The sequence below is a fragment of the Undibacterium parvum genome, from assembly GCF_003955735.1.
In the GTDB taxonomy this organism is placed as follows: domain Bacteria; phylum Pseudomonadota; class Gammaproteobacteria; order Burkholderiales; family Burkholderiaceae_D; genus Undibacterium; species Undibacterium parvum.
Genome location: NZ_CP034464.1, coordinates 2,821,273 through 2,878,943, shown reverse-complemented (window position 1 = coordinate 2,878,943; position 57,671 = coordinate 2,821,273). Strand labels below are relative to the sequence as shown.

Genomic DNA, 57,671 nt, shown 5'->3' with positions numbered 1-57,671 from the left:
GATAGGCTTAGCATCGCAGGCCAACACTTCGGCCCCCACAGACGGCCCACCTGTCTCGGCAGCATACACATACAGAGCATCGCCGCGCCACACGGTAATAAAGCCAGGCCAGCGCTCTGCAGGCAACTGTTGGGCATCCAGGTTATGCGACATACCGGCATGCCCATCGTGTATCCGCACATTAAAAGCCTGAGTCGCGGCCACATACCCAGCCGCATCCTCCACCCTCACCGCCAAAGCCAAGCCAGCCGCTTTAGCCGCCTGCAAATTCTTTAAGAAATCAGGATTAGCCGTATCGTAAACGCCGGGATGGTTTTCCAAACTCAATTGATACGCTTCATCGATATCAATAATCGCCGCATGCCGCCAATCGGCAGCGCTCTTTGGCAGGACAGGGCTCTGAGGATTGTCAGCAGGCTGAGCACTAAACGCAAGCGGCGCTACAGCACTGAGCAAAGCAAAAACCAGCATCGCAGCCGAGCTGTAACGAGAAGCGAAGGAAGTCGAAAATGGCATCATGGTTTTCTTTCGTAAAGAGCTATTGCGAACCAAGAATGGCAGGCGCAGCGGAATTCGCAAGGCAAGCTAACAGCGACTAATAGCGCAGAATTGTAAGGGCTTTTGTGAATAAACTGCCAAAAATTCAACTACTCCATAAAAAACAACTGAAGATATGCGGCAGATTGCACTCAACAGTGAATTTTAAAAATGCTACACGCATATTCCATGCGCCTTCCAGACCAATATCGCGCCAGCAGCCGCATGGAATATGCGCAGTGGCTTGCTGGTGTTTTTGGTTTTCTGGTGTTTTTGGTTTTCTGGTGCTTTTGGTTTGCTGTGACCAGGTCGTGTTTTTACTTCTTTCGTTGTTGGGCGATTGCTGGCCGGTGGTAGACCGGCGGCTACTCCCTTTTCTTGCTTCGCCAAGAAACGGAAGCAAAAGAAGGCGACGCAAAGTCGCTGCCCTGCGGGTACCCGCCTGTGCAGGTCAAAAAATGGGAAACGAAGCAAACTCGCTACGCTCAGACAGCTTCATTTCTAATCCATTTTCTGCCCAGCACAAGCGGCAGCGCCACATGCGGAAGGCGAAGGTCAACACATCCGTAGTGCGACTTGCGCGTCTCCGTCAGCCCACGTAGGTACGATTAGCGCAGCGTAATCGTACGCATGCTGGCTAAATGGAATTCTATTTGCCGCCACCCCGCCCAGCCACGGCGCATACTCCATGCGCTTCTTCAAGCATGCCGGGCTGTGAGCCGCATGGGATATGCGTGATGGCCGGGTCGGCTTTAAAAATCAATACGGTATAGCGAGGTGCGTGCGATTACGCCTTGCTAATCGCACCTACCGAGCTAACGTAGGGTGCGCCGTGCGCACCAATGGATAGACAGATACCACAAATATTTGTAAGACGAGACATAAGCGGTGCGCATGGCGCACCCTACGTTTGCTCCGAGTTACGGCAATCCGATGTTGTTTTTGAATTGGCTTTTGAATTGGTTTTTGAATTGGCTTTTGACGTGGCTTTTGACTTTGCTTTTGAATCGAATTCGCATGTGGCGCTGCCAATTGTGCGGGGCGGAAAATGGATCAGAAGTGAAGCTGTCTGAGCGTAGCGAGTTTGCTTCATTTCCCATTTTACGACCTGCATAATTGGGCACCCGAAGGGCAGTGACTTTGCGTCGCCTTCTTTTGCTTCCATTTCTTGGCGAAGCAAGAAAAGGAAGTAGCTGCCGGTCTACCACCGGCCGGCAATCGCACAACAACGACACAAGTAAAACAGCCACCGTGCCAGCGCGCATATTGCATGCGGCTCGCAGGCCAGCATGCTCGAAGAAGCGCATGGGATATGCGTGATGGCAGGGGCTGTTTGAAAATCGAATACAGAGCAATCGATAAAACCTTATGCAATTTATCGAATTACGTAAAAAATACGTTTTATTGTATGACAATTTTCATTTCAATTTAATATCGGTACGAAGTAAAATGAAGTCTATCCACTCACTCAAGCAATATAAATTTAAAAAGACTCTCTGTGGCAATTCCTGACTACCAAACACTAATGCTCCCATTGCTGCGCCTGGCGGGAGATGAAAAAGAGCATCGCTTCCGCGAGGCAGTCGATCAACTATCCACAGAATTTAACATTTCTGACGAAGAGCGAAGCACGATGCTTCCAAGTGGGACCGCACCTTTGTTTGACAACCGAGTCGGATGGGCCAGAACTTATCTAAAGCAAGCCTCTCTCATTGAGTCTCGAAAACGCGGTTTTTTTCACATTACTCAACGCGGCAAGACTCTTTTAGCGACAAATCCTATGCGCGTAGATAATTCCACTTTAGAACAATACCCAGAATATCTGGCTTTCAAACTTCGACGAGGTGAAGAAAAAGCAATTACTCTTTCTCCGACTCAAAATCTACCCACAACTCAAAAATCAGTCTTTGAGTCATCGGACTCTACGCCGGAGGAATTGTTCTCTCAGGCTTACCTGCGACTACGTAACAATCTCGAATCTGAGCTACTTGAGCAAGTTAAGGCTTCGTCTCCTGCCTTTTTTGAGAGACTGGTTATCGACCTTTTAGTTGGCATGGGCTATGGGGGTTCCCGTCAAGATGCAGGAAGAGCCATCGGTAAAAGCGGTGACGGCGGAATTGACGGGATTATTAAAGAAGACAAGCTGGGGCTTGACGCAATCTATATTCAGGCAAAACGTTGGGAAGGAACTGTTGGCAGGCCTGAAATACAAAAATTTGCGGGAGCACTGCAAGGCCAGCGTGCCAACAAAGGCGTATTCATCACCACATCGACATTCTCAAGAGAGGCCGAAGAATACGTTGGCCTTATTTCCTCAAAAATTATTCTTATTACAGGTGAGCAGTTGACCTCGCTTATGGTTGAACACAATGTAGGAGTATCACCAATCAGTAAGTTTGAACTTAAACGAATCGACTCAGATTACTTCGAAGGTGAAAATATTTGATTTACGTTTTTATGGCATTGAAAAGCTAGTTAGAGTACCAAGCAATTCAAAACCCCACCCGCATATCCCATGCGCCTCCCAGCCCAATATCGTGCCAGCAGCCGCATCTGGATTGCGCCTACGAAATTGGCTCAAGCAGCTGCGCCGAATAAATCTAAAACCTATCCAGACTGCGTAGCCACTTGACGAAGGGCATGGGGTCTTGGTCTTCTTTTAGGTAGAACACCTTGCGGGCGAAATCCCAATTCGCGCCTAGCGATTTTGCCAGCGCCCAATCATCGCCATTGGCTTTAAATTCTATGCGGGTATTGTTGTTCGGGCCGCTTAGTTGCTCGCCGTTTTTGTCGACTGCGGCATCAGCGCGGGCTTTACTGCCGCTGATTTTCATGCGCGCGATGTAGGGGCTGCGTTGCGCTTCTTCTTTCGGGCTGATTAGCGTCAGGCACAATTTGGCGCGGGTGGCGGCGACATAAAACAGATTCTCTTCTTCGGTAGAAGTCTGTCCGGCGAAAGGGAATTCGCTCTTCTCAAGATAAGGCAAGATCACGTGATCGAACTCTTTGCCCTTGGCGTTGGCAGCGCATTCTAGCAACACAGATTGCTTGGTTTTACGGGCCGAAATAAACTCGTCGGCGGCGCCTATCCAGACTGAAAAATCGCGCAGATTCATTTTGGTTTGCGCCGCTGCCGCGATAAAACCTTGCACCGATTTGCTCACCACCATGGCGTCGTAAGCGTGCACATACAGGCGCTTGGCCAGCGCTTGTATATCGATCAGCCGGCAGATCTCGCGCAACACCGCATCGGCTGGCGTATCGGCATCCAGGCTGGCGACATACGCCACCACCGCCACCATACGATTCTTGACGCCCTGCTCTACGCTGCGATCCAGGCTGTTTTGCAGACTGAGCAGACTATTGCGTAATTCGCGCAATAGCAACGCCGCTTCTGAGGCCAAAATACTGCGCTGCAGGTAGGCAGTAATTTCTTGCAGCCTGTCTTCGACTTCGCCAAACACCTGCGACTCTAGGCCATGCACTACGGCCGCACGCACATAGTCGAGTAAGCCCGCCAGCGCGCTATTGAGTTCACCCAAAACCAGCTCGGCGCTCTGCGTTTTTGCGCTAGCTTGCAACTGCTCCAGCAGGGTGTGCAGACGTTGCCTGAGCTCCTTACTGCCATCCTGACTCAGACGGCCAGCGAAGAACCAGCTGAGCGCTTCTGGCGTATGTTCGGTGTCGATCGCGCTGGCGCGGAAGTCTTCAATATTCTCGCCCGGTGCCAGACTGATTTCGGCAAAAATCAAGAGCGCATCAAAGATCTCGCCACGGATTTTTTTCGATTTAACGCTGCCGAAATTTTTCAAAGCGATTGCAATCACTCCGCGCAAAAACAAAATCTCTTCGCGTTGCAAATAGCTCTTCATCTCCAACGTGTGATAGGCAATATCGGCTTGCATCAGGGCGTTTTCTATGGCGATAGACTGATGCCTTTCGCGTACCAGAATCGCGCAAGCACTAATAGCATGTTTGGCCTTATGCCAGCGCTGTATGGCGCTTATCACCTGTGCCGCACAGGCACTGTTATCGCCATTTTCTTGCATATCGTAAGTGAGCTGACTGATCTCGGTGCGCAGCGCCAGCGGTGATTCTATAGGCTTATTTTTAAACGCCTCCATGGCGTAGGCCAGATGCGGGCCATGCCGGTAGCAGTTGGTAAGCGGGTAGCTGACCATGGCCGGAAAGCTCATTTTGAAGCGGCTATTGATGTATTCGTCACTGGCGCCGAGCTTGGAATGGATGACTTGATCCTTATCACCGGCACCGACAAAATAGGTATAACTAGGATCGATCAAATGCAGCAAGATGCGGAACGATGCCTCATTGAGATCGTGCAACTCATCGCATAAAATCAGGCGATAGCGCGGTAGCAGATTTTTGGTGTACGGCTCGGCATCAAGTATCCTTGCCAGATCGTAACTGGCATCAAACGGGCCGCGAAACAGCACCCGGTCATCATTCCCAAGGCGGATTAGCTCATACTCGATGGCTGTCAGATATTCGGCCAGTTGTACCCCGAGCAGGGTGCTGACTTCTTCCAGCTCCATCGATTCAAAATCGCCTAGCAGCGACATCTTAGCCTTCATCGCCAATTGCGCGTTGATGAATTGGCTGATCGCCAGACTATGCGTGCTGATCTCTAAAAATTCGACCTGGTCGCCGTATTGATCACTGCGTTGTTCACTGCACTTATCGCTGAGATTTTCCATCGCCGCGATCACATAGTCTTTCAGATCTTTACTGTGCGGCAGGTACGGTACTTTGCGCAGCTCTATTTTCTCTAACACCTCACTGGCAAAATCATTAAAGCTGGCGACGTGCAGGCGGGCGGCGGTGGTGGCCGGTATGCCGATTTCCAGCAGGCGTTTTTTTAAGACCTCTTTAGCTTCTGGCGTAAACACCAGCGCCAGAATATTTTCGGGTTCTAGCTTGCGCGCGATCGCCTCACCTATGCGTAGCGCCAGTGTGGTGGTTTTAGCGGCACCGGCATTGGCCTTGATGATGACCGTCTTATTTTTGGCCAGCTGGATCGCCACTTGTTCGGTGGTAGGGATTAAGCCCTTGGGGACGAAGCGCGGGGCATCGGTTTTTATCATGGCAGCCTCATTATTGTCGCGGCGCTGATCTGGCTAACAGTTTTAAAAGCTGCCTGGCCCAGCGCGCATATTCCATGCGGGTTTCCAGCCTGCCTGTCCGCAAACCCGCATGGGATATGCGCTGTGGCGGCATGCATTTTTAAATTTAGAAATCTAATAAGTTAATCACTGCGGCGTCGCCATACTTGCCAGCTTTCTTTGCCGACAAACACGGGGATAGAATCGCTAACGGCACGCTGTTCTTGCAATTCAAAATACGGCGATAACAGCGCCTGCAAATCGGCGCTAGTGATGCTAAACGGTGGACCTTTTAAACTACGTTCGGCGCTATCATCGAGAAAGAAAAAACCAGCAAGGATGCCACCGGCCGGTAATAATGCAGCCCAGCGGCTGGCGATTGCTGGCCGCATCGCTTGCGGCAGGGCGCACAGGAAAGCGCGCTCGTAGATCAAGTCTAGGCTCTGCGCTGGCTGGTATTGAAAAAAATCGGCCTCGATCACGTGCTTAGCCCAAGCGCCGATCGCGGCCTTGGCACTGGCTACAGCGGCCGGTGAGAAATCGATGGCCGTCACATCCCAGCCAGCTTGCGCCAGAAAAGCCGCTTCGTAGCCGATACCGCAACCGGGTATCAGGCTCACCATGGGCTGCTTTGCCAGGCGCACAAATTCTTGCAAATCCTGCGGCACGCCACCCTTATCCCAGGGCATGAACTGCGCCTCAAAGCGCTGGTCCCAAAAGGCGGGTTGCATAGGATCTTTGCCTGAAAATGTCTGCATAGACTGTGCCTTAATACTCGACGAAGCGAAAGAAAAATTGCGCCAGTACTAGCCCGGCTAGCAGGCCTGCACCGAAGTAAATTATGGTGCGCAACAAGCGATTGGTGGCACGCTGTTCAAGCAACAAGGCCGCCAACATCGCATTATTTTGTGGTGGCTCAGCAGCACGCGTCAGCGCTTGATGCGCTAGCCGCGGCAATTGCGGGAAGATATGGCTGTAGCGCGGTGCCTCGGCCTTGAGTTTTTCAAACAAGCCGCGCCAGCCGATTTGCTCGCTCATCCAGCGCTCCAGATACGGTTTGGCGGTTTTCCAGAGATCGAGTTCGGGGTCAAGTTGCCGCCCCAGGCCCTCAATATTCAACAAAGTTTTTTGCAGCAAGACCAATTGCGGCTGCACTTCTACATTGAAGCGGCGCGAGGTCTGAAACAGTCTGAGCAAGATCTGACCGAAAGAAATATCTTTCAGCGGTCTATCGAAAATAGGTTCGCAGCAGGCGCGCACGGCCGCTTCTAATTCATCGACGCGGGTCTCTTTCGGAGCCCAGCCTGATTCTATGTGCGCCTCGGCCACGCGCTTGTAATCGCGCTGAAAAAAGGCCAAAAAGTTTTGTGATAGATAGTCTTTATCGAAGTCATTGAGGGTGCCGACGATACCGAAATCGAGTGCGATATAGCGCCCAAAAGTGGCAGGTTCGGTAGAAACCAGGATGTTACCCGGATGCATATCGGCATGGAAAAAACCGTCGCGGAAGATCTGCGTAAAAAAGATGGTGACACCATCGCGTGAGAGTTTTTGCAGATCGACACCGGCTTCACGTAATCTATCCAGCTGCGAAATCGGGATGCCGTGCATGCGCTGCATCACGATCACCGAGGGCGAGCAATAATCCCAGTACATCTCTGGCACCAGCAGCAAATCAGAATCGGCAAAATTGCGACGCAACTGGCTACCATTGGCGGCCTCACGCATCAGATCTAACTCATCGTGCAGATATTTATCGAACTCGGCCACCACTTCTTTGGGTTTCAGGCGTTTACCGTCGGCCCATAAAAACTCCAGCCAGCCAGCCGCGATCTGCATCAGGGCGACGTCGTTATCGATCGCGCCCTTCATGCCCGGACGCAGCACCTTAACCGCAGCTTCGCGCCCGTCTTTGAGGGTGGCAAAATGGACTTGCGCGATTGAAGCCGAGGCCACCGGTACGCGATCAAAACTAGCAAACAATTGATCGGGATGCGCGCCTAAGGATTTGACGATCTGGGCGATCGCCAGATCGGTATCGAAAGCCGGCACGCGGTCTTGCAAGCGGGCTAGCTCATCGGCGATATCGGGTGGCATCAGATCACGGCGGGTCGACAAGACCTGACCGAACTTAACGAAGATAGGACCGAGATCTTCTAAAGCCTTACGCAGGCGCTCGCCACGCGGCGCCGACAGGTCGCGCCAAAACAGCAAAGCTTCGATGAAGCGGGCGGTACGCGGCACAGGCAAACCAGACATGGCGATTTCATCAATACCATAGCGTACCGCGACTCTAACGATCTTTAGCAGCCTTAAAAATTTCAACACCATTTACAACGACCTTTCTAATTTGGCGATACGCTTCATGAGGCGCTCAGTATCATCGCGTATTTTATTTACTTCTGCGCCAAATGCCTGCACCGCCACCGGGCGCACCAGCATGGGCTGCTCTTCCAGAAAATATTCTGCCAGATTCTCTTGCAGGTTTTGATGGGCTTGCTTGACCGTCTCGAACAGAGATTTTGCGGTGTTCACCATGCGTAGCGCTGCCACATCACCGAATAATTTACTCAGATCTTCTTCTGCTTCCCAGCGCAGGTTTTGGCTCAGATGCGAGATGCTGTTGGCAAAATCGGCATCGCCTTCGATTTTCACGTAAGAAAAAGCGTGCTCACGGTTTTGCGCAATCAAGGGCAGATCGGCCGCTTGCAGGCGTATCGTGACATCCGCAAGCGCCTCGCTAGCAGCCGCTTGCAGCAGACCATCGCCACTAATTTGTAGGCTAAGGGAAAACAGTTGCAGATCGATGCAGGCGACCTTGCCTGCGTGTTTTTGCAATTTACTTCTGGCCCAGGATTCTTGCGCCAGCAAGTGATTCACGAAGAGAGCGAAGGGTGGAGAGAGAGGAATCATAATGGAATAAAAAAACCGCCCATGAAAATCATGAGCGGTTTCAAGTTTAACAGTTTATCCCGCCCAGCGAGCCTGAGTTTAATTAAACTTGGGCTTAACGCGCTGCTTAGGCAAACTAAGCGGGTAAAAATTACAGTTGTTGTATGCCTGCCAAAGTCCAACCGCCTTGACCATTCAAAGGCTTAGTCAGATTCCAGACTTCTTTAAAGGCTTCTGCTGGGGCATTGGCGTCTTCTTTGATCATGCCGCTAAACTTAACGCTGGCCAGATACTCATTGCCTACGGTCTCAAGACCGAGCAACTCCGCATCGACCGTGACCACGTCAGTCACATTGGCAGTAGCGCCGCGCTCTTGAATTTGCAATTTAATTTCAGCAAACATCTCGGCGGTCGTGAACTCACGAATATCGTTGATGTCGGCCTTATCCCATGCTGCTTGCAAGCGAATAAAATAGGTCTTGGCATTGCGTAAGAAGCCTGGCACATCGAAATCAGCAGGAATACTCCAGGTGCCCTGATCTGCAGCACTGCCGGCAGCGGCAGAACCGAAGCTCGATGAGTTCGATTGGAAAGACTGTGGCTCTATACGCGAACCGATCTCAGGCAAGGCCGTCGATGAGGCGCCAGCGTAGGACGGCTGAGAAAAAGCCGAAGGCGCAGCGCCGCCGCCTTTACGATTTTGGTACATGCGATACAGGAAGAAGGCAGCGCCAGCCAACAGCAACATCGGCAAGATAGAGCCCAAAGCACTCGCCAAGCCAGCACCCAAACCTAAATGCGAGAACATCGCGCCCAATAAGGCACCGCCGATCAAACCGCCGACGATACCCTTCCAAGGACTAGCCGGTTTCGGTGGAGTCGCACCTGGTGCCGCATTGGGAGCCGCAGCAGGTTTAGCCTGACTAGGTGCAGCAGGAGCCGCCTGACGTGAGACATTGCTTGATTGGCGTCCAGCCGAGCCGCCACCACCCATGCGCTTGGCTTCGGCATCAGCGATCGTCATGCTCAAGGCACCCGCCATCAACATCATTGCGAATAGAAATTTCTTCATTTGTTACTCCTAAAAATTTGCTTAAAACTTAACGCCTACATGCAGCGCAGCGACACCTGCGGTCAAATTAAAATATTCAACTCTTTCCAAGCCTGCCTCTTGCATCATGCCCTTCAAAGTTTCCTGATCTGGATGCATGCGTATCGATTCTGCCAGATAACGGTAACTTTCCGAGTCATTGGCGATTTTTTGTCCCAGCCAAGGCAAGACCTTGAATGAGTAAAGATCATAAGGTTTTTGCATAATCTCCGGCACCTTGGAAAATTCCAGTACCAGTAATTTTCCGCCTGGTTTCAAGACCCGGCGCATTTCTGCCAAAGCCTGATCCTTGTGCGTCATATTGCGCAAACCAAAAGCCACGCTAACACGGTCAAAGTAATTATCCGGGAACGGTAATTTTTCTGCGTCACATAATAAAGTGGGGGTGATCAGACCTTTATTCAAGAGCCTGTCGCGCCCGACTCTTAACATGGACTCATTGATATCGGTATGCCAGACTTCACCACTCTTGCCGGCTTGCTTGACAAATTCTTTGGCCAGATCGCCGGTACCGCCAGCAATATCGAGCACTTTAAAGCCCGGACGCACGCCCGCCTGCGCGATCGTGAAAATTTTCCAGACGCGATGCAAACCAGCCGACATCAAGTCGTTCATGACATCGTATTTAGCCGCGACCGAATGGAAGACCTTTGCCACTTCGTGGACTTTTTGATCTTCTTCTACGGTAGCGTAACCGAAATGGGTGGTATTGCTCATGTTTTAGCCCTTATGTGGTGCGCAGCAAGTAGCATCTGCGGGGTCGAATTGCCAGCATTATAGGCTAAGCCTGATGCCCGACCAAGCGCCTTAGCGGTAACAGCGGACTACTTAATGCTTGCTTCCGCAAGAGCCGCCAGACTTGATCTGTGCCGTAAAATCACGGCCACTATCTTCAGGATGTCCGGCTGCATGCAGTCTTTCCATGTAATCTAGCCACAGACTGCCTTGGTTATCACCTAACCAATACAAGTAATCCCAGGAGAAAATTCCAGACTCATGGCCGTCTGAGAACAGGGGTTTGACCGCGTAATTACCAACTGGTTCCAAACCTGTCATAGCTATTTCGCGCTTACCGGTTTGTAGCGTTTCCTGGCCTATGCCATGCCCGCGCACTTCAGCCGAAGGCGAATACACGCGCAATAATTCGAACGGCAGGGAAAACTCTTTACCATCGTCAAAATTTATTTCCAGTACGCGCGACTGGGTACGGACGTTGAGCGCGGTAGGCGCTGGGGTGGGGATCAATTTTTTTGGCGCGTTCATGGCTATCCTGTTAATTCTGTTGGCCGCGCTGTCCAATGATAGTCATTGGCCACGGTGGCAATCGATGTCGCTTATTTTAGGCGCTTTAACAATTCTTCGCGCAGCATAGGCAATAAGGCCAATCTAGCACTAACATCAGGCAAGACGGGCTTGGCGACGGCCCATACCGGATGAGGGAAATGCGCATCCTCTGCATAGCGAGGGATGATATGCCAATGCATATGCGGCACCATATTGCCAAAACTGGCCAGATTAATCTTATGCGGCAGCATGACGTCACGCACCGCTTGCTCGACGATCCAGACCGCTGCCATCAGCTCGTTACGCTCAGGCTCGGATAAATCAGTCATTTCCTTGACATGCGCGTTCCAGATGACCCGGCAAAATCCCGGGTAATTGGCATCATCCACCAGCACGACCCGCCACTTTTCAGTGGCGTGCAGCAGTTCGCCGCCAGCGGCCGCGCATAATTCACAGGCTAGCGTCACACCAATACCCTTTCGATACCGCCGTTATTTGCCTTGGCGACGTATTCCGGCATCCAGTTTGGCCCCAGTATATGTTTCGCCATCTCCACCACGATATAGTCGGCTGTGGTGTCGGAATCGTCGTTGTAACGGCTCAGCCCTTGCAGGCAGGACGGGCAAGACGTGAGGATCTTCACATCGCCCTTGAAGCCATCGTCGCGCAATTTATCCGCGCCTTTTTGCATCTCTTCTTCCTTGCGGAAACGCACTTGGGTAGAGATATCAGGACGGCTGACTGCCAGCGTGCCGGACTCACCGCAGCAACGTTCATTTTTTTCGATCTTGACGTTATCTACCGTGCTAATCAGGGCATTGATGGTCTTACCCGACTCTTGCAACTTCATAGGGTTATGGCAAGGCTCATGGTACATATAACGCGTACCTTCTACCCCGGCCAGCTTGACGTTCTTTTCCATCAGGTATTCATGGATGTCGATGATGCGGCAGCCAGGGAAAATCTTATCGAACTCATAGGTCGCCAACTGATCGTAGCAAGTGCCGCAAGAGACGATCACGGTCTTGATGTCGAGATAGTTGAGCGTATTGGCCATGCGATGGAATAACACGCGGTTATCCGTCATCATTTTCTCAGCTTTGTCGAACTGGCCATTACCGCGTTGCGGGTAACCGCAACACAAATAACCCGGCGGCAACACCGTTTGCACGCCGACATTCCACAGCATCGCTTGCGTTGCCAAACCAACTTGCGAGAACAAGCGCTCGGAGCCGCAGCCGGGGAAGTAAAACACCGCTTCGGTATCGGCCGTCGTGGTTTGCGGATCGCGGATAATCGGGACGATCTTGTCATCCTCAATATCGAGTAAGGCACGCGCGGTTTTCTTCGGCAGATTACCCGGCATTTTCTTATTGATGAAATGGATCACCTGTTCTTTGATCGGCGCCCTGCCTACCGTTGCCGGTGGCGTCTTGGTCTGCTTTTTGACAAACTTTTTCAGCAGATCATGACCGAAACGCTGCGCCTGATAACCCCAGCCTATCATGACGGTACGCGTGGCATTGATGGTCGCTGGATCGGTGGCGTTCAAGAAGAACATGGAAGCGGCAGTGCCAGGATTAAATTTCTTTTGTCCCATCTTGCGCAAGAGATTGCGCATATTCATGGAGACATCGCCGAAATCAATATCGACCGGGCAGGGATTAGCGCACTTATGGCAGACCGTGCAGTGATCCGCCACATCCGAGAATTCATCCCAATGCTTAATCGAAATGCCGCGCCGGGTTTGCTCTTCATACAGGAAGGCCTCTACCAACAAGGAAGTGGCGAGAATCTTATTGCGTGGTGAATACAGCAAATTGGCGCGCGGCACGTGAGTGGCGCACACTGGTTTGCATTTACCGCAACGCAGACAATCCTTGACGCTATTGGCGATCGCGCCGATATCGCTTTGTTGCATGATCAGCGACTCGTGCCCCATCAAGCCAAACGACGGCGTGTAGGCATTACGTAGATCGGCGGCAAACTCCGGCAGATTAAGCAGCTTACCTTTATTAAAACGGCCTTCAGGATCGATACGCAATTTATACGCACGGAAATCCTTGATCTCGTCTTCAGTCAGATATTCAAGCTTGGTGATACCGATACCGTGTTCGCCAGAAATTACACCATCGAGTGAGCGCGCCAGCACCATGATGCGCGCCACCGCGTGATGCGCCACTTGCAACATCGCATAGTTATCCGAATTGACTGGGATATTCGTATGCACGTTACCGTCACCGGCATGCATGTGCAGGGCGACGAACACGCGGCTACGTAATACCGCCTTGTGCATGGCCGTGCACTCGTCAAGAATGAGCTTGAACGCTGCACCATTGAAAATCTGACGCAAGACAGCGCGAATTTCGGCCTTCCAGGAGATGCGCACGGTGCGATCCTGAACGATAGAAAACACGGTGGCGTCTGGTTGACTTAAGAGTCGCTGATCGAAAACAAATTCCAACTTATCCAGGCCCAGCGCCAGCATTTCGCTCTTGGCATCGCTCAGTGGCTTATCCAGATTATTCAGCAAATAAGTCCAGCGCGCCTCGGCCGCTTGCAGCAGGCTATCGGCTTGATTGACGCGATCCTCCAGCAGTTCGGCTGCCGGAATATCATCACCGTCAACATCTTCGCTCTTGCCTAGTGGTAGATGATCTTTGGCGAAGAAGGATTTCAGCTCGGCCACCAGCGCCAGCTTGTTTTGTATCGAGAGTTCAATATTGATGCGTTCTATGCCATCGGTGTATTCGCCCATGCGATTGAGCGGGATCACCACGTCTTCATTGATTTTGAAGGCATTGGTATGCTTGGAGATCGCCGCGGTTTTGGCGCGATCGAGCCAGAATTTTTTGCGCGCTTCCGGACTGACGGCCACAAAGCCTTCACCGACGCGGGTGTTGGCGATGCGTATCACTTCTGATGCGGCTTGCGCTACCGCGTTTTCATCATCACCGACGATGTCACCGAACAAAGCCATCTTGGGCAAGACGCCACGCTTGGATTTAGTGGTGTAACCGACCGCACGCAGATAACGCTCGTCCAGATGCTCGAGGCCAGCCAAAATCGCACCGCCTTTTTTGGTTTCTGCATCGAGGTAATCTTTGATCTCGACAATACTAGGAATCGCATCACGTGCCTGGCCGAAAAATTCCAGACAAACAGTGCGCGTGAACTTCGGCATCTTATGCAAGATCCAGCGCGCCGAGGTGATCAGGCCATCGCAACCTTCTTTTTGCACGCCCGGCAAACCGGACAAAAATTTATCGGTAACGTCTTTGCCCAAGCCTTCTTTGCGGAAGCTGCGGCCAGGGATATCGAGCTGCTCAGTTTTGAAAACTTTGCTCTCGCCAGGATGGCGCCACTCAAGCTTGAACTTGGCCATAGGCGCATCATGGATCTTGCCTAAATTGTGCTCGAGACGCGTCACTTCCAGCCAGTCGCCATTCGGGTCGACCATTTTCCAGGACGCCAGGTTATCGAGCGCAGTGCCCCACAACACGGCCTTTTTACCGCCAGCATTCATGGCGACGTTACCGCCTACGCAAGAAGCTTCAGCCGAGGTCGGATCAACCGCAAACACAAAACCGGCTTTATCAGCGGCATCAGAGACGCGCTTGGTGACGACCCCGGCACCGGAGTAAATCGTCGCATATTCGCGGTCTACGCCAGGCAGCATGGTCATCTCGACCGCGCCGAGCTGTTCCAGCTTTTCGGTATTGATGACGGCCGAAAACGGCGTCAAAGGAATGGCGCCACCGGTGTAACCGGTTCCGCCGCCGCGCGGGATTATCGTCAAACCTAAGGTGATACAACTCTTGACCAGGCCAGCCATTTCATCTTCGGTGTCCGGTGTCAAGACCACGAAAGGATATTCGACACGCCAATCGGTGGCGTCGGTCACGTGAGAAACGCGGCTTAAGCCATCAAACTTGATATTGTCTTTAGCGGTGTATTTGGCCAATAATTTACTGGCTTTTTTGCGCAAATCATAAGTATCGCGAAACTCTTGCGAGAAAGCTGCCACCGCTTTGCGCGCCGCCAGCACCAGGATCTCTACGCTATTGCTGCGCTCGGCATCGGCATCGCTCGCCGTGCTGAGGCGGCGCTTCTCGACTTCCGCCAGCCGGTGATTGAGGGCATCGATCAGCTCTTGCCTACGCTTGGGATTGTCCAGCATATCGTCTTGCAGATAGGGATTGCGCCGCACCACCCAGATATCACCCAAGACTTCGTACAACATGCGCGCCGAACGCCCGGTCTGGCGTTTGCCGCGTAACTGATCGAGTAATTGCCAGGCATCGTCACCGAGCAAGCGGATCACGATCTCACGGTCGGAGAATGAGGTGTAGTTATACGGAATTTCGCGCACGCGGCTGCTGCTAGCCGTGTTGGCGGAGTTAGGCGCATCAGAGAGTAAGGCCTGGATTTGTGCTGGAGCATTCATCAGTGGGATCTTTTAGACTGAAGGCTGAGGATGGCGAACCGTAACTCGACCGACGATATGAGTAAGAAAATTTAAAAAAACAATTTAAAAAGCGTAAAGACAGAATTCAGCCATTCTAGCGTATTGCGATGCACCATGAGCGAACAGCCCTACAGTCGCTACGCCTTAACAAAGTATTTAATGGGGGGAAATTAGATTTTCACCTAAGAATATTTGGCAAGTGGTCAGGCTGCTGTTTTTCACTACTATGGGGGTATATGTAAAAACAATGCCAATTGCGCATACGCAGCAAGGGCTAAAAAATATACCCTCCCCTAGTATATGTTTAGGTGAGAAATTTCACTGGAAACTGGTATTAAAATTGGTATTAGAGCGGTTTTTCAAAAAAACCACTCTCCCAAGGCCGTCCAAAAGCCTGTAGGCAGACTAAGCAAGAACCAGGTCATGCTGATGTAGCGCAAAAATTTCCCTATTGTCATGTACATCACGCTGGGCCAAAACGGCAATTTAAGCCAACCGGCCAGCGTGCACATGGGGTCGCCAATCACCGGCAGCCACGCCAGCAACATGGTTTTGGCACCAAATCGGCTCAGGTAAGCAAACCACCGGCTGGTGCGCTCGGCGGCAAAAGTCTGCTTGGCATAATAGCCCATCCAATAGTCAACCACGCCACCGAGTGAGTTCCCCAAAGTGGCCACCGCGATCACCGACCAATACAAAGAGGGATTGGCGCTGATGACCGCAAACACGGTAGGTTCTGAACCCAAAGGCAATAAAGTGGCGGAAATAAAACTGATCAGAAAGACCGCGCTCAAGCCAACTTGCGGTAGCGCCAGCACGCCCAATAACCAGTAAACCGCAGCAACGACCATCGTGATCCTCAGGCTTTATAAAACCATACATTATAATGAGACAAATTTAATCGCTTCGAACTTTCAACATGTGGCCTATTCATGACAACTGATTACCTGAAAAAAATCCTTACGGCGCGCGTCTACGACGTTGCCATAGAGACTCCGCTGGAGTTTGCTCCTAGCCTATCAGCACGCATGGAAAACAGGATTCACTTCAAACGCGAAGACATGCAAAGCGTGTTTAGCTTCAAGCTACGCGGTGCCTACAATAAGATTGCCCACCTGAACGCGGCACAGCTCAAGCGTGGTGTGATTTGCGCCTCGGCCGGCAATCATGCGCAAGGCGTGGCACTGAGCGCAGCGCGCGTCAAATGCAAAGCCGTGATTGTGATGCCAACCACTACACCGGCGGTAAAAATTGATGCGGTACGCACGCATGGTGGCGAGTTTGTTGAGATCGTGCTGCACGGTGATTCGTATAGCGATTCGTATGAACATGCTTTAACTCTTGAGAAAAAGCACAAGCTGACCTTCGTCCATCCTTTTGACGATCCGGATGTGATCGCCGGTCAAGGCACGGTAGGCATGGAAATTTTGCGTCAACACGCAGCGCCAATACACGCGATCTTTGTCGCTATCGGCGGTGGCGGCCTGATCGCAGGCGTCTCCGCCTATGTAAAGGCAGTACGACCGGACATCAAAATTATCGGAGTACAAAGTGTCGATTCCGACGCCATGGCGCGCAGCTTAGCCGCCGGAAAACGCGTCGCTCTGACCGATGTGGGCTTGTTCTCGGATGGCACGGCAGTTAAATTGGTAGGCGAGGAGACTTTCCGTCTCGCGCAACTCTATGTCGATGAAGTGATACTGGTCGATACCGATGCCGTATGCGCTGCGATCAAAGATGTGTTTCAAGATACCCGCAGTATTTTAGAACCAGCCGGCGCGCTGGCGATTGCCGGCTGCAAGGCCTACATAGAACGCGCTAAAGCAAATAAAAAACCGTTGAAAAACGAGAACATGGTGACCATCGCCTGCGGTGCTAACATGAACTTTGACCGCTTGCGTTTCGTTGCCGAGCGTGCAGAAATTGGTGAGGCCAGAGAAGCGGTATTTGCCGTCACGATACCGGAAGCGCGCGGCAGCTTTAGACGCTTCTGCGAAACCATAGGTGAGCGCAACATCACCGAATTTAACTACCGCATCAGCGATCAAAAAGCGGCGCACATCTTTGTAGGTATCCAGGTAACAAATCGTGGTGAATCTGAAAAAATCGCGAAAAATTTCGTCAAAAATGGTTTTCCAACTTTGGATTTAACTGACGATGAATTGGCCAAACTACACATACGCCATTTAGTTGGCGGCAAGAGTGCTTTGGCGGAAAATGAGTTGCTATATCGCTTTGAGTTCCCGGAACGCCCGGGAGCCTTGATGCGTTTCTTAAACAGCATGGCACCGAATTGGAATATCAGCCTATTCCACTACCGCAACCACGGCGCCGATTACGGCAGAACTTTGGTCGGCTTGCAGGTTCCGAAAAAAGAAATGAAAGCCTTCAAAGAATTTTTGAACACGCTAGGCTATCGCTACTGGGACGAAAGCAATAATCCAGTCTACCAACTCTTTTTAGGTTAAGCCCCTTAGTAATGCCCTATGAACACGAATAACCACAACCAGCCGGAACAATCCACGCTAGGGAAAACTGCCAGCTACACCACGCAGTATGATGCCTCGCTACTATTCCCTATCCCTAGGGCGGACAAGCGTCAGGAAATTGGCATCAGCAACAACTTGCCCTTTTTCGGCATGGATATTTGGAATGCCTATGAAGTCTCCTGGCTAAATCTGCGCGGCAAGCCGCAAGTGGCGATCGCCACGATTATGGCGCCAGCCGATTCTGCCAACATCATAGAATCCAAGTCTTTTAAGCTGTATTTGAATTCCTTTAACCAGACCAAGTTAGCGGACACGGACGCACTATTGAACTTACTGCGTACCGATTTATCGGCCGGCTTCGGGGCTGGGGTGCAAGTAAGCCTGCTGATGCAAGAAGACTTTTCCAAACTGTCTATGCAAGAGTTAGACGGTATTTTAATCGACCGACTCGATATAGAAGTCGATAGCTATGCCCCCAATCCATCTTTACTCAAGTGCGATAATCTGGTCGCACCGGTAGAGGAAACCCTAGTCTCGCATCTGCTAAAATCAAACTGCCTGGTAACCGGGCAACCGGATTGGGGCAGCGTGCAGATACGCTATGTCGGTGCGCCTATCGATCAGGAAGGTCTACTCAAATACCTGATAGGATTTCGCGAACACAATGAATTTCATGAGCAATGTGTAGAGCGTATTTTTACCGACATTATGCAGCAATGCGCACCACAAAAACTCTCGGTGTACGCCCGTTATACCAGACGTGGTGGGCTCGATATCAATCCATGGCGCAGTAATTTCAGTAGCGCACAGAAACCCTCAAACGCCCGCAATGCGCGCCAATAAACGGCGTCCATCTCGAAATTTTCTTTCATCAATTTAGCCCTCACTTATGTCATTATTTAATTTGAAAAAATTCGTCTCTTACCTGGCCGTCACCGCCCTACTCGCAGGTCTAAGCATAAACAGCTTTGCACAGGAAGCATCCAACAGCAGCCAGCCAGCCGTCACCAGCGTAGCGACAACCAGTCCCGAACCGGGTTGGTGGGAGCAGGCCAAGGCAGGCACCACGAACATTCTTGAAAACGGCGAACTCTCCATCATGCTCTCTGGTTACGCCAGACATGGTCGCAATACCTACACCGCTGAACGCATCGCAGAACTCAATGAAAACGCCTGGGGCCTGGGTTTTAGTAAGGCAGTCAGAAATAAAAAAGATAATGAAGACTCGCTATTTGGCCTGGCCATTTCAGATTCTCATTTCAAGCCACAATTTATGGCCGGCTATGCACATCAATGGATGCAACCGATAGGGGGTAATTTTGAAGCAGGTATAGGTTACACCGCGCTGTTAATTAGCCGTACTGATTATTTCTCCGGCATTCCTTTTCCTGGTGTATTGCCGGTCGCCTCTATCGGTACTCGCCGGAGTAAATTAATGGCATCGTATATACCGCGCCTGTCTCAGAACAAGGGCAACGGCGATGTGCTGCTGTTATTTTTGCGCCTGGACCTGAATTAATCGCGATTTGGCCGAGTGTCATCAATTGTAATTGTAGTTGTGAGCGCGCTGCGCTTACGCTACAGTAGACGCCAACTTTATTTTAAGTAAGAGCAGACTGTGCTGTGAGTCAATTAGCCCCAATATCCACCCGAGCGAAACACATCGATGCCGATGATTTTTGGCAAAGCCTGCGCCTTAAGCACGAACAAGATGCCAGTTTTTTCTTACTCGATGGTCTGATCGTTCACAGCAATCTAGCAGCCTTGCGCTTACTCAAGGCCGAGGATAGTAAGCAAGTTCTAGGCATGATGCCTGTGGCATTTTTGTTTGATCCTGCCTTAGCCGATCAAGAAATTTTTCAAAAAAGATTAGTCAAAAATCAGTCTGGCAGTAGTCCGCTACACTGTCTATGCCGAACGCTGGATCAACAAGTGATAGAGGTGGAAGTACGCTGCCTGGGTTTTATTGACGATGCCCACAACCTGATTCAACTGACCGTGCGCGACCTAAGCGCGCATCCGTTTTCAGCAACTCCCAAACTCAAACCAGAAGCGAAAATCATTACTCCGCAAGTGTTTGCGCGGGCCAATGAGGCCCTGCATCATGAACGAGAAATTCTTGAGATGATTGCTCAGGACAAGCCGCTGGCGCATATCCTTGAAGACGTATGCGATCGCATGGAGCGCCTGCTCGACAATGGCAGTCGCTGCGCCATCCTCTTATTTGATGCGGATACACAAAGCTTAAATTTGGGTGCTGCGCCCTCACTACCCGAAGAATATTTCCATGCATTAAAGCAGCACAACAAAGGACTAAACTCAGGCTCCTGCGGCGCGGCAATTGCCAGCACGCTGCTGTGTATCGTCGATGACATTGCCAGTAGCCCGCTATGGAAAGATGACGCTGAGCTAGCCTTAGGGTATGGACTGCGCTCCTGCTGGTCGCTGCCGATTAAGACTGCTTTTAACGTCATCCTCGGCAGCATCGATGTCTATCATGATGATCGGCACGCTCCGAGCAAGGACGAGCAAGCCTTAATGATCGATGTCAGTGCCCTAGTCGCTTTGGCGATAGACAAAAAAAATATGGAGCGCAGCCTGGAAGAGAGTGAAGAACGCTATCGAGCGGTCGTCACCAACTTAACCGAAGGCATTATGGTGCTGGCTTCAAAGGGGCAAATTCTGACCTGCAACCCTAGCGCGCAACGCATATTGAAAATCAAGGATTGCAACGCTGTAGGACGTAGGCATCGTTACTTTAAACGTATTATCAGCGAAGATGGCGCCACAATTGAGATGCGTAATGACCCCGCCTCGGTGGTCTTTCGCACTGGCCACCCTATCTTTAATTTATCGATAGGGCTGGAATTAGAAGACCATACCGTGGTGTGGTTGTTGGTCAATGTACTACCTATCAACGAGCCCAATAGCAAACTCACCAGCGCAGTATTAATTTCATTTACCGACACCACCGAAGTCAGAGAAACTCAGCGACAGTTGCAATACATCGCGGCGCATGACGCATTGACTGGACTCCCCAACCGCCATCAACTAAGCCAAAGATTGGCACAGGCACTGGCCAATGCGCAGCATCAACAAAAAAAAATCGCCCTGCTTTTTTTAGATCTGGATCGGTTTAAAAACGTTAACGATACCGCCGGACATGCCGCTGGTGACACCTTGTTGTGTGATGTTTCGACCCGGCTCAGTTCCTGCATCCGTAGCTCAGACATGTTGGCGCGTTTAGGCGGCGATGAGTTTGTCATCGTGGCAGAAGAGTTCGATAGTGCACTGCACTTAAAAGATCTGGCGGAGCGCGTTTTGGCACGTATGCGCGAACCCTTCTTGATCGATGGCAATGAATACCATCTCGGCACCTCAATCGGCATCAGCGTCTATCCGCATGATGCTGCAGATGCCTCAACCTTGTTACGTTGCGCCGATTCGGCCATGTATCTGGCCAAAGAATCAGGCCGGAATAACTATCAGTTTTTCACTACGGAACTGAATGTAAGAGCTCAGCATCGTTACGCATTGGAAAAAAACCTGCGTCGCGCCCTGACTGAGCAAGAATTTCTGGTTTTCTATCAGCCCAAGGTTTGCCTGAAAACCTCGGCCATCGTCGGTGCCGAGGCCTTAATTCGCTGGCAGATGCCGGATGTTGGCATTATTCCTCCTGATGAATTTATTCCTATTTCTGAAGAGATAGGCTTGATACTGCCGATAGGTCGCTGGGTTTTGGAACAAGCCTGTTTGCGGGCGAAATATTGGAGAGATGAATTTTTTCCGGATTTCGTGATTAGCGTGAATATCTCTCCTAAGCAATTTCAAGATCCAGGTTTATTTAACTTCATTCAACAAGTATTAAATGAGACTAAGTTGCCAGGGCAAGGATTACAGTTAGAAATTACTGAGGGCCTACTGATGGGCGAGTTAGACCTGCTGCTACCGGTGTTTACCTCCATCAAAAAATTAGGTGTCAGTATTTCTCTGGATGATTTTGGTACGGGCTTTTCTTCTCTGTCGTATCTGCAACGCTTCCCTATCGACAACTTGAAGATAGACCGATCCTTCATTCGTGATATTCCAGAAAAGCAAGACTCAGTAGTATTGACCCGCGCGATTATCGCGATGGCGAGCGCGCTAGGCTTAAGCGTCACCGCCGAAGGCGTAGAGAAAACCGAACAGTTAGACTTTTTGACCGACTCTGGCTGCCAAGAAATGCAAGGATTTCTTTTCAGCAAGCCGTTATCCGCTAGCGACTTTGAAAATTTACTAATTAGTCACACTCCTAAGTCATGATTTACGCGTAGTTTCAGAAAGAAGTCTATAATTTGGCGCGCACGGACTGTCCGTGCTTGACCAATGAGCATCACCACTGATTTTGCATCATGACGAATATCGCAAAAATACTCCCACTCGCTAATGTGCTGCTAGATCTTGAAGTCTCCAGCAAAAAACGTGCTTTTGAGCAAGCTGGTCTCTTATTTGAGAATAATTGCAGCATTGCTCGCTCCATCGTTTCAGATAATCTGTTTGCGCGTGAACGCCTGGGATCGACCGGCTTAGGGCATGGTGTCGCAGTACCGCACGGCAGAATTAAAGGGCTGAAAGCCCCGATAGCAGCCTTCGTACGCTTAGCAGAACCGATTCCCTTCGAATCTCCGGACGGGCAAGCGGTGAATCTCTTGATTTTCTTATTGATGCCTGACCATGTGACGCAACAGCACTTAGAAATTCTGTCAGAAATTGCCGAAATGCTCTCAAGTGAGGCTTTCCGAGTATCATTGACGACAGAAACTGATGCGCATGTAATTTACGAGAAAATTACGACTTGGAAACCAGATTTACAAGCGATTTCCTGAGTCCTAGCGACAGCACATCCTATGCGCCCGACGATCTATCATTAAGCAGCTACTATGCCAATACTCACTGAATTGACCGTACAGAAAATCTATGATGACAATCGTGACGCTTTACAATTAGGGTGGTTTGCTGGTTTTTCTGGCGGAGAAAAACAAATCACCGGAGATGCAACTTCCTCGGCAGATCAAGTAGGACATCTTAACCTCATACATCCTGGTCGTATCCAAGTCTTAGGTCATCAGGAACTCGCTTATTACCATAGGCTGTCACCACTGTCTCGTGGCAATCTAATCAAAGAGCTAGTCGCTGGCGCACCGCCTGCGCTGATCGTCGCACAGGGCTTGGAATCGCCAGCGCCTTTCCTGACCACCTGTGATGACAATAGTATCCCGCTGTTTTCCACGCCCTTACCTGCGGCCCAGGTAATCGATTATCTGCGGGTCTATTTATCCAAAAAGCTGGCGCAGCGGATTACCATGCATGGCGTGTTTATGGATGTGCTGGGCGTTGGCGTATTGATTACCGGTGAGTCTGGTTTAGGTAAAAGTGAATTAGGTCTGGAATTGATTTCACGCAGTCACGGTTTAGTCGCTGACGACGCGGTGGAGTTTTCGCGTATCGCACCGAATATGATAGAAGGGCGCTGCCCCGATCTATTGCAAAATTTATTGGAAGTACGTGGCCTGGGTTTACTCGACATCAAAACTATTTTCGGCGAAACCGCGGTGCGTCGTAAGATGCGTTTGAAATTAATTGTGCACCTGATTAGACGTAGTACTTTAGAAGAAAACTACGAACGCCTGCCTATCGATTCGGTCACAGAAGACGTATTGGGCTTACCCATTAAGAAGGTAGTCATTCCGGTTGCTGCCGGTCGGAATATTGCGGTTCTACTCGAGGCCGCGGTTCGCAATACTATCCTGCAGCTGCGTGGAATTAACACTTTAGAAGAGTTCATGGAACGCCAAAGGCGCGCTATGAATGAAGACAACGAATAGTAAGCTCTCACTCCTTACCGCTCCCACTTATGCGCATCTTGCTTATTTCAGGTATTTCTGGCTCAGGAAAATCGGTTGCACTTAATGTGGTAGAGGATGCCGGCTACTATTGTGTCGATAATTTGCCCCCTAGCCTCTTGCCCGAACTGATCACCACACTATTGAGTGAAGGCATACAAAATGCCGCCATGGCAATAGATTCACGTAGCGCCCATTTGCTCACCGGCCTGCCTGATACCATAGAAAAATTAAAACTGGAAGGGCATGAAGTCACGATCTTGTTCCTGACTGCTAGCACCGAGTCGCTGGTGGCACGATTCTCCGAAACCCGACGCAGCCATCCGCTATCACATAGATTGCAAAAAGCCCCATCGATAGGGGATAGGTTAAGTCTGACCGAATGCATAGAGGAAGAAAGGGAGATGCTAGCGACACTTCAATTCCTTGCTCATGTGGTAGATACGTCCAGCCTAAGCGCGAACACTTTACGGACCTGGGTGAAGGACGTGATTCAGGTTGAACATGCACCACTCACCCTGATGTTCGAATCCTTCGCCTTCAAAATCGGGGTGCCGCTGGACACTGATTTTGTTTTTGACGTGCGCATGCTGCCTAACCCCTACTATGACGTCAATTTACGTCCTTTGACGGGGCGCGATACAGCGGTAGTGGATTTTCTGGAAGCCCAAGCGATGGCGCAGGAATTATACGAGGACATCCGTCATTTCATAGAAAAATGGATGCCTTCTTTTAAACACGATAACCGTAGTTATCTGACTATAGGGATAGGTTGCACCGGCGGACAGCACCGCTCAGTTTTTATGGTGGAAAAACTGGCGGCCTACTTCAAGAGCTCAGAACAGGTATTGGTGCGACACCGACGCCTGTCCTAAACGTTGAGGATAAACGCATCTCTCGCGAAGAGCTGCGTTTATCTGCACAACACAAATTACGCAGCTTTTTTCTCGTCGCGCAGTTCACGACGTAAAATTTTTCCCACATTTGTCTTCGGTAAATCAGTACGGAACTCGATGTACTTAGGTTTTTTATAGCCGGTGAACTGCTCTTTACAATAATCCATTAACTGCTCAACGGTTAAATTAGGATCTTTGCGCACCACAAATAATTTCACAGCTTCACCAGAATTAACATCTGGGACACCAACGCAAGCGCATTCCAAAACACCGGGATGTAAAGCTAACACCCCTTCTATCTCGTTTGGATACACATTAAACCCGGATACCAGCACCATGTCCTTTTTACGATCAACGATGGTGGTGTAACCGCGGAAATCCATAATGCCGACGTCACCAGTCTTGAAATAACCATCAGCGGTCATAGAGTTTGCGGTCTCTTCAGGCCGATTCCAATATCCCATCATCACTTGCGGGCCACGAATAGCAATTTCACCAGAGTGTCCCAGAGGTAGGCGATTACCATCATCGTCTAGAATTGCGATTTCAGTAGACGGCAAAGGTAAGCCTATCGTGCCTGAAAATTCAGTGGTGCTGGCCGGATTGGCGGTGGCGACTGGCGAAGTTTCAGAAAGACCGTAACCTTCCAAAATGGCGCAGCCAGTGACCTTCAACCACTTGTCGGCAACCGCTTTTTGCACCGCCATGCCACCGCCCACGCAAATTTGGTAACCAGAAAAATCCAGTTTTGCAAAATCTGGGTTATTCAATAAGCCGTTATACAAAGTGTTAACTGCGGGGAAAATGTTCACTTTGTATTTCGCCAATTCTTTGACAAAACCTGGCATATCACGCGGATTGGGTATCAGCAAAGTCAGGGCGCCGATACGAGTACCGACCAAGCTACAAACGGTCAGCGCGAAGATATGGTAGAGCGGTAAGGCGCAAACCATGACTTTCTGATCTGCCGCGCCTTTAGCATCAGTACCAGTCATCAGCCATGCATCGTTTTGCAAGACATTTGCCACAATATTTCTATGACTTAAGACCGCGCCTTTAGAAACACCGGTGGTCCCCCCCGTGTACTGCAGGAAGGCGATGTCATCGTGCTCAAGATTTACCGGCTGAAATGGCAAGGATTTCGCCTCTGCAATGATCTGATTAAAGCCAACAGCGTTTGGAAGCGAGTAAGCCGGAACCATCTTTTTTAGCTTACGAACCACAAAATTAACCAGCGTACCTTTTATACCGCCTAACAAATCGCCCATGCTAGCAACAATAATATGCTTTACATTTGTCTTTGCGACGATCTGCTGCAAGGTAGTCGCAAAATTTTCTAATATGAAAACTGCTTCGGCACCAGAATCCTTGAGTTGATGTTCCAATTCGCGCGGGGTGTACAGTGGATTTACATTCACGACCGTGTAACCTGCGCGCAGAACTGCGGCAATCACAACCGGATATTGAAGGATATTGGGCATCATGATCGCCACACGAGCGCCTTTACTCAATCCCTTACTTTGTAGCCAGGCTGCGATTTTTTTGGACAAAACATCAAGCTCAGCGTAGCTCAAAGATTTGTCCATGCAGACATAGGCTTTGCGAGACGCATACTTCTGAAATGAATCTTCCAGCAAATGTACTAACGATTTGTATTGCGAAACATCGATCTCTGCAGGCACGCCTTGCGGATACGATTTTAACCAAAATTTATCCATGCTATTTTCCTAGTTGCTGATAAGTATACTGTGACAAACAATGCCATTCACACGGCAGCGTTAACAAACGCATAGAGTTTGACTAAAAAAGAGGAAGGTATAAACCTTCCTCTTTTTGTGAAATATTAAATAGTTCTCACGAAATTACATTTTTTATCAAGTATCTCACCGACTAAAAATTGTGTTTCAATATTTAAATTCAAGAATCTAAGAGAACAAAATACGAGAAAAAAATTTAAGCAGCTTTTTTCTCATCGCGTAATTCCCGGCGCAATATTTTTCCAACATTGGTCTTTGGTAAGTCGTTGCGGAATTCTATATATTTTGGTTTTTTGTAGGCTGTAAATTGTTCTTTGCAATAGGCCATCAATTGCTCGACCGTCAATGCTGGGTCTTTACGAACCACGAACAACTTAACCGCTTCCCCTGAATTTTCATCTGGGACACCGACGCAGGCACACTCCAAAACACCAGGATGTAGCGCCACCACCCCCTCAATTTCAGTCGGGTAAACATTAAATCCAGAAACCAAAATCATGTCTTTTTTACGATCGACTATCGTGGTGTAGCCACGGAAATCCATGATGCCGACGTCGCCTGTTTTAAAAAAACCATCGGCCGTCATAGAATTTGCGGTTTCGTCCGGGCGATTCCAGTAACCAACCATGACTTGTGGTCCGCGAATCGCGATTTCGCCAGGCTGCCCCAAAGGGAGGCGATTACCATCGTCATCTAAAATCACTACTTCGGTCGAAGGAATAGGCATGCCTATCGTTCCGGAGAATTCTTTCGTAGTAGCAGGGTTTGCAGTCGCCACTGGTGAAGTTTCAGACAAGCCATAACCTTCCGCAATCGCACAACCAGTCACTTTTAGCCATTTATCAGCGACCGCTTTCTGCACCGCCATACCGCCACCGCTACAAATCTCATATCCCGAGAAATCCAATTTGGCGAATTCAGGATTATTCAGCAAGCCGTTATACAAAGTATTCACGGCTGGGAAAACATTCACTTTGTACTTGCCTAACTCCTTGATAAAGCCAGGCATATCGCGAGGATTAGGGATCAATAGGTTCAACGCACCTATCCGTGTGCCTAGCAGACTGCACACTGTCAATGCAAAAATATGGTACAGCGGCAAAGCGCACACGATAATTTTTTGCTCTTTACCATGCTGTCCTTGCATACCCGGCATCAGCCAAGCGTCATTCTGTAAAACGTTGGCGACGACATTTTTATGACTCAAGGTCGCGCCTTTAGAGACCCCAGTAGTGCCACCTGTATATTGCAAAAAAGCGATATCGTCATGCCCTAAACTCACAGCTTGAAGTTGCATGTGTTCGGACTGTGCAAGCACTTGCTTAAAACGCAGTGCGTTAGGCAAGGAAAACGCTGGAACCATTTTTTTGACGTTACGCACGACAAAATTAACGATGGCCCCCTTAAGGGAACCTAGCATATCGCCCATGCTAGCCACCACTACGTGCTTGACGGCAGTCTTGGCGATCACTTTTTCCAAGGTAGTGGCAAAATTTTCCAGGATGAAAATCGCCTCAGCACCAGAGTCTTTTAGCTGATGTTCTAACTCACGCGGGGTGTACAAAGGATTGACGTTCACAACCACAAAGCCTGAGCGCAATATGGCGGCCATCACCACAGGATATTGCAAAATATTCGGCATCATGATGGCGACACGAGCACCTTTTTTAAGACCTATACTTTGCAGCCAAGCTCCAATTTTTTTCGAGAGAGTATCGAGTTCGCCATAAGTCAGAAATTTATCCATACACACATAGGCATTGCGCGCGGCAAATTTCTGAAACGATTCCTCCAGAAGCTGCACCAGTGATTTGTATTGTGTTACATCGATTTCTGCGGGTACGCCTTCCGGGTACGACTTCAGCCAAAACTTATCCATACTCATTACCTCGTCTCTGATTATTTTATTGTGTGATTAGCGTGTATACGTCTGTAGCCTAGAGCCGCATTCAAGCTATTCGCGACGCTATGAAATCGACAATACACCATGTCATAGCTTGATGCTATCCACTTCGATAAACCTAGGCAAGTCTTTTACCGTCAAGCCGAGTACATCCTCTAGCAAAATACGACAACATGAAAAATTATTTAAACTTGGTTTGCATTTAGTTTTACATAGTGTTACAAAAAAGCACGATCGTTACATTTAATTTTTACTGACTCCACTTTGTGCTTTCTCGACTTGCACCAAAACGTCATAAAACGTAGGACCACGTCCCATGTCAGTTAAATTCTGACTGGTGACTTCGTTGGCATTTTTATGATCGGAGGCAAATTTTTTCCACCAAATAGAGAGCCCCACGACCAAACCAATTCTGGCTTTTTCAGTGACGCGTGCCAAGGCGAGGAAAGAACCGCGGTCATTATAAATACGCACCATGTCGCCAGTACTGATATTGCGCAGCAAAGCATCCTCTGGGTGTATATCCAAATGCGGCTCGCCCTCAGTATCACGCAAGCTTTTGACATTGACGAAACTAGAATTGAGGAAATTTCTCGCCGGTGGAGAGATCATCGCAAGCGGATATTTTGCTGCGCAGTCAGGGTTACTTGCCACCGATTCATAGGGAGGAATAAAACTAGGCAAGGGCGCGAGACCATGTTGCAACATGGTCTCGCTGTAGAATTCACATTTGCCCGAGGGCGTAGCGAAGCGCCCGAGTGCGAAGGGCGCTTGAGCTACCTGCAGTTTGCGCCAGCCCTCTTTCTTTAACGAACTCCAATCAACATTGCCTGTGCGTGGATCGCTCGTTTTAAAAGCTTGCGCAGCAATTTCATCGTCCGTTTCGCTGAAGCACGCCTCGTCATACCCCATACGCTCTGCTAATAGGCGGAATATCTCAGTATTCGGTTTGGCCTCGCCCATGGGCGCTATTGCTGCATTATTCGCCATCATATACAGATGACCGTATGCGCTATGCGCATCTACGTGCTCCAATTGCGTAGTGGCGGGTAATAAAATATCTGCATAATCAGCGGTATCGGTCTGAAAGTGCTCGAGTACGACAGTGAACAAATCTTCTCTCGCAAAGCCTTGCGCGACCACACTGGACTCAGGAGCAATCGCAACAGGATTTGAGTTATACACGATCAGCGCCTCTATCTTTGGCCCAAAGGCAGCGCTACTGTCACGCATTAAATCATCGCCTATGGTGCTCATATTGATGGTGCGCTGAGCACCGCCGACCGGAAATAGATCCGGTCTTTGCAAGGCATCCATATCCTTAGCGAAGGAATCAGATAGCGATAATTGCACGCCACCCGCAGCATGCCGCCAGGCGCCGACCAGGGCCGGCAAGCAGGCGATATTTCGTACCGCCATGCCACCGCCATGCACTCTTTGTACACCGTAGTTCATGCGTATCATACTGGGCTCACCGCGTTGCGCCGAACTGCCATACTCACGCGCCAGGTCTATCACTTCTGTCGCGGTAATTCCGCAGACTTCTGCAACGCGTGTCGGATGCCATTCCTCCACCTGTTTGACCAATTGATCAAAGCCCAAGGTATAGCGCGCAATATAGTCATGGTCGAGCAAATCCTCTTTGATCAGCACATGCATGATCCCTAATGCCAGAGCCGCATCTGTACCCGGCAATAAGGCGATATGTTGATGACACTTTTCGGCCGTCAGAGAACGGTAAGGATCGATCGCAATCAGCCTGGCGCCATTGCGCTTGGCCTCTTGTGCCCGCATCCAAAAATGCAGACTAGAGGCGATCGGATTTCCACCCCAGATGATGATCAGCTTGGTATTTTGCGTCTGCTCTATGTCGGTGCCTACGCGTGCACCGATCGTGTACTTATAGCCGACACCACCGGCAGTAGCGCATATCGTTCTATCTAAAAATGAGGCGCCCAATTTATGAAAAAAACGTTGCGACATACTGTCGCCCTGTACCAAGCCCATGGTTCCGGCATAACTGTAAGGGAGTATCGCCAAAGGACTTTTTGCAGCGACAGCCTGCAGGCGTTCGGCTATCGTATCTAAGGCCTCGTCCCAGCTAATTCGAACGAATTTCCCTTCGCCTTTTTTTCCAACGCGCTTCTGTGGGTACAGTAATCGTTCAGCGTGATAAGTTCTTTCGGTATACCGAGCAACCTTGGTACATAAGACCCCTGCCGTAGTCGGATGATCAGGATCTCCGCGCACCTCAGTTGCTACGCCATCTTTCACCGTGACTAGCAAGGCGCATGTGTCTGGGCAATCGTGGGGGCATACCGCCCTAACTATATTACTACTCATCTTTTCTATCCCTCATTCCATGAATGGCTAAGTTAATAGCCGATAAATCAGGCGACAACAATAATGCGCTGGATTAAAACCGCGATCAAATTTCGTCAAAGCTCACTAGCACGTGACCGCAGCGCGGTCTCATTTTGGCAGTATATTTTCTAAGCTTCCTAGGCGGGATCCAGGGTTGCGAGACTCCAAAGCCAGTAAAGCCGCAGAGTGATCCGCCAAAGGATGGCTAGCCAACAAAGATCGGTAGGCGCGCGCCACCAACTCTGTAATCGGCAACTGCAAATCCGCCAATGCTGCAGCCAACAAAATATTTTCCATGTCCTTGGTCTGACTTTTAATCTGACCACCCGGCATGAAATTTCGTTCCAACATACGTTGTCCATGTACCTCTAAAATGCGACTCTCAGCAAAGCCGCCACGGATGGCAGCTCGCACCGCTGCGGGGTCCGCGCCACCGCGCTGCGCCAATAACAGCGCTTCGGCGACTATACTAATTGTGCCACCCACGATCAGTTGATTACACAGCTTTGCCAGTTGTCCGCAGCCAGGCTCGCCGACTCGCGTTGGTCTGCCAAGCACGCTCAATATAGCCTCTACTTGCAGATAATCGGAGGCACGCGCGCCGACCATAATCGCCAGGCTACCGGCCTCAGCCCCCACCACACCGCCGGACACTGGCGCATCAACAAAGCCAATTTTATGTGCGGCAAGCAAGCGGTCAAACTCCTGCGCCTCGGCCTGCTGAGTAGAACTCATATCAATAACAATAGTCCCCTCAACCAGCACCGCTAGGATACTCGTTATCATTTGATTTACTGCACCGCCCGCCTCCAGCATAGTAATAATAATGTCAGCCGCTTGTCCTTTGCTGCTCACTGCAGCACTAGGACTAGCCGCGACCAGTGCTCCATCAATTGCCAGAGCTTGCGCCTTCGATGCAGTGCGGTTCCAAACGCTCACGTCGTAGCCCGCCGCAAGTAGGCGTCTAGCCATAGGTGCGCCCATCAAGCCGGTCCCCAAAAACGCTATCTTTTTCACTCTCGCTTGATCGTTCATTCTTACTTTATTAAAATTTTTTGATGGCGCTATTATGCGTTGAAATTTTTCTTACTGCTTGAAACACGAAGTAAATTTCGAGCAAAAGCAAATAAGAAAATGTCCGCGCATCGGCTAACGCTGTGCTGAATAGTTCAAAGCTGTATAAGAAGAGGATCGAAGTTCAAATCCGGATTTGCGCTCCCGCTACGCATACTCCCCCGATTTTTTAAGTAAATCAGCCGCTTGCCCGCGCAGTCTTTGTGGGTTTTAACTATACAGGGGGGAGTATTTTTGAGGTGTGGCGGCGCCTTGCGTAAGTTTCAGCCGAACCCTTGGTTTTTAGGAATTGTCGGGACATGCCTGAGGCCTAGAAGAAGGTGGTGCATTCGTCGCGTAGTCGCAGGGTGTCGGAACAGACAAGGTCAGTGCAGTGCGCTATGGGAGTTGTCTTCGAACGGATTGCGCAAAGCAAAAACCCCTCAACAGATTACTGTTGAGGGGTTTTCTAATAAAAGCCTGACGATGACCTACTTTCACACTGGTTGCAGCACTATCATTGGCGCGGAGTCGTTTCACGGTCCTGTTCGGGATGGGAAGGGGTGGTACCGACTTGCTATGGTCATCAGGCATAACTTGTTGACTTATTGTGGCGCACGTTATTCTGTGCGTCGCAACAGGTCCAATTGGGAAGAAGGGTCGTAGGGCGGTTTGCACCACCAAGGCAAGCAAACATGGTTCACTTGTCCATCAATAATCTTTGTGCTGAGCGATTGACCATCGCTGCAGCGTGCCTGCATGTTGAGTGCAGGACTTAGGCGGTTGTGATTTGTACCAAACTTCGTCGATTCCTCGACGACATAAGGCAAACACACAAACAATACTTGTCGTAAATCTATAACACTAAAGTTATAGGGACAAGCCTTACGGGCAATTAGTACTGGTTAGCTTAATGCATTACTGCACTTCCACACCCAGCCTATCAACGTCCTGGTCTCGAACGACCCTTTAAAGAGATCTAGTCTCTGGGAAGTCTCATCTTAAGGCTAGTTTCCCGCTTAGATGCTTTCAGCGGTTATCTATTCCGAACATAGCTACTCGGCAATGCCACTGGCGTGACAACCGATACACCAGAGGTTCGTCCACTCCGGTCCTCTCGTACTAGGAGCAGCCCCCTTCAAACTTCCAACGCCCACGGCAGATAGGGACCAAACTGTCTCACGACGTTTTAAACCCAGCTCACGTACCACTTTAAATGGCGAACAGCCATACCCTTGGGACCGGCTACAGCCCCAGGATGTGATGAGCCGACATCGAGGTGCCAAACTCCCCCGTCGATATGAACTCTTGGGAGGAATCAGCCTGTTATCCCCAGAGTACCTTTTATCCGTTGAGCGATGGCCCTTCCATACAGAACCACCGGATCACTATGTCCTACTTTCGTACCTGCTCGACTTGTCAGTCTCGCAGTTAAGCACGCTTATGCCATTGCACTATCGTCACGATGTCCGACCGTAACTAGCGTACCTTCGAACTCCTCCGTTACACTTTGGGAGGAGACCGCCCCAGTCAAACTGCCTACCATGCACTGTCCCCGATCCGGATAACGGACCAAGGTTAGAACCTCAAACAAACCAGGGTGGTATTTCAAGGATGGCTCCACGCAGACTGGCGTCCACGCTTCAAAGCCTCCCACCTATCCTACACAGATTGGTTCAAAGTCCAATGCAAAGCTACAGTAAAGGTTCATGGGGTCTTTCCGTCTAGCCGCGGGTAGATTGCATCATCACAAACATTTCAACTTCGCTGAGTCTCGGGAGGAGACAGTGTGGCCATCATTACTCCATTCGTGCAGGTCGGAACTTACCCGACAAGGAATTTCGCTACCTTAGGACCGTTATAGTTACGGCCGCCGTTTACTGGGACTTCAATCAAGAGCTTGCACCCCATCATTTAATCTTCCAGCACCGGGCAGGAGTCACACCATATACGTCCACTTTCGTGTTTGCATAGTGCTGTGTTTTTATTAAACAGTTGCAGCCACCAGTTTATTGCAACCCTTTCATCCTTCCCCCGCAGGGGGGTCAAACTACAAGGGCGTACCTTATCCCGAAGTTACGGTACCAATTTGCCGAGTTCCTTCTCCCGAGTTCTCTCAAGCGCCTTAGAATACTCATCTCGCCCACCTGTGTCGGTTTGCGGTACGGTCTCGTATGACTGAAGCTTAGAGGCTTTTCTTGGAACCACTTCCGATTGCTTCGTGAACAAGTTCACTCGTCTCAACCCCTTGAATTACGCACCCGGATTTGCCTAAGTGCCTTCTACAAGTCAAGAACAGGCTCATCCAACCGCCTGACAACCTTCCGCGATCCGTCCCCCCATCGCATCATACGACGGTGCAGGAATATTAACCTGCTTCCCATCAGCTACGCATCTCTGCCTCGCCTTAGGGGCCGACTCACCCTGCTCCGATGAACGTTGAACAGGAAACCTTGGGCTTACGGCGTGGAGGCTTTTCACCCCCATTATCGCTACTCATGTCAGCATTCGCACTTCTGATACCTCCAGCATCCTTTACAAGACACCTTCGCAGGCTTACAGAACGCTCTCCTACCATATGTCCTAAAACATATCCGCAGCTTCGGTGTATCGCTTAGCCCCGTTACATCTTCCGCGCAGGACGACTCGATCAGTGAGCTATTACGCTTTCTTTAAAGGGTGGCTGCTTCTAAGCCAACCTCCTGACTGTTTTAGCCTTCCCACTTCGTTTTCCACTTAGCGATACTTTGGGACCTTAGCTGGCGGTCTGGGTTGTTTCCCTCTTGACGCCGGACGTTAGCACCCGACGTCTGTCTCCCAAGCTCGCACTCATCGGTATTCGGAGTTTGCAATGGGTTGGTAAGTCGCGATGACCCCCTAGCCATAACAGTGCTCTACCCCCGATGGTGATACTTGAGGCACTACCTAAATAGTTTTCGGAGAGAACCAGCTATTTCCAAGTTTGTTTAGCCTTTCACCCCTACCCACAGCTCATCCCCTAATTTTTCAACATTAGTGGGTTCGGACCTCCAGTACCTGTTACGGCACCTTCATCCTGGCCATGAGTAGATCACTTGGTTTCGGGTCTACACCCAGCGACTAATTTCGCCCTATTCGGACTCGATTTCTCTACGGCTTCCCTATGCGGTTAACCTTGCCACTGAATGTAAGTCGCTGACCCATTATACAAAAGGTACGCAGTCACGGAACAAGTCCGCTCCTACTGTTTGTATGCACACGGTTTCAGGATCTATTTCACTCCCCTTCCGGGGTTCTTTTCGCCTTTCCCTCACGGTACTGGTTCACTATCGGTCGATTACGAGTATTTAGCCTTGGAGGATGGTCCCCCCATGTTCAGACAGGATTTCACGTGTCCCGCCCTACTTGTCGCAAACTTAGTTCCACACCGATGATTTCATATAAGGGGCTATCACCCTCTATGGCTGGACTTTCCATTCCATTCTATTATCAAAGATGCTAAATCTTGCAGGCTGTTCCCATTTCGCTCGCCACTACTTTGGGAATCTCGGTTGATTTCTTTTCCTGCAGCTACTTAGATGTTTCAGTTCGCCGCGTTCGCCTTGCATACCTATGTATTGAGTATGCAATACCCCTAAGGGTGGGTTTCCCCATTCGGAAATCTGCGGATCAAAGTGTGTTTGCTCACTCCCCGCAGCTTATCGCAAGCTACTACGTCCTTCATCGCCTGTAATCGCCAAGGCATCCACCATGTGCACTTAGTCACTTGTCCCTATAACTTTAGATTCTGGCGTCTGATTGTTCACATCAAAGTAAAAATCTACTTTGATGTGGTGCTAGTTCAAAATCACTGGCAGAGCCAGATGATTTTTCCAGTAACACCTACGCTCAGGTTCATCACCAAAAAATCGCTATAGTTCTTATTACTATGAGTATTACTTTAGCGTTTGCCGTATCTCAAGATATTTGATTTTCTAAAACCCTGTATTGCTACAGTGCTTTTCAAACTCTTTTTAATACATTTTATGTTTGTTTGATACAATCACAACCCTTCCATGAATTATCGTTAATAACTGTCGTTATTAATTTCCTTCACAGAAATAATTTTGATTATTTCTACTTTACTTCTTCTCAATTGTTAAAGAACGGTCTTACTTGATACTTTGCTTTCGTTTCGAAAGAACAAATCTCAATAGCGCGCGCGCTACTCACATTTGTTTTTTCTTCCCACTCCATTTTACTGGTAGGGCTGGTTGGACTCGAACCAACGACCCCCGCGTTATCAACACGGTGCTCTAACCAGCTGAGCTACAGCCCCACTTATTTACGACTTCTTTACTACGTAAATGGTGGAGGTTAACGGGATCGAACCGTTCACCCCCTGCTTGCAAAGCAGGTGCTCTACCAGATGAGCTAAACCCCCAATTCGGGAACTCGGTACCGATGAATCGCTCCATCGCTACGTTCTTTATCATTAACAGTCAATAAGTGTGGACACTTAACTTGTAGCGCACTCTAGAAAGGAGGTGATCCAGCCGCACCTTCCGATACGGCTACCTTGTTACGACTTCACCCCAGTCACGAATCCCGCCGTGGTAAGCGCCCTCCTTACGGTTAAGCTACCTACTTCTGGCGAAACCCGCTCCCATGGTGTGACGGGCGGTGTGTACAAGACCCGGGAACGTATTCACCGCGACATGCTGATCCGCGATTACTAGCGATTCCAACTTCATGTAGTCGAGTTGCAGACTACAATCCGGACTACGATACACTTTCTGGGATTAGCTCCCCCTCGCGGGTTGGCGGCCCTCTGTATGTACCATTGTATGACGTGTGAAGCCCTACCCATAAGGGCCATGAGGACTTGACGTCATCCCCACCTTCCTCCGGTTTGTCACCGGCAGTCTCATTAGAGTGCTCAACTTAATGTAGCAACTAATGACAAGGGTTGCGCTCGTTGCGGGACTTAACCCAACATCTCACGACACGAGCTGACGACAGCCATGCAGCACCTGTGTTACAGTTCTCTTGCGAGCACCGCCAAATCTCTTCGGCATTCTGTACATGTCAAGGGTAGGTAAGGTTTTTCGCGTTGCATCGAATTAATCCACATCATCCACCGCTTGTGCGGGTCCCCGTCAATTCCTTTGAGTTTTAATCTTGCGACCGTACTCCCCAGGCGGTCTACTTCACGCGTTAGCTGCGTTACTAAGTCAATTAAGACCCAACAACTAGTAGACATCGTTTAGGGCGTGGACTACCAGGGTATCTAATCCTGTTTGCTCCCCACGCTTTCGTGCATGAGCGTCAGTGTTATCCCAGGGGGCTGCCTTCGCCATCGGTATTCCTCCACATATCTACGCATTTCACTGCTACACGTGGAATTCTACCCCCCTCTGACACACTCTAGCCATACAGTCTCAAATGCAGTTCCTAGGTTGAGCCCAGGGATTTCACATCTGACTTATATAACCGCCTGCGCACGCTTTACGCCCAGTAATTCCGATTAACGCTTGCACCCTACGTATTACCGCGGCTGCTGGCACGTAGTTAGCCGGTGCTTATTCTTCAGGTACCGTCATGAGCAGTCTGTATTAGAGACTACCTTTTCTTCCCTGACAAAAGAGCTTTACAACCCGAAGGCCTTCTTCACTCACGCGGCATTGCTGGATCAGGGTTGCCCCCATTGTCCAAAATTCCCCACTGCTGCCTCCCGTAGGAGTCTGGACCGTGTCTCAGTTCCAGTGTGGCTGGTCGTTCTCTCAAACCAGCTACTGATCGTCGCCTTGGTAGGCTTTTACCCTACCAACTAGCTAATCAGATATCGGCCACTCCATGAGCATGAGGTCTTGCGATCCCCCACTTTCATCCTCAGATCGTATGCGGTATTAGCGTAACTTTCGCTACGTTATCCCCCACTCTAGGGTATGTTCCGATATATTACTCACCCGTTCGCCACTCGTCGCCAGATTGCTCCGCGTTACCGTTCGACTTGCATGTGTAAGGCATGCCGCCAGCGTTCAATCTGAGCCAGGATCAAACTCTTCAGTTTAATCTCTGTTTTGTGTTCATTTCTGAACTCCGTTCTTTCGAACGGTGTCGCTCACTCAAATAACTGACAGGCTTTTCTCTTGCGAGAAAGTCCTATTTATTACTTTTGCGAACATTTGATATTTTTTAAGTTGAACTAACTACCGAAGTAATTAGCCGCGCTCTTTATCAAGTGCCCACATTTATTGACTGTTAATTGTTAAAGATCTGTCTTCTGTTTTTTGGCGCGTCACTATCGATTCTCACCGACTGCAAAGCGTTTCTGCCAGATTGCTACAAAGCGTTTTGTTTGTAAGCAGCAGAGAGATGAGATTATGCGGCATTTCCTTCTACTCGTCAACCCCTTGTTTTATTAGCGCTTGAATTTGATTCACATCGTCACTCAAACCTAGGACTGCTTCGCTTGCCTTACTTTCTTCATTTCGCCCCGCTCTTCAGCGGGAGGCGAACTATAGCAAAGCTTGCGCTGGATTGGCAAGCTTTTGTTTAAATGATTTATACGCTTACTTATTTACAAAATTTGCCGGGCGTTTTTCCATGAAAGCTTTCATGCCTTCTTTTTGGTCTTCGGTCGCAAAGCTACTATGGAATAGGCGTCGCTCAAAATTCACGCCTTCGGCCAGTGTCGTTTCGAACGCGCGATTGACGGAATCCTTAATCATCAGCACGATAGGCAAAGACATCGCAGCAATCGTAGTTGCGGCAGCCATAGTCTCTTCCATCAACTTATCTAAAGGGACAATACGCGACACCAAACCAGCGCGCTCCGCTTCAACCGCGTCCATCATGCGCGCGGTCAGGCACATATCCATGGCTTTTGATTTTGAGATGGCGCGCGGCAGACGCTGCGTACCACCGGCACCAGGCAAGGTACCGAGTTTGATTTCTGGTTGACCGAATTTGGCATTTTCAGCGGCGATAATGAAATCACACATCATGGCCAACTCACACCCACCACCCAGCGCATAACCAGCCACCGCAGCGATCACTGGTTTACGTATCTGACGAATTTGCTCCCAGTTACGCGTGATGTAATCGTCCTTATACGCATCCATATAGGTATAGTTAGCCATGGCACCGATATCAGCACCAGCGGCAAATGCTTTCTCACTACCGGTAAGTACGATACAGGCAATCGCCTCGTCTTGATCGAAGGACTTCAGCGCAAAACCCAGCTCATCCATTAACTGGTCGTTAAGCGCGTTCAAAGCCTTAGGGCGATTTAAGGTAATAACACCGACTTTATCTTTAGTCTCAACAATAATATTTTGGTATTCCATATCCACACTCCTGAGTTTAAGTTTTTAATGACGAACAAAATAAAATAGATCTACTACAAATTAGCGATCAACCCGGCGACTTAGGCAGCAACACCCACAGCGCGCCTTTTTGCTTCATACGACCGGCAGATTCGCCAGCCAGATTTCCAAAGCCCCAAAAAAAATCTGCGCGCACCGCACCACGAATAGCGCCACCAGTGTCTTGCGCCATCATTAACCTCTGAAGACTGACACTGCTATTGGGCTGAGTCGTGGATAAAAATACCGGCACACCCAAAGGAAGATACTGAGGATCAATCGCGATAGAACGTTGCCCAGTCAAGGGTACGCCCAAGGCCCCCTTGGGTCCTATGGCTGGATTGATGATTTTTTCTTCTTTAAAAAATACCACGCTAGGATTAGCGTTTAACAATTCGTCCTGACGAGCCGGATTATTGCTCAACCATTCTTTAATCCCTTGGGCGGAAGCCTGCTCCAGCTTTAACTCGCCCTTATCGACCAGATAGCGACCTATAGATTTATACGGGTGGCCGTTTTGATCAGCATACGCCAGCCGTATCGTTTCATTGCTATCAGACAGATAAACTCGCCCTGAGCCTTGTATTTGCAGAAAAAAAGCATCGATCGCATCGTCTACCCAAACCAACTCTTTACCCACCACGGCGGGCAACATGTCAGCGCGCGAGGCATACGGAACTACTTTGTTGCCGACCAGGCGGCCACGCAAACGCATATGCTTCAAATCGGGATAAACACTAGATAAATCTATCGTCAATAAATCAGGCGGGGTGCGATACAGCGGCGTTTGAAAAGCACCGCCGCGTTGACGCGCCCCACGCAGCAAGGGTTCGTAGTAGCCAGTGATCAGGCCCTCATTGCCGCCATCCGCATTGAGAACCTGATGCGGGGTAAAAAATGCCTCAAAAAAATCCAGCAGCGCCTGATTGTCTTTCGCATCCAAGTCTTTTGCAATGGCACATGGCTCTTTCCACTCGGGCTTATTTTTAATCGCAGAACAGGATGCCATAAAGGCTGGCCAAAGCTCAGTCAATTGATCCTGACGCCAGCCAGGCAAAGCCGAAAAACTGACGGGCTTGTACAATTGCGCCCATTTAGACGTAGCAGAACTCACGGTGCTCGCGGGCACCACGACTGGCGTTTTCACCACCGGCGTATCCAGGGAAACGCTGGTACAAGCAGTCAGCGCACCGAACAAGCTCGCCAGGAGTAAAATCCTCGCTTGAGAAATTTGTATCAACATAGGAGTAATAAATAATGTGGTTATTGGCACTAGAAGCTTGTGGCGCAACGCTTTTGTTTGTTTTCATCGTTTGGTGGACTATGTTTTCGGGGCGAAAACCAGAACAGCCGACAAAAAAATCAAACGCCGTAGAAAACAAAAACGAGTCGACTAACTAAGAGCGTTGATAGAAACTAGCGCAGCTTAATGCAAAGTGCGCGGCAAAGAAAGTACGAATTCCGGGATTTGCACTTCAAACTTGTGCCCATCTTCAGCCACGAAGAAATAGGATCCTTTCATACTGCCGTGCTGGGTTTTTAAAGAGCTACCACTACTATATTCAAAGCCCTGCTCGGCCTGCAACAGGGGTTGATGCCCGACCACTCCCAGTCCCTTGACTTCCTGCACCCGATTATTCGCATCGGTAATCACCCAATGGCGCGAGATCAATTGCGCCGCTACCGTTCCTGTGTTGGTGATGGTAATGGTGTACGCGAATACATAGTCACCATTATCTGGATCCGATTGTTCTGCCAGATATTGGGTCGCGACTGCCACTTCGATTTGATATGCTGCCATCTCACTCTTCCTTGTTCAGTATTCTAAATTGCAAACTTCTGCCTAAGCCGCATCTTACAAGAGCTAGCAAATGCATGCAGGAGTAAAATAGCGCCATTGCCAATTTAAGCTAACTCACATCAAAGCAATTATCATGACCACCTACCGCATCGCCCCTAGTATTCTATCCGCCGACTTCGCCAGACTCGGTGAAGAAGTCCGTAATGTCGTTGCCGCCGGCGCCGACATGATTCACTTCGACGTCATGGACAACCATTATGTTCCCAATTTAACGATAGGACCTTTGGTCTGCGAGGCGATACGCCCGCACGTACAAGTGCCTATCGACGTGCATCTGATGGTTAAGCCGGTAGACCGCATCATTCCTGATTTTGCCAAAGCCGGTGCCAACATCATCAGTTTTCATCCGGAAGGCTCAGAGCACATAGACCGTACCTTGCAACTGATACGCGAGCATGGCTGTAAAGCTGGTCTGGTATTAAATCCAGCCACACCTTTGCACATACTAGAACATGTGATGGATAAGCTCGATTTGATTTTACTGATGTCGGTCAATCCCGGCTTTGGTGGCCAGTCTTTCATCCCCCACACTTTGAAAAAAATCGCCGCAGTTCGCAAAATGATAGACGCCAGCGGTCGCGACATCATGCTACAAGTTGATGGTGGCGTAAAAATCGACAATATCGCCGAAATCGCTGCGGCGGGTGCCGACACCTTCGTCGCTGGCTCGGCTATTTTCGGCAAGCCCGACTATACGGCTGTGATCAATGCCATGCGTAGCGAATTGGCGAAAGTTTAACTTTCCTGCTTTTTTTCGCTAAACTTTGTCGATTCTTAAAGCTACCCCCAGCATCCATGCGCCTTCCAGAGCATTTTCATGCCAGAAGGCGCATGTTTATTGCGCACTCTATTTTTGATTATGCTTACCGCCGCACTTACTGTTGCACTAGATAATATCCAGGCCGTCATCATCGATTTAGACGGAACCATGCTAGACACCGCTCCCGATTTTTTAGTTGCCGTCAATCGTATGCGTGACGAATTTACTCTGGCGGCGATTGACATTGCCACCATCAAACGCTTTGTCGGCAAAGGCTCTGAAAACTTGATCGAGCGGGTATTGGCACTCGATTTTTCGGCAGAACAAATTGCGCAACACTTCGACGCGGCGATGGAGTCTTACCAACGTCACTATCTCTGCATCAATGGCGATTTCAGCATGCTCTACCCGGATGTCGTAGAGGGATTGCAAGCCATGCAAGCGCAAGGTTTGCGCATGGCCTGCGTCACCAATAAACCGCTGGCCTTTGCGCTGCCGCTGATGGAGAAAAAAGGGCTGGCTGGCTTTTTTGAGGTAGTGTATGGCGGCGACTCGTTTAGCCGTAAGAAGCCCGACCCCATCGCTTTACTGCAAGTGTGTGCCGATTTTGATTTAGCTCCGGCCAAAGTGTTGGCGCTAGGCGACTCATCGAATGATGCGCAAGCTGCCCGCGCCGCCAACTGCCCGGTGTTATTAGTGCCCTACGGCTACAATCACGGTGAAGCTATACAAAATGTCGAAAGCGATGGTATAGTTGCTTCCTTATTAGAAGCAGCAACTTTAATCAGGCGTGGCAACATACAATGATTTTCTGCTGTTTTTACTTGTTTAAGACTTGCTGATAGCGACTTAATTAAACCCAATTACTAGCAAACTTACGTTCAATATCCCAGAATGTTCTCCGATAAAAAACATCCCGCAATGATACCAGGCACGTTTGAGGCCTGGCTTTGGCGACGCTGGCACAACTGATAGTTTGCCGGGCAGATTACGCACATCCCTCGCGCTAGTTTGCATGTTTTTTTACCCTGTCTTACCCGTATAAGCTGGAACCTGAATCTACAGGTTCCGTTTCCATGACGGCTGAAAGCACACAATGACCGAACTCGAATTTAAATCGCTGGCCGCGCAAGGCTACAACCGTATCCCCATGATCGCGGAAGCGCTGGCCGATCTGGAAACGCCACTGACCCTGTATCTGAAACTGGCGCAAAACCAGAACGGCGGCAAGAATAGCTTCTTACTAGAATCGGTGATGGGAGGCGAACGCTTCGGCCGCTACTCGTTTATCGGTTTGCCAGCCCACACCCTGATGCGCAGCTATGGCATGCGTACCGAGGTCGTCAAGCATGGCGTCGTGACCGAAACCGTGGAAGGCAATCCGCTAGACTTCATAGCCGAATTTCAGTCGCGCTTCAAGGTTGCCTTGCGCCCTGGCTTACCGCGTTTTTGCGGCGGTCTGGCCGGCTATTTTGGCTACGACGCAGTGCGTTACGTAGAAAAGCGCTTGGCCAATAGCGCCCCCAAAGATGATTTAGGTTTGCCCGATATACAGTTACTACTGACCGAAGAGTTAGCGGTGATCGACAATGTTTCCGGCAAACTGTATCTGATCGTATATGCCGACACGACTCAGCCAGAAGCTTGGTCGAAAGCACGCCAGCGCCTCAAAGAGTTACGCAGCATGCTGCGCCGTAGCGTCGATGCACCGGTGACTTCGGCCTCGGTACGTACCGACAGCATCCGCGATTTTAACAAGGCCGATTATCTGGAGGCGGTTGCCAAAGCCAAGGAATACATCATGGCCGGCGACTTGATGCAGGTGCAAATTGGTCAACGCATCAAGAAACCTTATGTCGATTCACCGCTGTCTTTGTATCGCGCCTTACGCTCGCTGAATCCTTCGCCATACATGTATTTCTATAATTTTGGCGATATGCAGATTATCGGTGCCTCGCCGGAAATTTTGGTACGTAACGAAACCCTGGGTGGTGAAAATAAGGACGGCAATAAAAAGGTCACGATACGTCCGCTGGCCGGCACCCGCCCACGCGGTGCCACTCCGGAAAGTGATGCCCAGTTAGCCATCGAACTATTGGCAGACCCTAAAGAAATCGCCGAACACGTGATGCTGATCGATCTGGCGCGTAACGACATTGGCCGGATTGCCCAGACCGGTAGCGTTAAAGTGACCGATCAGATGGTGATAGAAAAATACTCGCACGTACAGCATATCGTCTCTAACGTCGAAGGCATCTTGCAGCCGAATTTATCCAATCTCGACGTACTCAAAGCCACCTTCCCGGCCGGCACTTTATCCGGTGCGCCGAAAGTACGTGCGATGGAACTGATTGATCAGTTAGAGCCGACCAAGCGCGGCATCTATGGCGGTGCCTGTGGCTATTTGTCGTTTGGCGGCGAAATGGATCTGGCGATTGCAATACGCACCGGTGTACTCAAAGACGGCATGTTGTATGTACAGGCCGCAGCGGGCATCGTGGCCGACTCTGTGCCTGAAATGGAATGGCAAGAAACCGAAAACAAGGCGCGCGCGGTATTGCGGGCAGCGGAACAAGTGCAAGATGGCCTGGATGGGGAGATTTAAATGTTATTAATGATAGACAACTACGATTCCTTCACTTACAACCTGGTGCAGTATTTTGCCGAGTTGGGTGAGGATGTACGTACCTACCGCAACGATGAGATCACGCTCGATGAAATCGCCGCCTTAAAGCCCGATCACATCTGCATCTCGCCTGGCCCTTGTACGCCGCTGGAAGCGGGGATTTCGGTGCCGGTGCTCAAACGCTTTTCTGGCGAGATTCCGATTTTAGGCGTCTGCCTCGGGCATCAGAGTATCGCTGCTGCCTTCGGCGGCAAAGTCATACGCGCCAAGCAGGTCATGCATGGAAAAACTTCAGCTATCGCGCATACCGGGGTCGGCGTGTTCAAAGACTTGCCTAGTCCTTACACCGTTACCCGTTATCACTCGCTGGCGATAGAAAGATCCAGCTTGCCCGATTGCCTGGAAGTGACGGCCTGGACTGAGGATGGCGAAATCATGGGTGTGCGGCATAAAACTTTCAATTTGCAGGGTGTGCAGTTTCATCCTGAGTCGATATTGTCTGAACATGGGCATGCCTTGCTCAAGAACTTTTTGACCGGAAAATAATCATGACCATCTCTCAGCAAGAAGCCCTCTCGCGCCTGATCGAACATCGCGAAATATTCCACGATGAAATGCTGTCGCTGTTTCGTAAAATCATGGGTGGAGAAATGTCGCCGGTGATGATCACCGCCCTCACCGTCGGTTTGCGCGTCAAGAAAGAAAGCATAGGCGAGATCACCGCCGCCGCTCAGGTCATGCGCGAACTCTCGACCAAGGTGCCGATGGCTAATACCACCAATCTGATCGACATCGTCGGCACTGGTGGTGACGGCGCGCATACCTTTAATATTTCTACCGCCTCGATGTTTGTTACGGCCGCCGCCGGCGCCCGCGTCGCCAAACATGGCGGCCGCAGCGTTTCCTCATCGTCCGGCAGCGCTGATGTACTGGAATCACTGGGCGTTAACATCAACCTCAAGCCTGAGCAAATCGCCCAGTCGATTGCCCAGACTGGCATAGGTTTCATGTTCGCACCGAATCATCACGCCGCCATGAAACATGCGGCACCAGTGCGTAAAGAGCTAGGCGTGCGCACCATCTTTAATATTCTGGGGCCTTTGACCAATCCGGCCGGCGCACCGAATATTTTGATGGGCGTATTCCATCCGGATCTGGTCGGTATCCAGGTGCGCGTATTGCAAAGACTGGGCGCCCAACATGCGCTGGTGGTCTGGGGCCGCGACAATATGGATGAAGTCTCGCTAGGCGCGCCAACCATGGTGGGCGAACTGGTGAACGGAGAAATCCGCGAATACGATATCCACCCTGAAGATTTTGGCCTGCAAATGGTCTCGAACCGCAACCTGAAAGTATCTGGCGCGCAAGAGTCGAAACAAAAAATTCTCGACGTCATGAATAATGTGGCCGGCCCCGCCACCGACATTGTCAGCCTCAATGCAGGTGCGGCGCTGTATGGCGCCGGCGTTGCCAGCTCGATTGCCGACGGCGTTAAAAAAGCGCAAACGGCGATCGCTTCCGGCGCGGCACTGGCTAAGCTGGAACAGTTCATCCTGGTCACTCAGCAATTAGGAAAGTAAACGATGTCCGATATTCTGAATAAAATTCTCGACGTCAAAAAAGACGAAGTGGCTGCCGCAAAAAAATACCAGTCTTACAGCAGCCTGCGCAGCGAAGTCGAAGGCAATACCGAAGCGCGGGCTAGCCTACGCGATTTTGAAGCCTCCCTGCGCAGCAAGATTGCGGCAGGCCAGGCCGCGGTGATTGCCGAAATCAAAAAAGCCTCGCCCTCCAAAGGCATCTTACGCGCCGATTTCCGTCCTGCCGAGATCGCCGCCAGCTATGCGCAACATGGCGCAGCTTGCCTCTCGGTTCTTACTGACGTGCAGTTCTTTCAGGGCACGCCCGAGTATCTGCAACAGGCGCGTGCCGCTTGTGATATTCCGGCCTTACGCAAGGATTTTATGATCGATCCTTACCAGATCTATCAGGCACGCAGCTGGGGAGCGGATGCGATTTTACTGATAGTCGCAGCCTTAGATCACGGTTTGATGGCCGAACTGGAAGCCTGCGCCCATGAGCTAGGCATGAGCGTGCTGGTCGAAGTGCATAACGCAGCAGAGTTGGACGCCGCCTTGAAACTCAAGACTGCCTTATTAGGAATCAATAACCGCAACCTGCGCACGTTTGAGGTGACGCTAGACACCACCCTAGGTCTGCTGCCACGCATCCCTAGCGAGAAACTGGTGATTACCGAATCGGGCATTATGGCCGTGGACGACGTCACACGCATGCGCGCAGCCCATGTACACGGCTTCCTGGTCGGTGAGGCCTTCATGCGCGCTAAAAACCCAGGCATGGAAATGCAGAAGCTGTTTTTCTAAAATTTTAAAATCGATTGCGCAATGTTTATGCGGGTTTACAGAGCTTTTCGTGCTGTAGGCCGCATCAACATTGCGCATCGTGTTTTACTATAGTTTTAATTTCGAATTAGACTCAAGCCTTGCGTGATTTCTTGCTGGCGACCAGAGACGGTCGCAGCGCCAGCAAGGGGGCTTTCGATTTCTCTGCCAACAGCAGATTAAACGCAGGCACATCGTCGCTTTGCAGAGTCGCTTGCAGGGTCAGCAATTCATCGCGGCGGAAGGCGTGCAACTGCACCGTTTCTCCTACCGTATAGCGCCCCACCGCAGTAGCAAGACCATCTCCAACATCGGCGGCAGTGACGCGTAAGCCATTGATGGCCATCAGGATATCGCCGGCCGACAAGCCGGCTTGATGGGCGGCGCGGCTTGTGAAAACATTGGCCAGCTTACAGTCAGCACCGTCTTTGACTACCCGCACGCCCAGACTGGCCTTACTGTTTTTGCGTTGATCTTTGATAGCGACGCCAAACTCAGCATATAACTTAGTCAGCGGTACATCTTCGGTGCCGCGTACATATTTATCCATGAAGCGCTGGGTTTTCACGCCCGTCGCTTGCTCTATCAGGGAGACGATTTCATTTTCGGCCAAACCTTGTTGCTGACCGCTTAAAGCTAACTGGTAAAAGTCACGGCCGTAGTGCTGCCACAGTGCGCGCATCACATCGTCCAGAGTTTTTTCACCAGAGGTCTCGGCTCGGATAGTCAGATCCAGCGCCAGCGCTACCAGCGAGCCCTTGGTGTAATAGCTGACGATGGCATTCGGCGAGTTTTCATCCTGACGATAATATTTAGTCCAGGCATCGAAACTAGATTCGGCCACGCTTTGCTTGTGGCGGCCAGCACCACGCAGTACCCCATTGATGGTTTTTGAGAGCAATTTAAAATAGCTGCTCTCATCGATCAGGCCTGCCCTAAGCAACATCAAATCATCGTAATAACTGGTGAAACCCTCAAACAACCACAATAGGCTGGTGTAATTTTCACGGCTCAAATCGTAATGCGCAAAGGCGGCTGGCTTGATACGCTTGACATTCCAGGTGTGGAAATATTCGTGACTACACAGACCTAAAAAGCTCAGATAGCCATCGCTCATTTCAGGCTGATGTTTGAACGGCATCTCATTGCGATTGCACAGCAAGGCGGTCGAGGCTCTATGCTCGAGCCCGCCGTAGCCTTCACCGACCACCATGGTCAGGAACACATAACGGTCCATAGGTGCGCGCTTGCTGGCTGGCTCGAAGAAGGCGATCTGGCTCTCGCAGATTTCTTTCAGGTCGGCGACAATGCGATCCATATCCAGATTCGGAACCTGGCCACTGACCACGACATCATGCGGCACGCCATGCGCCTCAAACGTCGCCAATGCGAAGTCGCCCATTTCTACCGGATGATCGATCAAGGCATCATAATTTTCCGCGATGTAAGTGCCGTAGCCGTAACGCTTAGCTTTGAGCTCAGGCAAACTAGTGGCGACCCGCCAGCTCTTGCAGGCAACATCTAATGGGCGTTGAATATCGACCACATGCGAGGCCATCTCTTGTCCTAGTACCTGCAAAAAGACGCTGGTGCCATTGAAAAAAGCATGGCTTTGATCCAGATGCGCGGTGCGCACCGACAGATCCCAGGCATACACTTCATAGCTGATGCTTAAAGCGCCCTGGCAGGGAGCGGCTTGCCAACTGTGTTTGTCCAGCTTAGTTAAATTGACGCTCTTGCCCTCGCAACTAGCACTGATACTGACGATGTTGCGGGCAAATTCACGCACCATATAACTACCCGGTATCCAGGCTGGCAAGCACAGCTGTTGCCCGGCCGGATCGGGCTGGCTGATCTGCAGCGTCACCACAAAAATATGTCCGGCCAAGTCTTTAGGCAGGATGCTGTAGTGAATACTGTGCTGATCTGCTTTGACGGCCGCGACTCGCGCAGTATTTTTAGAAGCTGCTTTGGAGGTAATTTTCATACTCTTGTCTCGTTTTTTATTTTGTTTGTTTTAATTGTTGAGCTGCATATCTGCCTGGCGCAAGACTAGCTTTCCTGCGCGACTAGGTTTGCGACTGCGGGCCTAAGTTCTGCGCCAACTGATTTTTATGCGCGCAGATTCGCAGCGACAAAGGTCAGCGCCAGCGCAGTCACCACCACCCGGGTCAGACGCAGACGCAACACCAGAAACCAATCCGGTAATTCATAACGCGCATACAGGCGCTTATCGACCTGATACGCCACCACGAAACCAATAATCTGCACCAAGAACCCTATGCCCATGCTAATCATGGTCATCGAGCACCAGGCGATAATACTAGGTGTGACGCCCCACAACAGGCTTTGCTTGATTTCACCGGCAGGACGCGGTCCCGACAGCAAAGCCAGTCCCCAGTGCAAGCCACCCAAAAACGACAGGATAGCGATGCCATACGAGAGTTGTCCCTTGATGAAATAACCCAGCCAATCTGGATGCACGATCCAGCAGGCCAGCGTCAAGAATACGAAGGGAACCAGGCCAAAAAATCCTAGGCGGTTGGCCAGCTGCTGATCAAGTTGATTCATAAGAGAGTGAGCGCGTAGACAAATTTTCGAAACCGCTATTTTAAGAGCAAACGCCTCAATTAGATATTCATGCTGGCGATTAAATCTTGCGGCAGGTCGATATCTTGAAATATTCCTGCATCATCGACCTCGACTTCGCTCACCGGATAAATTTTCAGCAAGCTGCGCGCACCCTGATCGCCGCACAAGGCCAGCAATTGCGGTAAATAGGCTTTGGCAAAACCCACAGGATTGCCGCGTCGCCCCTGATGCACAGGCACCGCTATCCCGGCACCATTCTGCATGGCGCAGACTAAGGCAGCGATGGTCTCGGTTTTAACATAGGGCATATCGGCTAAGGCGATGATCCAGCCAGCACATTCTGCCGGCGCATGCATTAATCCACACTGCAAAGAATACGACATTCCTTGCGATGAGACAGCGCTTGGTGGCGAGCTAACACAGATATCGCCCCCCATCTCGGCTAGTTGTGTCGCTAATGCGGGCGTATGCTCGGCAACCACCGCCACACTGAGCGGTAAGACGGCGAGTAGGTGCTTGGCACTACTGGCAGCTACCGTCATGCCCGATGGCAGTGTTTGCATCAGTTTATTGGACTGACCGCTGGCATCAAAACGTCGCCCGCTGCCAGCGGCCAGTAAGATCCCACACCATGAATTGTTCGCGCTCATCACGCCAGAGGCCAAGTGCGTTTATTTCAATGAGGCGAATTTAGCTTCCAGTGCTTTCACATCGACCGCCCCCGGCAGGCGCGAGCCATCGGTGAAGATAATGGTCGGGGTACCGGTGACGCGCAGTTTTTTACCCAAGGCTAAAATTCTATCGTTAGGCATAGCACAATTACCGATGGCGGTCGGGGCCGCCTTGCCATTCAACATCCAGTCATCCCAGGCCTTGTTTTTATCGGCTGAGCACCAGATATTTTTTGATTTCACCAAAGAGTCATCCGACAAAATATTGTAGACGAAGGTGTACACAGTCAGATTTTCTACGCCTTGCAAGGTCTTGCGAAAACGCTTGCAATAGCCGCAATTAGGATCTTCGAAGATCGCGATGACGCGCTTGCCATTACCAGTGACGGTTTTTAAGGCGATATCCAAAGGTAAATCAGAAAACTTCACTTTACTTAATTCATCGGTACGCAGCTTAGTCAGATCGGTAGAGGTCTGCGCATCGATCACATTGCCTAAGAACAGATATTGCGCTTTTTCATCCGTGTACAAGACGTCACTACCGACCCGCACCTCGTACAGGCCGGCATACGGGGTCTTAGTCACGGAATCAACTTTAGTTCCTTCACCGAGACGTGGCTCTACCAGTTTTTTAATTGCGAGTTCTTGTGGCGTCTGCGCCAAGGCCATAGAAGTTGCCAGCAAACCTAGCGCTAAGGAGATAGTTTTAAGTGTCATACGTTTCATGGTTTTCCTAAATAATTGGGGCGAGGCGATAAACCTGCTTACTTGCCCATGGCTTGCGAGATCAGTTTTCTTTTTAAGACAGGCAGACTATTGAGTAAGTTCATTCCCAGACTACGCGCCAGCCGCAGCGGTGCCAAATCACTGCCAAACAAACGTGCCAAGCCATCGGTAGTCATTTGCATCAAAGCGACTTCTTCACGCCTAGCCCTGCTATAGCGATTTAACACACGCGCATCGCCACAGTCGCGGTGCGACTCACGTCCATTAATCTGACTAAGCAGGCTAGTGACATCGCCAAAACCCAGATTCATGCCATGCCCTGCCAGCGGATGCACCACATGCGCGGCATCACCGATCAGGGCAACCCGCGGCGCTATCATCGCATGCGGACGCAGTAACTGTAAGGGAAAAGCCTTAATTTCCTCCGGCTGCAAAGGTGTCAAAGCACCCAGAGCCTGCGCGCAATAAACCGACAATCGTTGCGCCAGGCTAGTCAAAGGTTCGCGCAATAAATCAGCAGCCAGCGCATCCGGAGCCGACCAGACTAAAGAGACTTGTTTGCCGGGCAAAGGCAATAAAGCGATAATCCCTAAGTCCTCAACAAACCATTGATGCGCCACGCCATTGTGGGGTTTTTCGCAAGCGAAATTCGTCACCACGCCGCGCTGCCCGTAAGAGCGATAATCGAGGCCAATATCGCACTGCCCGCGCAACCAGGATTGTGCGCCGTCAGCACCTACCATCAATGAAGCCGACAAAGTATCGCCGTTTTCCAATGTGACAGCTGCCTGATTATCTGCGACCTCAAAGCGCACAGCCCGCCCTTGGACTTGCGTCAGATTCTGAGCAAATTTCAAAGCAGTATCGAGCGCCTGATTTAAATTGCGGTCCTCTACGATCCAGGCCAACTCATTGATATGCGCAGCATAGGCATCAAAATCAAGATTAGCACCACCCGATTCGCGCGCATCCACCACCTGCATTGCGCTCACTGGGGCAACGCGCGTCAGATCTAGCGCATCCCAAACTTTCAAGCTAGTCAGCAAATCCTTCGCCACATGATTTAAGGCAAATACCCGCACATCCCAACTTGAGGTATCGGCGGACTGCGTTACTGCGACGGGCGCTCCCAACAAACACACCTTCAAACCGGCTTGCGACAAACCCAAAGCCGCCGTCTTACCCACGGCGCCATTACCGACGATACAAACATCACTGTGATTATTTTGTGTAGCCATGGTTATTTAAATCTGCAATAAGGATGAGCCATTATACGGCAGCGCCAGCAGCCCCAGATTTAGCCACCTAAAGCACAGCATTTTTTAGTTTTATCAGATGCCAGAGCGAAAAGATTTGCAATTTCCCGAATACTTCACTATAATTCTTCGTCTTGGCCTGGTAGCTCAGTCGGTAGAGCAGAGGATTGAAAATCCTTGTGTCGGTGGTTCGATTCCGCCCCGGGCCACCAAGTATTAGTAGTAGAAAAAATGCCTGCACGTTTATTCATGCAGGCATTTTTTTCGTCTAAATTTTTCTTGTGCGTCGGCATCAATACTCGGACGAATATACGCAAACTCGATCAGGGCTTCACTTTTGTTTGATGCATGTCATGCCTGCGTCATATTGATTGTGTATTATCTTTTCATCTACTGTACATGCAACTGATATGCATGACGGTAGCCAGGTGTGTTTTGTGCGATTTAGATCGCTCAGGCTCGCCGTCCAAATTCTCTTTACGTTTCGCCCGTGCTTGCCAGCTCAATCACGGGCGAACTCGTTTTTGTCGATCCTGCCTATTTTTTGCTTGAGAGCAAGGGAAAACAGCCTATAAATGCGACATTATTTCCACACGGATATTGTTCATTTGTATGATCGACCACGTCCTGCTTCTTTCTTTTGCATTCTTGCTCATCAATTGGTACGATTGCCCTTTTAGCGCCATCTGCTCCGTTTTTTGGAATTAGATTTGTATTAACTTTGTTTCATTTTACTTTTCGCCTTTTATGCAAAACAGTCAGACGCGCAAACCCATAGAAATCAAGATAGCGACCGTTGTAGCAGTGGCAATTATTCTGAACAAGGCGACGATCCCAGAACTAGAACTGGCATTAAAAGACATCACGGCTGGCACCCCAGATTTTTTTGAGGATGAATTTGCCATCCTCGATATTGAAGCCATCGCTGAAGAAAAATTTGACTGGCCCAAAGTCTGCGCACTCTTCAAATCTTTTGGTTTGAATGTGGTCGCAATACGCAATGCGCGCCCGGAAGACCATGCGTATATACGTGGTTACGGTTTAATCATCGATGCAGTGAGCAAATTGCGCAACGAAGAAGCGCCGCTTGTCGCGGCGATAGAAGAACCCAAACCTAGTGCTCCCACGCCAGCACCTCAATTACAGATAAGCAATGTTCCAGCAATGGTGGTCGATACGCCGGTACGCGCCGGTACGCGCATTTATGCGCGCGGTGCCGATCTGATTATTACCGCTGCGGTAAATAATGGCGCTGAAGTGATTGCCGATGGCAGTATCCATATTTATGCACCTTTACGTGGGCGTGCCTTAGCAGGTGCAAGTGGCAACACCAATGCGCGTATTTATGCACTGACGATGGAGCCAGAATTGGTCTCGATAGCCGGAATTTACCGCACCTTCGAGAACGGCTTCCCTGAACTTCCGGCGCAACATCCGGTACAAATCAAGCTGATTGGTGACAGTATTGAAGTATCATCCATGAAATCAGCAGCTTAAGTTTTTATTAAGATCTAAATAATCCCAATTTTGGTATTTCCAGCACAGCTAAAGGAGTTCTTTGTGGCAAGAATTATCGTTGTAACGTCCGGTAAAGGCGGGGTGGGGAAAACCACTTCTAGCGCGAGTTTTTCTTCTGGTCTGGCGATGCGTGGCCATAAGACCGCCGTGCTGGACTTTGACGTCGGTCTGCGCAATCTCGATTTGATCATGGGTTGCGAGCGCCGTGTGGTGTATGACCTGGTCAATGTCATTAGTGGTGAAGCGACTCTGAATCAGGCACTGATCAAAGACAAGCATTGTGATAATCTGTTTATTCTGCCAGCCTCACAAACGCGTGACAAAGACGCGCTGACCGAAGAAGGCGTGGAGCGCGTGCTCAATGATCTGATCAAAATGGATTTTGAATACATCGTTTGCGATTCCCCAGCGGGTATCGAACGCGGTGCGGTGATGGCCTTAACCTTCGCCGATGAAGCGATTGTTGTGACCAATCCTGAGGTATCTTCAGTGCGCGACTCGGATCGCATACTGGGCATCATTCAAGCCAAGTCTAAACGTGCGCAAGCCGGTGGCGAACCAGTTAAAGAGCATCTGCTGATTACCCGCTACTCACCAAAACGCGTAGAGGCTGGCGAGATGCTGTCCTACACTGACGTTCAAGAAATTTTACGGATACCCTTGATCGGGGTCATCCCCGAATCGGAAGCGGTACTGCATGCATCCAACCATGGCAATCCAGCTATTCACATGAAGGGCACCGACGTCTCTGATGCTTATGAGGACGTGGTATCACGTTTCCTAGGCGAAGAAATTCCTCTGCGCTTTGTCGCCTACGAAAAGCCGGGATTGCTACAACGAATTTTCGGAGGTAAGTAAGATGGCATTGCTCTCTTTTTTGTTTGCACCTAAACCAAAAAGTGCGAATGCGGCAAAAGAACGTCTGCAAATTATCATCGCACGCGAACGTACCGGGCGCGATGGTTACGATTTTTTACCCGCTTTGCGCGAAGAATTAATTGCTGTGATTGCGAGATATACCAAAGTCAATCCCGATGACATCAAGGTTTCTCTCGATAAGCAGGGCAATCTGGAAGTACTGGATGTCAATGTGATTTTGCCAGACGTAGAACTGCGTAGCTAAAATGACTAGGCAGCACCGGATTAGTAGTTCTGCCTCGTCACCAGGCTACCGCAATAAGACTATCCAGCGCACAGGCAAAACCTGCGTGTGCGCTGTATTCACTGCTGATACCTCGCTTATCTTGCGACCAACAGAGCACCGTTAAATTTCGCTAAACCCCTGGCAAATTCATTTTCTTAATCAGCACCTACCCGAGTCCCCCTTATGCGTATCGCCATTCTTGATGATGACAATAGTATTTTAGAATTGGCTTGTACAATTTTGACTTCAGCAGGCCATGTCTGCCACCCTTTCACCAGCGGTAAAGAAATGCTGCATCAGTTGCGGCGTGAGAGTTTTGATCTGCTGATACTCGACTGGCAAGTGCCCGACCTAAGCGGCACCGAAGTCTTGCATTGGGTCAGAGAGAAATTGTCGCCAACCTTGCCGGTGCTGTTTATGACTAGCCGTTCGGGAGAAGACGATATCATCGCCGGTCTGGCAGCAGGTGCAGATGACTACATGATCAAGCCGATACGCCGGGGTGAACTGGTGGCGCGCGTGCATGCCTTGCTGCGTCGGGCTTATCCGGCGCAAAACGCGGCCGAAATCGTACAATTCGGGATCTATCAATTTGAGACTCGCGCCAGTCGCGTCAGTGTCAATGAAGAGCCGGTAGAGATGACGCAAAAAGAATTCGATCTGGCTTTGCTCTTATTTAATAATCTCGGCCGTCCTTTATCACGCGCCTATATTCTTGAGGCGGTCTGGTCGCGGGATATCGATATCCCCTCACGCACTATGGATACCCATATTTCAAGGGTGCGTAGCAAACTCAATCTGCGTCCGGAAAACGGCTATCGTCTGGCTCCCGTGTACAGCTATGGATATCGCTTAGAACAAGTCGTAGCAGAATAGATTTTCCGGTCTGAAAATCGTAGGAATAAGCCAGCTACGCTGGCTGTTAGCGCAGTATATTTTTAGGAAATTTGCATGAGCCACGCCTTACCATCTCGATTGTCATTGCGTTTTTTTTCGGCATCCATCGCATTGTTTCTAAGTGTAACTGTCAGTGCCAGCACACCAGCCGCTAAAATCAGCGGTGAACCGGGCAGCATCAGCAATACTCCCCCGGACATGACCTATTTCGCTCTGGAAGGCGACACCCTAAGCAGCATCGCCCTACGCTACACCGACAAAACCAGTAATGCCACGCTGCTTGGTAAGCGCAATAAAATTTCCAATGACAGAACCATCCCTATCGGTTCAGCGATCGTGATCCCACTCGAGCTGCTCCCCGAAGAAGCAAGCCAGGCTAAAGTGGTGGCACTGGCCGGACAAGTCACGACAAAGAATAAGAATGGCATAGAAACGGCGCTGAGCTTGGGCGATATGCTCTACGAATATAGCGTAATCACTACCGCTAAGAATGGCTTCTTGAGTTTGGCATTGCCAGATGAATCACGTATCTCGATACCCTCAAATAGCCAGGTGTTATTGGCCAAATTGAGAATGCTTAAATACACCAAGAGTCCGCGCACCGAAGTACGCTTGCAACAAGGCCGCGTGGAGTCTAGAGTTTCCACGCTGGTGAGCAACAAAGGCCGTTTTGAAGTCACCTCACCGTTGGCGATTGCCGGCGTACGTGGCACCCATTTCAGAGTTGGCATCAACGACAATGGCATCGCCAGTGAAGTTCTGTCCGGCGCTGTTGCAGTCGGCAAAATAACAAAACCAAACGCCCTATTGCTGGCAAGCGGCCAGGGTAATATTATCAACCAGGCGGGACTAGGCAAAGCGGCGAGCTTGTTTGCAGCGCCGACTCTTGAAAATGGCTACCAGTTACAAGAAAAACCTACGGTACAACTAGCCGTCAGCAAAATGGAACAGGCGCGTGGCTATAGAGTGCAAATCGCGACTGATGCGCAAGCACAAAACATCATTGCCGAGGGACGTATCGTCGATACCGCATACAAGGTGGATGGACTGATTGATGGCAATTATTTTAGTCGGGTAACTGCCTTCGATGCGGCCGGACTAGAAGGTTTACCCGCTGTTTTCCCTTTCACCCTCAAGGCGCGCCCAGAACCTCCGTTCACCGTCGCACCGAAAGCAAAACTGCGCGCCGAATCTGTGAATTTTGCCTGGACCGAAGCCACGGATGCCTTAGGCTATCGTCTGCAACTGGCCAGTGATGCGGAGTTTAAACAGATTCTGATCGATCAAAGCGAGATCAAGGCAACCCAATATACGGCCAGTAAATTACCCCATGCTAAATATTTTTGGCGCATCGCAACTTTGGCGCAAAAAAATGGCAAGCTAGACCAAGGCCCCTACAGCGACACCCAGACATTTAGCTTCATGCCAGCGCAAGCCATGAATCCTGTCACCGATACCGGCGCCAATGCGCTGTCCTTAAATTGGCCTTCTGAGCCCGGCCAAAGTTTTCTGCTCGAAATCGCTAGTGACGCCAGCTTCAGCGCCCTGTATTTATCGCAGCAGCTTAGCCAACCTGAAATCAGCATTCCACGCCCTCCATCCGGTCTGTATTTTATCCGCGTCAAGGCGACCGATGCCGATGGCTATGTCGGTGCATATTCGGCGACGCAAAAAGTCGAAATTTTTACGCGCTGGGTCAGTGGTAACGGTGAGCCCATCGATATCGGTGGTACTGTGGCGCGACCTAATTTCTAGTCGCTCACAGGCATGAGCAACACAGCGAAGACAGAAACTACAGACAATAGCAACGCCGCATCGAGGCGACTAGCCTTACGCGAGTGGGCCTTCATCAGTGTCGCCTTGCTGCTCTTGATTGCTGGTTTGCAGTGGAGCAAAACCTTAGGGACGCTAGATCAGAGTTTGTACGATAGATTCATGCGCCTCAACCCGCATCCGGCGCGTGACGACATCATCATCGTTGCGATTGATGACTACAGTCTGGCCGAACTGGGAAAATGGCCATGGCCACGCCTGCGCCATGCCGAACTAATCAAGCAACTCAATGCCGCCAATCCGGCCGCCATCGGTCTGGATATATTATTCTCCGAATCCGAAAACCTATCCCCGGATGGAC

General features: G+C 50.2%; 44 protein-coding genes, 3 tRNA genes and 3 rRNA genes (2 of these 50 only partly in view). 21 read left to right on the top strand and 29 right to left on the bottom strand.

Going from position 1 to position 57,671, the window contains the following annotated elements; genetic code table 11:
* On the bottom strand, positions 1 to 519 hold the 5' end (the start) of the coding sequence (locus EJN92_RS12600; RefSeq protein WP_126128145.1) for a S41 family peptidase. Its footprint begins 1,062 nt before the window's first position; 519 of the gene's 1,581 nt are visible here — the first part of the coding sequence; its start codon is at positions 517 to 519; its stop codon lies beyond the left edge, outside the window.
* Positions 520 to 1,457: 938 nt separating this feature from the next.
* A complete protein-coding gene (locus EJN92_RS12595) occupies positions 1,458 to 1,844 on the bottom strand; it encodes a hypothetical protein (protein WP_126128144.1) in 387 nt (128 codons plus the stop codon).
* Between the two features lie 191 nt (positions 1,845 to 2,035).
* On the opposite strand from EJN92_RS12595, the gene EJN92_RS12590 reads away from it, so the two are divergent.
* A complete protein-coding gene (locus EJN92_RS12590; protein WP_126128143.1) occupies positions 2,036 to 2,983 on the top strand; it encodes a restriction endonuclease in 948 nt (315 codons plus the stop codon).
* 154 nt (positions 2,984 to 3,137) lie between these two features.
* Here the strand turns inward: EJN92_RS12590 and EJN92_RS12585 are convergent, their stop codons facing one another.
* The 10 genes from EJN92_RS12585 to EJN92_RS12540 form a co-directional block, all read right to left on the bottom strand.
* A complete protein-coding gene (locus tag EJN92_RS12585) occupies positions 3,138 to 5,639 on the bottom strand; it encodes a 3'-5' exonuclease (RefSeq protein ID WP_126128142.1) in 2,502 nt (833 codons plus the stop codon).
* Positions 5,640 to 5,800: 161 nt separating this feature from the next.
* Positions 5,801 to 6,415, bottom strand: coding sequence for a methyltransferase (locus tag EJN92_RS12580; RefSeq protein WP_126128141.1), 615 nt, complete (start codon positions 6,413 to 6,415; stop codon positions 5,801 to 5,803).
* A gap of 10 nt (positions 6,416 to 6,425) precedes the next feature.
* Complete coding sequence (ubiB, locus tag EJN92_RS12575; RefSeq protein ID WP_126128140.1) at positions 6,426 to 7,988, bottom strand: ubiquinone biosynthesis regulatory protein kinase UbiB; 1,563 nt, start codon at positions 7,986 to 7,988, stop codon at positions 6,426 to 6,428.
* Positions 7,989 to 8,570 carry a ubiquinone biosynthesis accessory factor UbiJ gene (locus tag EJN92_RS12570; protein ID WP_126128139.1) on the bottom strand — a complete coding sequence of 194 codons (582 nt, stop codon included), beginning with the start codon at positions 8,568 to 8,570 and terminating at the stop codon, positions 7,989 to 7,991.
* Between the two features lie 130 nt (positions 8,571 to 8,700).
* On the bottom strand, positions 8,701 to 9,621 hold the full coding sequence (locus EJN92_RS12565) for a Tim44 domain-containing protein (RefSeq protein ID WP_126128138.1): 921 nt from the start codon (positions 9,619 to 9,621) through the stop codon (positions 8,701 to 8,703).
* 21 nt (positions 9,622 to 9,642) lie between these two features.
* Positions 9,643 to 10,377 (bottom strand): bifunctional demethylmenaquinone methyltransferase/2-methoxy-6-polyprenyl-1,4-benzoquinol methylase UbiE, encoded by a 735-nt coding sequence (gene ubiE, locus EJN92_RS12560; protein WP_126128137.1) that lies wholly within the window; start codon positions 10,375 to 10,377, stop codon positions 9,643 to 9,645.
* Positions 10,378 to 10,488: 111 nt separating this feature from the next.
* The gene (locus tag EJN92_RS12555; protein WP_126128136.1) at positions 10,489 to 10,923 is read right to left on the bottom strand and encodes a gamma-butyrobetaine hydroxylase family protein; all 435 of its coding nucleotides are present in this window, start codon (positions 10,921 to 10,923) and stop codon (positions 10,489 to 10,491) included.
* 71 nt (positions 10,924 to 10,994) lie between these two features.
* The gene (locus EJN92_RS12550; protein ID WP_407701557.1) at positions 10,995 to 11,417 is read right to left on the bottom strand and encodes an HIT family protein; all 423 of its coding nucleotides are present in this window, start codon (positions 11,415 to 11,417) and stop codon (positions 10,995 to 10,997) included.
* Positions 11,408 to 15,391, bottom strand: a complete 3,984-nt coding sequence (locus EJN92_RS12545) for a DUF3683 domain-containing protein (RefSeq protein ID WP_126128134.1) — start codon at positions 15,389 to 15,391, stop codon at positions 11,408 to 11,410. Before EJN92_RS12545 ends, EJN92_RS12550 begins: the two co-directional genes overlap by 10 nt.
* Before the next feature lie 380 nt (positions 15,392 to 15,771).
* Positions 15,772 to 16,263 (bottom strand): YqaA family protein, encoded by a 492-nt coding sequence (locus EJN92_RS12540; RefSeq protein WP_126128133.1) that lies wholly within the window; start codon positions 16,261 to 16,263, stop codon positions 15,772 to 15,774.
* An 81-nt stretch (positions 16,264 to 16,344) separates the two neighbouring features.
* Between EJN92_RS12540 and ilvA the strand changes: the two genes are divergently transcribed.
* The 7 genes from ilvA (at position 16,345) to rapZ (ending at position 24,658) form a co-directional block, all read left to right on the top strand.
* Entirely contained in the window at positions 16,345 to 17,880 is a 1,536-nt protein-coding gene (ilvA, locus tag EJN92_RS12535) for a threonine ammonia-lyase, biosynthetic (protein ID WP_126128132.1), read from the top strand.
* Positions 17,881 to 17,898: 18 nt separating this feature from the next.
* Entirely contained in the window at positions 17,899 to 18,744 is an 846-nt protein-coding gene (gene queF / locus EJN92_RS12530; RefSeq protein ID WP_126128131.1) for an NADPH-dependent 7-cyano-7-deazaguanine reductase QueF, read from the top strand.
* Positions 18,745 to 18,790: 46 nt separating this feature from the next.
* On the top strand, positions 18,791 to 19,420 hold the full coding sequence (locus EJN92_RS12525) for a hypothetical protein (protein ID WP_126128130.1): 630 nt from the start codon (positions 18,791 to 18,793) through the stop codon (positions 19,418 to 19,420).
* Positions 19,421 to 19,524: 104 nt separating this feature from the next.
* Entirely contained in the window at positions 19,525 to 22,203 is a 2,679-nt protein-coding gene (locus EJN92_RS12520) for a sensor domain-containing phosphodiesterase (protein ID WP_126128129.1), read from the top strand.
* 89 nt (positions 22,204 to 22,292) lie between these two features.
* Complete coding sequence (locus EJN92_RS12515) at positions 22,293 to 22,766, top strand: PTS sugar transporter subunit IIA (RefSeq protein ID WP_126128128.1); 474 nt, start codon at positions 22,293 to 22,295, stop codon at positions 22,764 to 22,766.
* Between the two features lie 54 nt (positions 22,767 to 22,820).
* Positions 22,821 to 23,765, top strand: coding sequence for an HPr(Ser) kinase/phosphatase (gene hprK / locus EJN92_RS12510; protein ID WP_126128127.1), 945 nt, complete (start codon positions 22,821 to 22,823; stop codon positions 23,763 to 23,765).
* 29 nt (positions 23,766 to 23,794) lie between these two features.
* A complete protein-coding gene (gene rapZ, locus EJN92_RS12505) occupies positions 23,795 to 24,658 on the top strand; it encodes an RNase adapter RapZ (protein ID WP_126128126.1) in 864 nt (287 codons plus the stop codon).
* A gap of 56 nt (positions 24,659 to 24,714) precedes the next feature.
* Here rapZ and EJN92_RS12500 read toward each other — a convergent pair whose 3' ends face one another.
* The 12 genes from EJN92_RS12500 to apaG all read right to left on the bottom strand — a co-directional run bounded on the left by EJN92_RS12500 (position 24,715) and on the right by apaG (position 40,885).
* Positions 24,715 to 26,397, bottom strand: a complete 1,683-nt coding sequence (locus tag EJN92_RS12500) for a long-chain-fatty-acid--CoA ligase (protein ID WP_126128125.1) — start codon at positions 26,395 to 26,397, stop codon at positions 24,715 to 24,717.
* A 235-nt stretch (positions 26,398 to 26,632) separates the two neighbouring features.
* Positions 26,633 to 28,315: a long-chain fatty acid--CoA ligase gene (locus EJN92_RS12495; protein WP_126128124.1), complete on the bottom strand. Its 1,683-nt coding sequence runs from the start codon at positions 28,313 to 28,315 to the stop codon at positions 26,633 to 26,635.
* A 267-nt stretch (positions 28,316 to 28,582) separates the two neighbouring features.
* Positions 28,583 to 30,682 carry a molybdopterin-containing oxidoreductase family protein gene (locus tag EJN92_RS12490; RefSeq protein ID WP_126128123.1) on the bottom strand — a complete coding sequence of 700 codons (2,100 nt, stop codon included), beginning with the start codon at positions 30,680 to 30,682 and terminating at the stop codon, positions 28,583 to 28,585.
* Positions 30,683 to 30,811: 129 nt separating this feature from the next.
* Positions 30,812 to 31,738, bottom strand: a complete 927-nt coding sequence (locus EJN92_RS12485; protein ID WP_126128122.1) for an NAD(P)-dependent oxidoreductase — start codon at positions 31,736 to 31,738, stop codon at positions 30,812 to 30,814.
* A 496-nt stretch (positions 31,739 to 32,234) separates the two neighbouring features.
* Positions 32,235 to 32,347 (bottom strand): 5S ribosomal RNA (gene rrf / locus EJN92_RS12480).
* A 283-nt stretch (positions 32,348 to 32,630) separates the two neighbouring features.
* A 23S ribosomal RNA gene (locus tag EJN92_RS12475) occupies positions 32,631 to 35,507 on the bottom strand.
* Between the two features lie 469 nt (positions 35,508 to 35,976).
* A tRNA-Ile gene (locus tag EJN92_RS12470) sits at positions 35,977 to 36,053 on the bottom strand.
* 29 nt (positions 36,054 to 36,082) lie between these two features.
* A tRNA-Ala gene (locus EJN92_RS12465) sits at positions 36,083 to 36,158 on the bottom strand.
* A gap of 96 nt (positions 36,159 to 36,254) precedes the next feature.
* Positions 36,255 to 37,787, bottom strand: a 16S ribosomal RNA gene (locus EJN92_RS12460).
* Together the 16S, 23S and 5S rRNA genes with 2 tRNA genes alongside form the textbook arrangement of a ribosomal RNA operon.
* Positions 37,788 to 38,289: 502 nt before the next feature.
* Positions 38,290 to 39,066 (bottom strand): enoyl-CoA hydratase, encoded by a 777-nt coding sequence (locus tag EJN92_RS12455; RefSeq protein ID WP_126128121.1) that lies wholly within the window; start codon positions 39,064 to 39,066, stop codon positions 38,290 to 38,292.
* Between the two features lie 67 nt (positions 39,067 to 39,133).
* Positions 39,134 to 40,327, bottom strand: coding sequence for a murein transglycosylase A (gene mltA / locus EJN92_RS12450; RefSeq protein ID WP_126128120.1), 1,194 nt, complete (start codon positions 40,325 to 40,327; stop codon positions 39,134 to 39,136).
* A gap of 183 nt (positions 40,328 to 40,510) precedes the next feature.
* Positions 40,511 to 40,885 (bottom strand): Co2+/Mg2+ efflux protein ApaG, encoded by a 375-nt coding sequence (gene apaG / locus EJN92_RS12445; protein ID WP_126128119.1) that lies wholly within the window; start codon positions 40,883 to 40,885, stop codon positions 40,511 to 40,513.
* A gap of 133 nt (positions 40,886 to 41,018) precedes the next feature.
* Between apaG and rpe the strand changes: the two genes are divergently transcribed.
* From rpe to trpC, 6 genes are all read left to right on the top strand, one after another.
* Positions 41,019 to 41,684 carry a ribulose-phosphate 3-epimerase gene (rpe, locus tag EJN92_RS12440; RefSeq protein WP_126128118.1) on the top strand — a complete coding sequence of 222 codons (666 nt, stop codon included), beginning with the start codon at positions 41,019 to 41,021 and terminating at the stop codon, positions 41,682 to 41,684.
* Between the two features lie 120 nt (positions 41,685 to 41,804).
* Positions 41,805 to 42,512: a phosphoglycolate phosphatase gene (locus EJN92_RS12435; protein ID WP_126128117.1), complete on the top strand. Its 708-nt coding sequence runs from the start codon at positions 41,805 to 41,807 to the stop codon at positions 42,510 to 42,512.
* Positions 42,513 to 42,801: 289 nt separating this feature from the next.
* Entirely contained in the window at positions 42,802 to 44,310 is a 1,509-nt protein-coding gene (gene trpE, locus EJN92_RS12430; RefSeq protein ID WP_126128116.1) for an anthranilate synthase component I, read from the top strand.
* Positions 44,311 to 44,877 (top strand): anthranilate synthase component II, encoded by a 567-nt coding sequence (locus tag EJN92_RS12425; RefSeq protein ID WP_126128115.1) that lies wholly within the window; start codon positions 44,311 to 44,313, stop codon positions 44,875 to 44,877.
* Positions 44,878 to 44,879: 2 nt separating this feature from the next.
* Complete coding sequence (trpD, locus tag EJN92_RS12420; protein ID WP_126128114.1) at positions 44,880 to 45,911, top strand: anthranilate phosphoribosyltransferase; 1,032 nt, start codon at positions 44,880 to 44,882, stop codon at positions 45,909 to 45,911.
* Positions 45,912 to 45,914: 3 nt separating this feature from the next.
* Entirely contained in the window at positions 45,915 to 46,715 is an 801-nt protein-coding gene (gene trpC, locus EJN92_RS12415; protein WP_126128113.1) for an indole-3-glycerol phosphate synthase TrpC, read from the top strand.
* A gap of 112 nt (positions 46,716 to 46,827) precedes the next feature.
* Here the strand turns inward: trpC and EJN92_RS12410 are convergent, their stop codons facing one another.
* The 5 genes from EJN92_RS12410 to EJN92_RS12390 all read right to left on the bottom strand — a co-directional run bounded on the left by EJN92_RS12410 (position 46,828) and on the right by EJN92_RS12390 (position 51,960).
* Positions 46,828 to 48,720 (bottom strand): M61 family metallopeptidase, encoded by a 1,893-nt coding sequence (locus tag EJN92_RS12410; RefSeq protein WP_126128112.1) that lies wholly within the window; start codon positions 48,718 to 48,720, stop codon positions 46,828 to 46,830.
* A gap of 125 nt (positions 48,721 to 48,845) precedes the next feature.
* Positions 48,846 to 49,304, bottom strand: a complete 459-nt coding sequence (locus tag EJN92_RS12405) for a DUF3429 domain-containing protein (RefSeq protein WP_126128111.1) — start codon at positions 49,302 to 49,304, stop codon at positions 48,846 to 48,848.
* A gap of 59 nt (positions 49,305 to 49,363) precedes the next feature.
* Complete coding sequence (locus EJN92_RS12400) at positions 49,364 to 49,975, bottom strand: nucleotidyltransferase family protein (RefSeq protein WP_126128110.1); 612 nt, start codon at positions 49,973 to 49,975, stop codon at positions 49,364 to 49,366.
* 21 nt (positions 49,976 to 49,996) lie between these two features.
* On the bottom strand, positions 49,997 to 50,713 hold the full coding sequence (locus tag EJN92_RS12395; protein ID WP_407701556.1) for a DsbC family protein: 717 nt from the start codon (positions 50,711 to 50,713) through the stop codon (positions 49,997 to 49,999).
* Positions 50,714 to 50,760: 47 nt separating this feature from the next.
* A complete protein-coding gene (locus tag EJN92_RS12390) occupies positions 50,761 to 51,960 on the bottom strand; it encodes an FAD-dependent monooxygenase (RefSeq protein WP_126128108.1) in 1,200 nt (399 codons plus the stop codon).
* A gap of 154 nt (positions 51,961 to 52,114) precedes the next feature.
* Here EJN92_RS12390 and EJN92_RS12385 point away from each other — a divergent pair.
* The 7 genes from EJN92_RS12385 to EJN92_RS12355 all read left to right on the top strand — a co-directional run.
* Positions 52,115 to 52,190 (top strand) — tRNA-Phe (locus EJN92_RS12385).
* 535 nt (positions 52,191 to 52,725) lie between these two features.
* Positions 52,726 to 53,475: a septum site-determining protein MinC gene (gene minC, locus EJN92_RS12380; protein ID WP_126128107.1), complete on the top strand. Its 750-nt coding sequence runs from the start codon at positions 52,726 to 52,728 to the stop codon at positions 53,473 to 53,475.
* Positions 53,476 to 53,538: 63 nt separating this feature from the next.
* A complete protein-coding gene (gene minD, locus EJN92_RS12375) occupies positions 53,539 to 54,354 on the top strand; it encodes a septum site-determining protein MinD (protein ID WP_126128106.1) in 816 nt (271 codons plus the stop codon).
* A 1-nt stretch (position 54,355) separates the two neighbouring features.
* Entirely contained in the window at positions 54,356 to 54,619 is a 264-nt protein-coding gene (minE, locus tag EJN92_RS12370) for a cell division topological specificity factor MinE (protein WP_126128105.1), read from the top strand.
* A gap of 204 nt (positions 54,620 to 54,823) precedes the next feature.
* Complete coding sequence (locus EJN92_RS12365) at positions 54,824 to 55,516, top strand: response regulator transcription factor (protein ID WP_126128104.1); 693 nt, start codon at positions 54,824 to 54,826, stop codon at positions 55,514 to 55,516.
* Positions 55,517 to 55,591: 75 nt separating this feature from the next.
* Positions 55,592 to 57,292: a FecR domain-containing protein gene (locus EJN92_RS12360; RefSeq protein WP_126128103.1), complete on the top strand. Its 1,701-nt coding sequence runs from the start codon at positions 55,592 to 55,594 to the stop codon at positions 57,290 to 57,292.
* A 12-nt stretch (positions 57,293 to 57,304) separates the two neighbouring features.
* A protein-coding gene (locus EJN92_RS12355; RefSeq protein WP_126128102.1) for a CHASE2 domain-containing protein crosses the window boundary here: on the top strand, positions 57,305 to 57,671 show its 5' portion. The gene runs 2,087 nt beyond the window's last position; the window shows 367 of its 2,454 coding nt (coding positions 1–367); the start codon lies at positions 57,305 to 57,307; the stop codon falls past the right edge of the window.

What these genes read in the sequence shown, in the direction of transcription:
- EJN92_RS12435 (WP_126128117.1), top strand. Translation starts at nt 41,805, where the DNA reads ATGCTTACCGCCGCACTTACTGTTGCACTAGATAATATCCAGGCCGTC.
- EJN92_RS12580 (WP_126128141.1), bottom strand. Translation starts at nt 6,415, where the DNA reads ATGCAGACATTTTCAGGCAAAGATCCTATGCAACCCGCCTTTTGGGAC.
- EJN92_RS12395 (WP_407701556.1), bottom strand. Translation starts at nt 50,713, where the DNA reads ATGACACTTAAAACTATCTCCTTAGCGCTAGGTTTGCTGGCAACTTCT.
- EJN92_RS12495 (WP_126128124.1), bottom strand. Translation starts at nt 28,315, where the DNA reads ATGGATAAGTTTTGGCTGAAGTCGTACCCGGAAGGCGTACCCGCAGAA.
- minE (WP_126128105.1), top strand. Translation starts at nt 54,356, where the DNA reads ATGGCATTGCTCTCTTTTTTGTTTGCACCTAAACCAAAAAGTGCGAAT.
- EJN92_RS12570 (WP_126128139.1), bottom strand. Translation starts at nt 8,570, where the DNA reads ATGATTCCTCTCTCTCCACCCTTCGCTCTCTTCGTGAATCACTTGCTG.
- EJN92_RS12390 (WP_126128108.1), bottom strand. Translation starts at nt 51,960, where the DNA reads ATGGCTACACAAAATAATCACAGTGATGTTTGTATCGTCGGTAATGGC.
- EJN92_RS12360 (WP_126128103.1), top strand. Translation starts at nt 55,592, where the DNA reads ATGAGCCACGCCTTACCATCTCGATTGTCATTGCGTTTTTTTTCGGCA.
- apaG (WP_126128119.1), bottom strand. Translation starts at nt 40,885, where the DNA reads ATGGCAGCATATCAAATCGAAGTGGCAGTCGCGACCCAATATCTGGCA.
- EJN92_RS12525 (WP_126128130.1), top strand. Translation starts at nt 18,791, where the DNA reads ATGTCATTATTTAATTTGAAAAAATTCGTCTCTTACCTGGCCGTCACC.
- EJN92_RS12455 (WP_126128121.1), bottom strand. Translation starts at nt 39,066, where the DNA reads ATGGAATACCAAAATATTATTGTTGAGACTAAAGATAAAGTCGGTGTT.
- EJN92_RS12515 (WP_126128128.1), top strand. Translation starts at nt 22,293, where the DNA reads ATGACGAATATCGCAAAAATACTCCCACTCGCTAATGTGCTGCTAGAT.
- ubiB (WP_126128140.1), bottom strand. Translation starts at nt 7,988, where the DNA reads ATGGTGTTGAAATTTTTAAGGCTGCTAAAGATCGTTAGAGTCGCGGTA.
- mltA (WP_126128120.1), bottom strand. Translation starts at nt 40,327, where the DNA reads ATGTTGATACAAATTTCTCAAGCGAGGATTTTACTCCTGGCGAGCTTG.
- EJN92_RS12400 (WP_126128110.1), bottom strand. Translation starts at nt 49,975, where the DNA reads ATGAGCGCGAACAATTCATGGTGTGGGATCTTACTGGCCGCTGGCAGC.
- hprK (WP_126128127.1), top strand. Translation starts at nt 22,821, where the DNA reads ATGCCAATACTCACTGAATTGACCGTACAGAAAATCTATGATGACAAT.
- EJN92_RS12500 (WP_126128125.1), bottom strand. Translation starts at nt 26,397, where the DNA reads ATGGATAAATTTTGGTTAAAATCGTATCCGCAAGGCGTGCCTGCAGAG.
- EJN92_RS12365 (WP_126128104.1), top strand. Translation starts at nt 54,824, where the DNA reads ATGCGTATCGCCATTCTTGATGATGACAATAGTATTTTAGAATTGGCT.
- EJN92_RS12405 (WP_126128111.1), bottom strand. Translation starts at nt 49,304, where the DNA reads ATGAATCAACTTGATCAGCAGCTGGCCAACCGCCTAGGATTTTTTGGC.
- EJN92_RS12565 (WP_126128138.1), bottom strand. Translation starts at nt 9,621, where the DNA reads ATGAAGAAATTTCTATTCGCAATGATGTTGATGGCGGGTGCCTTGAGC.
- ilvA (WP_126128132.1), top strand. Translation starts at nt 16,345, where the DNA reads ATGACAACTGATTACCTGAAAAAAATCCTTACGGCGCGCGTCTACGAC.
- EJN92_RS12595 (WP_126128144.1), bottom strand. Translation starts at nt 1,844, where the DNA reads ATGCGCTTCTTCGAGCATGCTGGCCTGCGAGCCGCATGCAATATGCGC.
- EJN92_RS12540 (WP_126128133.1), bottom strand. Translation starts at nt 16,263, where the DNA reads ATGGTCGTTGCTGCGGTTTACTGGTTATTGGGCGTGCTGGCGCTACCG.
- EJN92_RS12425 (WP_126128115.1), top strand. Translation starts at nt 44,311, where the DNA reads ATGTTATTAATGATAGACAACTACGATTCCTTCACTTACAACCTGGTG.
- trpE (WP_126128116.1), top strand. Translation starts at nt 42,802, where the DNA reads ATGACCGAACTCGAATTTAAATCGCTGGCCGCGCAAGGCTACAACCGT.
- EJN92_RS12585 (WP_126128142.1), bottom strand. Translation starts at nt 5,639, where the DNA reads ATGATAAAAACCGATGCCCCGCGCTTCGTCCCCAAGGGCTTAATCCCT.
- EJN92_RS12555 (WP_126128136.1), bottom strand. Translation starts at nt 10,923, where the DNA reads ATGAACGCGCCAAAAAAATTGATCCCCACCCCAGCGCCTACCGCGCTC.
- rpe (WP_126128118.1), top strand. Translation starts at nt 41,019, where the DNA reads ATGACCACCTACCGCATCGCCCCTAGTATTCTATCCGCCGACTTCGCC.
- trpD (WP_126128114.1), top strand. Translation starts at nt 44,880, where the DNA reads ATGACCATCTCTCAGCAAGAAGCCCTCTCGCGCCTGATCGAACATCGC.
- minC (WP_126128107.1), top strand. Translation starts at nt 52,726, where the DNA reads ATGCAAAACAGTCAGACGCGCAAACCCATAGAAATCAAGATAGCGACC.
- EJN92_RS12485 (WP_126128122.1), bottom strand. Translation starts at nt 31,738, where the DNA reads ATGAACGATCAAGCGAGAGTGAAAAAGATAGCGTTTTTGGGGACCGGC.
- trpC (WP_126128113.1), top strand. Translation starts at nt 45,915, where the DNA reads ATGTCCGATATTCTGAATAAAATTCTCGACGTCAAAAAAGACGAAGTG.
- queF (WP_126128131.1), top strand. Translation starts at nt 17,899, where the DNA reads ATGAACACGAATAACCACAACCAGCCGGAACAATCCACGCTAGGGAAA.
- EJN92_RS12490 (WP_126128123.1), bottom strand. Translation starts at nt 30,682, where the DNA reads ATGAGTAGTAATATAGTTAGGGCGGTATGCCCCCACGATTGCCCAGAC.
- ubiE (WP_126128137.1), bottom strand. Translation starts at nt 10,377, where the DNA reads ATGAGCAATACCACCCATTTCGGTTACGCTACCGTAGAAGAAGATCAA.
- rapZ (WP_126128126.1), top strand. Translation starts at nt 23,795, where the DNA reads ATGCGCATCTTGCTTATTTCAGGTATTTCTGGCTCAGGAAAATCGGTT.
- EJN92_RS12545 (WP_126128134.1), bottom strand. Translation starts at nt 15,391, where the DNA reads ATGAATGCTCCAGCACAAATCCAGGCCTTACTCTCTGATGCGCCTAAC.
- EJN92_RS12410 (WP_126128112.1), bottom strand. Translation starts at nt 48,720, where the DNA reads ATGAAAATTACCTCCAAAGCAGCTTCTAAAAATACTGCGCGAGTCGCG.